The following is a 56,005-nucleotide window of genomic DNA, read 5'->3' as shown; positions in this document are numbered from 1 at the left end:
CGGTACTGATATTGAAAGGCGTCACCCAGGCCGAACAGGGCCGGCAGTGGGGTGATGAAATGCTGGGTCATATCGACGGTGACGCTCAGTACTTGGGGCGAAGCGTCCCCATCATCGAGCTCGGCATTGGGCTGGCCGCCGCCGAACTGGCGCAGGTTGTCGAAGGCCAGCAGCTCGACCTGCAGGTCGCTCTGGTCGAGCAGGCCATAGGAGCCTTCCACCAGGCGGGTCTCGATGGCCTCCTGAAGGGTTTCCGGGCTCTGCTGGTAGAAGGCGCGATCCTGGCGGAAATCCTGTAGCGAGCGCTCCAGCGCCAGGCTGCCGACGCCGATCATCAGCGCGATGCGCGCCAGTTCGAAGATCATCATCACACCGAACAGCAGGACCGGCAGGATCAGCGCGGTCTCCACGGCGGTGACGCCATCCTGCTCGCGCAGCAACGCCTTGGCATTCATGGCTTCAGTCCTGCTCCTTGAGTGCCAGAGGCTGCTGACTGGCGGCCAGCAGTTCGCTTGCCAGCGGCGCGCCACCCTGAATGCGTTCGCGGGCGGCGCGGAAGCCGTCGAGAATCCGCGTGGCGTATTCCTCTTCCAGATTGTCGAGCAGGACCCGTTTCGCGGTGTCGTCATGGCCGGAAATCACATAGGCCAGGGCGAGGTTGAGCTGCAGTGAAATATCGCCTTGGCCGCGTGCGCCGTTGAGCAGGCCAATGGCCCGGCTGCTGTCGCCATTGGCCAGCCAGGACAGTGCCAGATTATTCAGCGCCGGGCTGTAGCCAGGGGCGTTTTGCAGGGCCAGTTCGAATTGTTGGCGCGCCTGATCGTTCTGGCCTTGCAGGTTCATCGCCACGCCCAGGCCGTTAAGGGCCGTGGCATCGTTGGGGCTGGCCTCCAGGGCGCAACGGAAGTCCCGTTCTGCCTGGGTGGCCTGACCCAGTGCCAGGCGTGCGCGCCCCGTGCCGTTGCACAGCGCCAGACGCTGCTCGTTCGGCAAGCGGCTGCTGTCGCTGGCGAGCGCCAGCTGAGCGCGCTGGTACAAGGCCAGGGCTTCCTGCGCAGGTCGCACGGCACTGGCGACGCTGGCGTATTCGAGCAGGTAGCTGCCATCGAGCTGGCCGCGTTCGTCCATGCGCGCATAGACCGCGTGAGCCGCCTGCAGGCGGCCATTGTCACGCAGGGTGTGGGCGAGATGCAGGGCTTCCCTGGCTTCCTTGCCCAGTGCGGGATTGGCGTTCGGCAAGCCGATGCTGGCGCAGCCGCTGAGTGCCAGGACCAGCAGGGCAGGCAGCAGAAGAGGGCGGATCAGGTGCATGGCAGGTCTCGATTCATTGGCTGAGCAGGCGGACGATGCGCACCATGGCCGGTGCACCCATCATCGCCACGATGGGGGGAAGGATCAGGGTCATCAACGGAACGCTGAGTTGGGCAGGCAGCTTGCCGGCGCGCTCTTCGAGCGTGAGGATCAAGGTCTTGCGGCTTTCCTCGGAAATGGTGCGCAGCGCCTGAGACAGCGGCGTGCCGTAGCGTTCGGCCTGGATCAGGGTCGCCACCATGCTCTCGATACCTTTGGCACCCGTGCGTTCGGCGAGATTGAGCAAGGCGCGCGGGCGATCGCTGAGGATCTGCAGCTCGGCATAGGTGTAGCGCAGCTCGTCGGCCAGCTCCGGGGCCGAGAGGGTCAGCTCCTTGGAGACCACCTGCAGCACACGGCCGAGGGGCAGACCGGCTTCGGCACAGATCACCATCAGATCGAGGCCGTCCGGCAGGCTGCGTTCCAGGCGTTCGCCGCGCTGAGCGCTGCGCAGCTTGAGCCAGACTTCCGGCAGGGTGGTACCGACGAACAGCGCGATCAGACCGCCTGCCAGGCCGTTGAGGCCCAGCCGCGAACCAGGTTCGAGCACACCGAACAGCACGATACCGGCCAGCAGCAGACCCAGTGCATATTTGCCGGCCAGCAGCAGGCCCAGCGCTTCGCGGTTGCGCAGGCCGGCCATGGATAGCAGCCGCCGCAGTTTCTGGCGATCCTGGTCGGTGCCGGCGAGCGTTTCACCCACGCGCGCCACCGGCAGCAACAAGGCCTGCAGGCGTGGCGGCAGTTGCATGCCCTGCTGGCGCAGGATGTCGTTGACTTGAGCCGCTCCCAGAGCAGGGCTGCTCCGCTGGCTGCCGGGCAACAGCCGTTCACGCAGTGCCGCCGGTCTCGAGCGCTGGTGCAGGGCGATCAGCAGCAGGCCGATGCCAGCGAGCAGAATGGCCAGGGCGACGCTGGCCAGCGGGTCATCGAGCCAGTTGGTCATGACACCCTCCGAACCATCAGTTGGGTGATCGTCAGACCCAGGGCGACGCTACCGAAGGCGTAGAAGAGCACGATATTGCCGGTCGGGTCGTTGAGCAGGAAGTGAAAGTCCTTTGGCGAATTGAGGTACATGTAGCCCAGCGCGAAGGGCACCAGTGAGGCGACGATCTTTGCCGATGCACGTGCCTCGGAGGTCTTGGCCTGGATCTTCAGGTGCAGTTCCTGGCGGTCGCGCAAAGTGGCGGATAGGCGGTCGAGGGTTTCTCCAAGACGGCCACCGGCTTCCTGGTTGATGATCAGGATCACCGCGAAGAACCGATACTCGTTGAGCGGAATGCGCCGTGCCGAATCCTGCATGGCCTGGCGCAACGGCACGCCGAGGCGCAGCCAGTTGTCGATCAGGGCGAATTCCAGGGCCAGGGGGCCTGTGAGGTTTGGTCCGACCAGCGCGAAGGCATTGCTGACCGGCACCCCGGCACGGGCGGTACGGGTCACCGCGTCGATGGCTTCCGGCAGGCTCATCTTCAGTTCGTGCAGGTGCTTGGCCATGCCGCTGCGGTACCCCAGCAGGGCCAGTACGGCGAAGGCGAACAGGCCCAGCAGCAGGCTGCCGAGCACGGGGAAGGGCGTTTCGCGGCCGAGCAGCACGCCGATCATCAAGCTGGCGAATGCGGTCAGGGTCACGCGCATGCCGAGGTTCTTCTGCCAGCCCAGCACGCTGAGGCCGAGCCAGATACGGGCGATATGCGGGCCGAGCAGGGGCAGGTCGGCGAATGGCGTGCGCTCCATGTCGCGCAGAATGCCGTCTACCGTCGGCAGGCTGCTGTCCTGACGAGCCTGGCCGTCCAGCGTCGCCTTGAGCTTCAACAGGCGCAGGTGCACGGCCTTGTCGCCCTGACCGCGTCGGGACAGGCTGCGGGCCGCGAGCACGGCGAGAATCACGGCGACGAATACCAGCAGGGTCAGCAGGTCGAGTACGGCGTCCATCAGTGCTGGCCTTCGAACAGGTGTGCGTGGGTGCCGTAGAACTGCGGGCGCTGCCCGCTGGCCACGTACTGCCCGACCAGGCGCCCCTGGGCATCGATGCTGCTGGTCTTGAAGGCGAACAATTCCTGAGTCTGGATCACGTCGTTTTCCATGCCGCACACCTCGGTGATGGAGACGATCCGCCGACCGCCGTCACGCATGCGTTCGACCTGCACGATCAGGTTCACGGCACTGGCGATCTGCCGGCGAATGGCTTCCAGTGGGAGCTGCATGCTGGCCATCATCACCATGTTTTCCATACGCATGATGGCGTCGCGTGGGGTGTTGGCGTGCACCGTGCAGAGCGAACCGTCGTGGCCGGTGTTCATTGCCTGCAGCATGTCGAAGCTCTCACCGCCGCGCACCTCGCCGAGAATGATGCGGTCCGGGCGCATGCGCAGGGCGTTGCGTACCAGATCGCGCTGGTCGACCTTGCCGGTGCCTTCGGCGCTGACCGGGCGGGTCTCCAGGCGCACCACGTGAATCTGTTGCAGCTGCAGTTCCGCGGCGTCTTCGATGGTGATGATGCGGTCATCGAAGCTGATCTTCTGCGACAGAGCGTTGAGCAGCGTGGTCTTGCCCGCGCCGGTGCCGCCAGACACGATGATGTTGAGCTTGGCGACCATCGCCCGGCGCAACACCTCGACCATCTCCATGGACAGCGCGCCGCGTTCGGCGAGGATCTCCAGCGACATGTTGCGCCGCATGAACTTGCGGATCGAAATGGTCGTGCCGTCGATCGCCAGTGGGTAGGTGATGACGTTGACCCGGCTGCCGTCGGCCAGGCGCGCATCGACCATCGGATGGCTTTCGTCGATGCGCCTGCCCACGGCGGCAGCGATGCGCTGGGCGGTATTGAAGACGTGTTCCTCGTCGACGAAAGTGATCGACGACAGTTCCAGTTTGCCGAAGCGCTCGACGAACACCTGGCCGGCGCCGTTGACCAGAATATCGTTCACCGAGTCGTCTGCCAGCAGCGGCTCGATGGGCCCGATACCGACCATCTCGTTGAGCATTTCCTCGCCGATGGCTTCCTCTTCCTGGCGCGACAGCTGCAGGCGATTGTCGTCGCAGATGCGGCGGATCATCGACTCGATCTGCCCGCGCAACTTGTCGCGCCCCATGGCCGCCGCCTTGAGGGGGTCGATCTGGTCGTAGAGGTAGCCGCGAATCAGCTTGCGATTCTGTGCTCCGAGGCTATCGGTGGGGCGTGCCTGTGCAGTGCGCTGCACGCTGGTGGCGCGCACGTCCTGGGTTGCTTCGGGGGTCGCTTGCGGCGCAGTGGTCTTGCGCGCTTCGCGGCTGCGGGTGGGATGGCGGATAAGCATCGACGGTATCCTCTCAGGCCGCAGGGCGCTGACGGTTCAAGACCTGGCGCAGGCGTGCCAGCAGGCTGCCCGAGACGCTGGCAGCGCGTTTCGGTGAATGACCGGTGGCGAGGTCGGCCAGGTCCAGCAGCGCATCCTTGAACCCGGCTGCATCGTCCAGCCTCAGTGGCCCGCTCAGCAGGCTGCCGGCCAGAGCGCCAGCGGCATGGGGCAGCAGCAGGTCGATGGGGCGCTCGATGAACGCCTCGAACTGCTCTCGTTCGACGACCGCCGAGGCATGGCCGCGAGCGGCGTTGGCGACCACCAGCAATTGCTGGCCGTCGCTCTCGTCACCGATTTCGCGCAGCAGGCGATGCAGGTTGCGAGCGTCCTGTACGCTCAGGTCGGTGATGACGATGCGCGTCTGGGCGTGGGCCAGCACATCGAGGCTGCCTGGCGGCTGGCTGGCCGGCAGATCCCAGATCACCTGGTTGAACAGACGGCAGAGGTTGCCGCCGAGGTTCAGCAGGTGCTCGCGGTCGAGCGCGGCATCGGCACGCAGCACGGGTGTCTGGGCCAACAGGTGCAGGCGCTCGTTGATTTGTCCCATGGCCCGTTGCAGCAGGCGGGTGTCGATCTCGCTGCTGGACAGCGCGCCGGCCAGGCCGGCCTCGCCGTCATAGCCGAGCAGCAGATTCTGATCGCCGTTGCTGCGGTCGAAGTCGACGATCGCAGTGGCCGTGTGGCGTTGTTGCGACAACAGCAAGCCGAGGCCGGCGGCCACCGTGCTGGTGCCGCAGCCGCCGGATGCGCCGGTGACGGCGATGGTACGACCACTGCGCACACCATGCGGGTCGCTGTGGCCGAGGGTGCGGGCGCGGTTCAGGGTCGCGGCGAGCAGATCCAGCGGCACCGGCTTGACCAGGTAATCGAACACGCCGCCGTGCAGCAGGCTGCGGTACAGGTCGACGTCCTGCTTGCTGCCCAGGGCGACGATATGGCAGGCGGGGTCGCAGACTTCGGCCAGTTCGGCCAGTGACTGCAGGGGCAGCGGATCGTCATCCAGATCGACGACGAGAAGCTCCGGTGACGGGTTGCCGCGACTCCAGGCGATGGCGGCGGCCAGGCCTCCGGTACGCGCCTGTTCGGCGCCGAGGCCGAGGCGGGCGAGGCGTTCGCCGTAATGCCCGGCCTGTTCGCTGTCGACGGCGAACAGCATGAGATTCGCCGTGGCTTGGCTGTGGATCGAGGTGTCGTTCATGTCGCGATTCTCTCTGCGCCGGGCCCGGGGGCTCAGTCTTCCTGGAAGTCGATGTCGAGCAGTTCACGGATCTCGTCGTCGTGGTAACGGCCAACCGCATTCACGGCAGCCATGCCGTCGCCGGCATCCAGCGCCTGAGGACGCATCAGGTCACGTGGGTCCGAGACCATGCGGGCGAGGTTGGCGCGGGTGGCGCAGCCCAGCGGGCCAACGGCCTCGTAGGGTTTGACCGTCCAGGCTTTCTGGTTGGCGATGCTGCAGTCCGGCACTGTCACGACCAGGGCTTCGGAGACCACCTGCAGATCCCAGTCACCACCATTGGCCGCTTCCAGGCGCGACGGCATGACGATCACCTGCTGCGCGGGCGCGCCCTGTTCGCGCAGTACGCTGGCCAGCCGCTGAGCCAGGCGCTCGCCGCTCGGGGTATAGGGCTGCAGGGTCAGCGTCTGCTGTGACAGCCGGCCCTGGGCGCGCAGGAGGGTGTTGAGGTTGTCCAGTGACTCGGCCGTGAAGCTGCCGTTGCCACTGGCCTGCAGTGAGGCGACCAGCGCGGAGGGGGCGACGCTGGCCTGTGGCGCGGTTTCGTACGGGGCCAGACGTTGTTCGCGCAGTTGGTTGATGTGCCGGTCACAGCCGGAGACCAGCAGTGAAACTGCCAGCAGCGGCAGCAGCGATCGAATGGGCATGGTAACGCTCCTCAGAACAGATAGCCGGCGGTGGCCTGGGCAGGTAGCTGGGCATCCAGCGCACGAATGCCGCGGCCAGGTGTTTGCAGATCGCCGGGAGCGGTGGGCTCGACCACATAGGCGGTGGCGATGATCACCAGTTCGGTGTCTTCCTGGGTGTTGGTTTCGGTCTCGAACAGGCGGCCGAGGCCGGGAATGCTCTTCAGCCCGGGCACGCCATTGATCTGTTGCGCGAGGTTGCTGCGCAGCATGCCGGCGAGGGCGAAACTCTGGCCGCTGGCCAGTTCCACCGTGGTATCGGCGCGGCGCACCTTGAAGGCCGGGATGGTGAAACCGTCCAGCTCCACCGCGCCGTCGTTGGACAGGTCGCTGACCTCGGGTGCCACGTGCAGGCTGATGCGTTTGGGCGACAGCAGGGTTGGCGTCATGCGCATGATCACGCCGTACTGTTTGTAATCGATGTTCACGCTGTTGTTGACGAAGGTCACGATCGGCACCTCGCCACCGGCAGCGAAACCGGCGGTTTCGCCGGACATCGCGGTCAGGTTCGGCTCGGCCAGCACCGTAGCCAGGCCGTCTTCGGAAAGAGCGGTGAGCAGGCCGGCCACGGTGGTCGAGCCGTTGCGGTGGAAGCCGCCGGCCACCGCGTTGGTGGCCGTGCCGCCGCTGAAGGCGCCAGTGGTCGCGTCGAACAGCGACGCGCCGTTGCGCAGGAAGTAGTTGCCGTCTTTCAGCGCGACGTCCCAGTTCAGCCCCAGCGAAGTGCTCAGGCTGCGAGAGACTTCGACGATGCGCACGCTGATGTTGACCTGGGCGGAGAGCTCGACCTTTAGCTGGTTGATCACTCTGGGTGCGGGTGTCTGCCCCTGCTGACCGCCCTGCGGTGCACGGGCATTGCCGCCCGCGCTGCTGGATGCTGCGCCGAGGTTGGCCTCCACGCTGTCCATCACCTGCTTGGCCTGCTGCGGGGTACGTACGCTGCCGCGTACGATCAGACTGCTGCCGGACGGCAGAAACTCGACCTTGGCGCCGGGAATCTCGTGGGCGATCTGGTCGCCCAGGCGGCCGAGTGCTGCCATATCCTGGCTGGCTACCAGGCGGATGGCGGAAATCACTTCATCGTTGCCATCCAGCGCGTAGAGCGTGGTGGTACCGGGGGCCTTGGCGAACACGAAGACGCTACCCGGCGTCGGCACCTGATAGCTGGCGATTTCGGGGTTGGCCACCATCACGGTGGCGGCGGCGCGTGGCAGTTGCAGCAGGCGGCCCTGGTTGAGCATCAGTTGCACGGTTTCGGTTTCGTCGACCTGCACAAGTTGCTTGCGCACCGGGCGTGGAGCAGGTTTTGGCGTGGGGCTTGCCGCCTCGGCGGGGCTGGCCATGCCATTCTGCGCGTAGTACTCGCGGGCGAACTGCAGATCCAGATCCGGGTTGTAATCGGCCGGCTCTGCGACCGGCAGATCGAGTTCTTCCTGTGTTTGCGCTTGTGCGAACCCGGAGGCGAGACTGCCGGCGGCGAGCAAACAGGTCAGGGACAGGGCGAGAGGGGTATACGCGAACTTCATTCTCGGTATCTCGGTTGGCCGGCTCACCGGGAGCCAAATTGCACGGCGGTGGCTGCATCGCCACGGAAGGTCTGCACGTTCGGTGTAGAGGTTTGCGCCGACGCCTTGTAGACGCTGGTGGTTTGGGCCAGCGTGGTGACCCGGTCAGTGCCTGGCTTGGCCTGCCCGTCGCTGGCTTCCAGGCTGCTGCGCAGAACCAGTTGCAAGGTGCCGATCTGGCTGGCCAGGGCCAGGCGTTCGGCATACACGGGCGGGACTTCCAGGGTGACGATTTCCGGGTAGGAGTCAGGGTAGGCGTCCGGGCCCTTTTTCTGAGCCTTGGCGTCCGCCGCCGGCATCGGCTGCAGCGGGCTGCGCACGCGGTTGTTGATCGACAGCACGCGCACGTCCTGCAGCAGGGTCTGTGCTGCCAGGCGCGGCGTCTGCTGAGCGTCGCCCTGGGCTTGTTCCTGATCGCGCTGCAGGTTGACCAGCACATCGACGCGGTCGCCCAGGCTGAGCATGCTGTACAGGCTGGCACTGTTGCTGGTCGGTACGGCGATGGCACGCATCCCTGGCTTGACCACGGTCGCGATGAAGCCGGGTTCGTTGGCCTTGACCACCAGGTTGCTGGTCAGCGCGGCACCGGCGGCAATCGGCTGGCGCACGCTGGCACCGGTCAGCAGGCGGCTTTCTTCACCCCCCTCGACGAAATACAGGCGATCGTCATGGGCCGTATCGCTGGCTTGCCAGCGCAGCGCCGACGGGTCGATGAAATCCCCTGGGCGCAGGTCACGGCTGGCGACCAGAATTGCCGGGTGGCTGGGCTTGGGCTGCTCCACGGGCTTGCTCTCGACCACTTGTGGAGGGGGCGGTGGTGGGGTGAGCAGTACGCGAGCCAGCAGCGCAGCGCTACCGGCAACCAGCAGGGTGCCGGCCAGAAGAAGGACGGAAGGGGTTTTCATGGTTGAACCGTGCACTCAGTAGTGAATGGGGCCTAACAGCGTGTAGAGGGCACCCGCCGCGATAGCCAGGCCGTACGGGATTCCGGCAGGCCTGTCGTCGGTCAGTACCGTTGGCGTAGGTATCTGCAGGGATGGACAGTTGGCGCCGAGACGTTGCCAGGCCTGCGCCAGTGCGGTCTCCAGCGTCGCGAGCAAGGGCAGGGCCAGTGCCAACAGGCCACCGGCCAATGCGGTGACGATGAGGAAGGTCACTTGATTGCCCTGTCCCATCCACAGGCAGATGACTGCCATCAGCTTGACGTCCCCCGCACCGACTCGACCGAGACAGAACAGGCCGTAGCCCACCAGCATCACCAGCGTGGCACCCAGCAGGTTGCGGGCGATGCGCTCCAGCAGTTCGCCGCCGCTCAGGTCGCCCCAGGGGCCGAAACCGAACGGCGCGCAGACCGGCAATATCAGCCACAGTGCCAGCAACACCAGAATCAGCAGGTTGTGTATGCGCCGGTAGAGCAGGTCCGAGGCGCAGACGAAAGCCAGCGCCGGCAGCAGGACCAAAAGGCTGAAGGTATCCGTGTCCATGGGGTGCTCCAGCCTGGATGCTTACTTGCTGCTGCCGGGATTGTTGGTATTGGTGATCTGGTCGGCGATCGACGAGAAACGCTCCTTGAGAGCGGTGACGAACACACCGTCCGAGCCGAAGATCACGCCAATGGCTGCGGCCATGGCGGCGGCGAGAATGCCGTATTCGATGGCGGTCACACCGCTTTCATCGGCCAGGAATTTCTTCAGTTGGTTGGCCATGGGCACAACTCCTTGGATGCATTTGGAGGGTGATTAATAGAGAGTGATATTAGGATTCATTATCAATTGAGCTTCAAGCGGCGCTTCATTAAGAATGCTTAAGGAAGGTTGCCGGGCGGCTGCACTCAGGCGATCGAGGCGTGTTTCGCGGGGTCTGTCACTGCGTTGTCGGGCACCGGTCTGGCGGCGGCCTTGAGACGTAATATGGCGCGCAGGCCGGGCTTGTTGTCTTCCAGAAGCAGTTCTCCGCCATGCAGCTCGGCGATCGCCTTGGTCAAGGTCAGGCCCAGGCCATTGCCGGGAATATCCGCGTTGAGGTGCAGGCGCTGGAAGCGCTCGATGGCCTTGCCGTTGAGCTCTGGCGCGATGCCGGGTCCGCTGTCGGCCACGCTCAGGTGCGCCCAACCGGCCTGGCCATAGGCGCTGAGCGTGATGGGCCGGCCGGCCGGGGCGTACTTGAGGGCGTTATCGATCAGGTTGGCCAGCGCCTGGAACAGCAGGGCCTGGTCGCCATACAACAGCAAGTCGTTGTGCCTGATCTTCAGTTCGCAGCCGCGCTCCTCTGCCAGAGGCAGGTAGTAGTCACAGATGTCTTCGAGCAACTGGCGTGCCCCGAGTGAGCTGAACTGGTGGGCGCAGCGGCCGGTCTCCACCTCGGCCACCCGCATGACCGCACGGAACAGGTTCTGTATGCGTTCGCTGTCCTGCACGGCGCGTAACAGCTCTTCGCGCGGCTCGCCTTCGAGGGTCTCGGCGACATTCAGCAGGCGGTTCTGCAGGCGGGTAAGCGGTGTGCGCAGTTCGTGGGCGATATGGCTGGTGATGTTCTGCACCTCGTCCATCAGCCGGTTGATGCGCAGCAGGGCGTGGTTGATCTCTTCGCCGAGCTGATCGAACTCGTCGCCGCGATGGTCGTAGGGCACTTTCACGCTGTGGTCGCCACCGGCATAGAGCACCAGGGCATCGCGAATACGGTTGATGCGATACAGGTTACGCAGGCTGAACGGCAGGCTGATGATCAGGATCGAGAGCAGAATGATCAGCAGGCCGGCACCAGCCATCAGCGGGATGATGCGTGTGCGCTCGAGCATGGGACGCAGGTCGTAGGCGCTGAAATACTGACCGCCGTCGTTTAGCGGGACCACCAGACCGAGCATTTCACTGGGGTTGCCCTGAGCGTCCAGTAACTCCGCATGGCGCCAGTTGGTTTCGCAGGGGGCAGGGCAGTCGCTGGGAAACAGATGGGCATCGCCGTACAGCGCTGTGCCTTGACTGTCGAGCACGATGGAGTGGCGGTCCTTGCGTATCTCCATTGGCTGACGGTAGCGCAGTGCCGAGGCGACCTGAGGCGCGTTGGCCAGGCGGCCGTGCATCTGCTGGGTGCGGATGTCGAGCAGAATCATGTCGCGAACATGGTTGCGCATGATGATTTCGAGCAGGTGGTTGCTGAGGATGATGGAGGCCAGGGCAACCAGCAGGCAGATGAAAGCCACCGTCGTGGCCTGGCGGAAACTGCTGGTATTGAGTAGTTGATGCAGGCGGTTGTTAGCCAAGTACATAGCCGATCGCCCTGATGGTGCGGAGCAAGGCGGGCTTGAAGTCCTTGTCGATCTTGTTGCGCAATTTCGACAGATGCACGTCGATCAGGTTGGTCTGCGGATCGAAGTGATAGCCCCAGACCTTTTCCAGCAGCATGCTGCGCGTCACCGTCTGGCCACGGTTCTCGGCCAGCACCTGGAGCAGCTTGAATTCCTTGTCGGTGAGGTCGATGCGCTGTCCCGAACGCGAGACCTCGCGGCGGCCCAGGTCGATGCGCAGGTCTTCGATGTGCAGGCTGTCGCCCGCTTGCGCCTGCGGTCGGCGGCGGATCAGCAGCTCGAGACGCAGCAGCAGTTCGGTGAAGTCGAAGGGTTTGCCCAGATAATCGTCGGCACCGGCGCGCAGGCCTTCGATACGATCCGAGGTCTGGTCGTTGGCCGAGAGAATCAGAATCGGTGGATGGCTGCGACCGTTCAGGCGGGTCAGCACTTCGATGCCGTCCATCTTCGGCAGGATGCGGTCGAGCACCACCACATCGAAGGCCTCGGTCTGGATGATCTGCAGTGCACCTTCGCCATTGTCGACCATTTTGCAGTTATGGCCGGATGCGTGAAGTTTGCTGCTGATCCAGCGGCTGACGGCCACATCGTCTTCGACTACGAGCACACGCATGAACTGTTCCTCGCCCCGACTCCTTCTTCGCGAGCGCCTTTTTAACAGGCCGGACGAGGAGGCAGGAGTTAAGAATTCTTAATTTTAGTGTTAATGATTCTCATTATGCAGCAAATCTGAACTAAGTTGATAGAGTTTTGTCATGCGCGCTCAATTAGTGTATGAGCGCTGCATGCGGTTGGGGGGGGCTGCCGCCAGCGCCAGGCCGGCGAGGCGAAGGGCTGCATCAGGCCTGGTAAGGGCCTTGCGGAACACCTGCAGTGGTGTTCCGCCGTTCACATTGGTGGCTGGCCAGGCTCATTCCTGAGTCGGTGCCTGATCGAAACGAGCCTGCTGCTCGAGGCGCTCGATGGCTTGCTCCAGCTCATCGAGCCCGCTGCTGCGAATGGGCTGATCCTGCTTGAGCTGGGTCTCGCTGTTCTGGCAGGCGGCGCGCAGTTGCGGTACGCCGCAGTATCGAGTGGCGCCATGCAAGCGATGGATGCGCTCGATCAGTGCATTGCGGTCGCCGTCGGCTCGGGCCTGACGGATGGCCTGGAGGTCGCCTGGCAGCCCGGCCAGCAGCATGCTCAGCATGTCCGCGGCCAGGTCGGCCTTGCCAGCGGCCAGGCGCAGGCCTTCCTCGTTGTCGAGTACCGCGGTGGGCGGTGCAGCGATATCCGCGGGGGCATGGTCCTGGTTGGCGCCCTGCAGCGACAGGCCTGTCCACTTGAGCACGACCTGTGCCAGTTGCCGCTCGCTGATCGGCTTGGTGAGGTAGTCGTCCATACCGCTCTGCAGCAGGGTGCGTTTCTCGTTGGCCAGGGCATGGGCGGTCAGCGCGACGATGGGCATCGGCGAACGAGCGCTGTCCTGTTCCCACTGGCGAATCGCTTCGGTGGTCTGGCGCCCATCCATACCCGGCATCTGCACGTCCATGAGCACCAGGTCGAAATCCTCTTCGCGGGTGATGGCCAGGGCATCGAAGCCGCTGCTGGCGACCGTGACCACGGCGCCCATGTCGTCGAGCAGGGTCTGTACCAGCAGCAGGTTGGCGGCGTTGTCGTCGACGCAGAGGATGGCGGGCGAGCGCGTGGCGCTGCGGGGTGCCTGCTGGCGGATCTGCTTGGGCACCAGCAGGTCGGTCAGTGCGCGTTGCAGCCTGCGCGTACACGCGGGCTTGGCCTGCAACTGGCTGTGCCAGTCGGGCACGCAGTCCTGATACTGCGTCTGCTCGGTGGTAGGGCACAGCACCACGCTCTTGCAGGTCAGGTGCTCGAGGTCCCAGACGTACTTGCTCAGCTGATCCGGCGGCAGATAGCTGGCCGTGACACCGAATACCGCGCAGTTGAATGGCTGTGCAGAACGACTGGCGGTGCTCACGGCTTCGCAAAGGCTTTCCGGGTCGCTGAATACGCTGACCTGCAAGCCGCAGTCTTCCAGTTGATGCTGCAGCGCCTGCCGGGCCAGTTCGTGGGCTTCCAGCACGGCAGCTCGGCGTCCGGTGAGCGCGCGCGGTTGATCTTCCGCGTCACTGCGCGCCTTGGGCAGGCTGAGGCTGACCCAGAACTCGGAGCCTTCGCCGGGGGTGCTGTCCACGCCGATTTCCCCACCCATCTGCTCGATCAGACGCTTGGAGATCACCAGACCGAGCCCGGTACCGCCGGCCTGGCGCGAGATGGAGTTGTCCGCCTGGCTGAAGGCCTGGAACAGCGCACGCAGGTCTTCTTCGGCGAGGCCGATGCCGGTGTCGCGCACGCTGATGCGCAGTTGCGCGCGGTCGGCCGTCTCTTCCTCGAGCATGGCACGAATGACGATGCTGCCTTCACGGGTGAACTTGATCGCGTTGCTGACCAGGTTGGTGAGCACCTGCTTGAGGCGCAGCGGGTCGCCGGACAGCGACACCGGGGTGTCACGGTAGATCAGCGAGAGCAGTTCCAGCTGCTTTTCGTGAGCGGCGGGGGCGAGGATGGTCAGGGTGTCCTGGAGCAGGTCGCGCAGGTTGAACGGGATGTTCTCGAGCACCAGTTTGCCGGCCTCGATCTTGGAGAAGTCGAGCACCTCGTTGATGATGCCCAGCAGGCTGTCGGCGGACTTTTCGATGGTGCTCAGGTAGTCCTGCTGGCGCGGGCTCAGCTCGCTCTTCTGCAGCAGGTTGGTGAAACCGAGTATGCCGTTGAGCGGGGTGCGGATCTCGTGGCTCATGTTGGCCAGGAACTCCGACTTGATGCGGCTCGCCTCCAGGGCTTCCTTGCGGGCGAAGTCCAGTTCGATGTTCTGGATCTCGATGGTTTCCAGATTCTGTCGCAGGTCTTCGGTGACCTGATCGATGCTGTGCTGCATTTCCTCCTGGGCATTCTGCAGGGACTCGGCCATGCGATTGATGCCCGAGGCGAGTTCGTCCAGCTCGTGGCTGCCCAATGGCGGCAGTCGGGTTTCCAGATGGCCGTCCTTGAGCAGGGCGACGCCATTCTTGATGCGCAGCAGGGGGTCGTTGATGCTGCGGCTCATGCGCAGCGCCAGCAAACCGGTGATGATCAGCCCGGTGACCACCAGCAGCAGGCTGGTGAGCAGGCTGCGATAGCCGCTGAGCAACGTGTTGTGATGCGACAGTTCCAGCTCCACCCAGCCGATCGGGTCGCTGCCCGGGCTGGACTCTTCGCCGCTGAGGGTCAGGTGCTGGGCCATCACCGGCAGCAGAAAGCGGGTCGCGTCCTGGCTGCTTTGCTGGGCGACGTCCACGGTGTCGCTGTCGATGGTGGGCCGCTCGTTGAGCATGCTGGGGCCGGCGTGGGCCAGACGTTCGTTCTGCGTGGCGAGAAAGCTCACCGCGCGCACGTCCGGTTGTTCCAGGGCTTCGGTGGCGATGCGCTGCAACAGCGATTTGTCGCTGTGCAGCAGTGCGGGCGCAGCCAGAGGCGCCAACTGCTCGGCGATCATGTGCCCGCGCTGCAGCAGTTGCGCCTGCAGCCCGGAGAGTTGCATCCAGATGAAATAGCCACCCAGCACCAGCGCCAGCAGGCTGGTAGGCAGCAGGGTAAGCATCAGTACCCGGCCCTTGATGCCGATATCCTTGAACACGCGACGTCCCCTTTCCACGATGCCAGGCAGTGTAGCGATTCCGCCGTGCAGACGCTTGCCTGGCGTTCGACTGCTTACCGGGTATGCCGCTAATAGGTAGAATCGTTCACATTTGCTTTCAGAGCGCTCTCGTCATGATGTCCTCAGCCACCCACGCCATCCGGATTCTCGCGGTCGAAGATGACCCGGCTCTCGCCTCCCACCTGCAGGCTCATCTGCAGGGTTGCGGTTTCGAGGTTACCGTCAGCCGCGACGGTAGCGAGGGGTTGCGCCTGGCTCAGGAGCAGGATTTCGACCTGATCCTGATGGACATTCTGCTGCCCGGCAGCAACGGCCTGGATGTGTTGCAGCGCCTTCGCGAGCGGCGCCATGTGCCGGTGATCCTGATGTCTGCGCTGGGCGCCGAGCAGGATCGCATCGCCGGGTTCAGCAAGGGGGCCGACGACTACCTGCCCAAGCCATTCAGCCTCGGCGAACTCAGCGTGCGTATCGAGGCGATCCTGCGTCGGGTGGCCTACGAGCGGCGTGAGCAGCCGCCGCCCTTGCAGGAAGGCGCGCTGAAATATGACGAAGACCGTTCCGATGTCTGCCATGACGGTCACTGGGCGTTGCTGACACCTACCGAGTACCGTCTGCTGGAAACCTTCTCCCGGCATGCCGAGGAGGTGCTCAGCAAGGCCTTCCTTTATCAGCATGTGCTGCACCGCGGTTATGCCCAGCATGACCGTAGCCTGGACATGCACGTCAGCAACGTGCGCCGCAAACTCAAGCAGATCGGTTACACCGGCATGCGCCTGGAGTCGGTCTGGGGTAAAGGCTACGTGCTGACCGGTCGGGAATCCTGAGGTGCCCGGCCGGCACTCGCTGTTCTGGAAACTGGTCGTCGGGCTGGCGCTGTTCTGCCTGCTGATCATCAGCCTGCATGTGGATCTGGACAAGCGTGTCTATGACTCGATGTCCATTTTGTCCGACTCCAGCCAGCGGGCTATGCGCGGCTTCGCGCAGGAGGCCGAAAGCGCCTGGACAGAGCGAGGAACCCCGGGGCTGGATGATTTTCTCCGTGAGTTGCGCGAGCGCGAGGAGGTCTGGGCCATGGTGGTGAATGACGATCACCGGTCGCTGTCCTCGCAGGCGCTCACTAGAGAGGAGGCGCTACGCCTGGACTTCGTGCGCAGCCTCGATCAGAAGGTCGGGCGGCCAGGCGGGCGGCCGACCTTTTACGTGCCCTTCAGTGACGGCCATACCCGTCTGGTGATGGAGCTGCCGCCACGGCTGGACCCGCGCTACTACCAGCCGCTGTGGGAGTTTCTCCTGCGCCAGGTGCTGCCGGCCTCGCTCGCCATACTGCTTGGCACCTTGCTGTACCGCCTGTTCATCGCGCCGCTGGTGATCCTGCGCCGCCAGGCCAATGCCCTGAGCGCCGGGGACCTGAGCGCTCGCGTGGGGCCACCGGTGGCGGCTCGCAAGGACGAGCTCGGTGAGCTGGGACGGGCTTTCGATCACATGGCCGAGCGCCTGCAGGGCACCGTCGCCTACCAGCGCCGCCTGCTGCGCGACCTGTCCCATGAGCTGCGAACGCCCTTGAGTCGCCTGCGCGTTGCCGCTGACGGCGAGAGCGACCCGCAGGTGCTGCGCCAGCGTCTGGATCGTGAAATCACCATCATGCAACGCCTGGTGGAAAACTCTCTGGAGCTGGCCTGGCTGGATTCCGAACGCCCGCAGTTCGCCCGTGAGCCGATTCGCCTGGTGCAGCTCTGGGACATGCTGGTCGAGGATGCCTGTTTCGAAACGGGCTGGTCGAGCGACCAGTTGCAGTTCCAGGTGGATGAGAGCTGCCTCGTCGCCGCCAACCTGACCAGCCTCGCCCAGGCCCTGGAGAACCTGCTGCGCAATGCCATCCGCCATTCGCCAGCCGACGGCAGGGTGCGTTTGCTGGGAGAGCTGGAAGGGGATAGCTGGCACCTGCGCCTGGTCGACGACGGGCCGGGCATCGATGTCCGTTATCTGGAGACCATCTTCGAGCCCTTCTCGCGGCTGGACAGCGCACGGCCCGGTGACGGTGGCTTTGGCCTCGGCCTGAGTATCGCCCGTAGTGCCATCGCCTTGCAGGGCGGCCGCCTGTGGGCCGAAAGCCCGCCCGGCAGCGGCCTGCACATGCATCTGCTGCTGCCAGCCGCCGAGCTCCGGGAGCAAAGTGTATAGAGTGTAAATGACGTTTACTCTCATATGATATTTACTATCATTTGCGCCGTTATGACGGCGGGGACGCCTCTAGAATGGCTGCCTGAGTAATCAGTTCCGACATCCCCGTCCGCCGATTTCTGCCCGCTTGGGCATGACGCGTATGGGGTTGAAGGGACGTCTATGAATCCGAAGTACAAACCGAATCTGCTGGCCACGGCCATCATGCTGGCATTCAGCGCGCCCGCGGCGGTGTATGCGCAAGTGACCGAAATCACCCTCGACGAGGCAGCCGCGAGCGGCGAAGGAATCGGTTCTGCCGAGGGAACGCGTGCGCTGGAAATCGGTGAGACGCGGGTCATCGGCACGGCCGAGCAGGAGCTCAAGCAGGCACCCGGGGTGTCGGTTATCACCGCTGACGATATCCAGCGTCATCCGCCTGCCAACGATCTCTCGGAAATCATTCGACGCATGCCTGGCGTCAATCTGACGGGTAACAGTGCCAGTGGGCAATTCGGCAACAGCCGGCAGATCGACCTGCGTGGCATGGGGCCGGAAAATACCCTGATCCTTATCGATGGCAAGCCCGTCACTTCGCGCAATTCGGTGCGCATGGGCCGTTCCGGTGAGCGTAACGGCCGTGGCGACAGCAACTGGGTACCAGCCGAGGCGGTCGACCGCATCGAGGTGCTGCGTGGCCCGGCGGCGGCGCGTTATGGTTCCGGCGCTGCCGGGGGCGTGGTGAATATCATCACCAAGGCACCCGGAAAAACGGTGTCCGGCTCCGTCACGGCCTACACCAAAATTCCGGAAGACAGCGATGAAGGGGCCACCCGCCGCTTGAGTTTCAACACTGCAGGGCCGCTGAGCGACGACCTGTCCTTCCGCGTCTATGGCAACCTGAACAAGACCGATGCCGATGAACCGGCGCTCAATGGCGAGTATGCGGCCGGTAGCGATCCGGCACCTGCAGGGCGTGAGGGCGTGCGCAACAAGGATCTCAATGCCCTGTTGCGCTGGGATGTGAATGACCAGCAAACCCTGGAGTTCGAAAGCGGTTTCAGCCGTCAGGGCAACATTTACGCTGGCGAGCGCGCCCAGGATCACCCCAGCACGGTTGCCAATACCACCGGCCTGCTCGGCCGGGAAACCAACACCATGTATCGCCAGACTGCTGGCGTCACCCATCGTGGCGATTGGCAGTTCGGTACTTCGCAGCTCGGCATCTCCTACGAGAATACCCGCAACCGCCGCATGTCCGAAGGTCTGGCCGGTGGGCCGGAAACGGGCATCAACGGGACGCAGAAATCGACGTCGGAGTTGCAGAACTACCGCCTCTTCGGTGAGCTCAACCTGCCGCTGGAGCTGGGTTTCCACCAGACCCTGACGGTGGGTGGCGAGTTCGTGCGTGAAGAGCTGGACGATCCGTACTCCAACAGCCAGTCGGGTAGCTACAACGGCGCAACGCTGCCAGGCATGAGTGCCGGTGGGCGCAGCGGGGAGTCGGACGCCGACAACTATGCGCTCTATATCGAGGACAATATCGAGCTGACGCCGGACTGGACGCTGACGCCTGGCCTGCGCTTCGATGACAACAGCATCTTCGGCAGCAACTGGAGCCCGAGCCTCAACAGCTCCTACAAACTGACCGACACCATTACCCTCAAGGGGGGAGTGGCCAAGGCGTTCAAGGCGCCCAATCTGTATCAGTCCAACCCCAACTACGTGTATTTCTCGATGGGTAATGGCTGCCCGATCAACTCCCCGAATCAGGGCGCCGGTTGCTACATCCTGGGTAACGAGAATCTCGATGCCGAGACCAGCATCAACAAGGAAATCGGCATCGCGTTCGATGACGCGGGCTGGATCGCGGGGTTGACCTACTTCCACAACGACTACAAGGACAAGATCGTCGCCGGCATGGGCAACGGCAGCGGTCCGGTTCAGCTCATTCCTGGTACGGGTACCAATGTCGCACAGGTTTTCGAGTGGGAAAACGCCCCCAAGGCCATCGTATCCGGCTGGGAAGGGAACCTCACGGTCCCGCTGCTCGGCACCCAGGGCGAGACCCTGAGCTGGAATACCAATTTCACCTACATGATCCAGAACAAGAACAAGAGCACCGGCGAGCCGCTGTCGGTGATTCCGAAGTACACCGTCAACTCCATGCTCGACTGGAGCGTCACCCAGGCGCTGGATCTGTCGCTGATCGTCACCCATTACGGCAAACAGGAACCGCGACGTCTGACCACCGATGGTGGCGCTGCCAGCGGCGATGCCTTGCGGGCACGTGATCCCTACACGCTGGTCGGTCTGGGGGCCAACTACGAGCTGAGCGAAAACTGGCGTTTCGCGGCTGGTGTCAGCAACCTGTTCGACAAGCAGATCCGCCGCGAGAGCATTTCCGGTGCCGAAGGCGCCAACAACTACAACGAGCCAGGTCGAGCGTTCTATGTCTCCGCGACCACCTCGTTCTGACTAGTCGCATCCAGGCCATCGCCCCTTGCACAGGGCGATGGCTTTTCGCGTTTATACGGATCGAGATCCATGGCTGCCGAGTACATCACCGACGTTCCCTATCCGCATTTCTTCCAGCGGGAAACCACGCCGATCTGGCTGAGTTTCGTGGCCCGTGCGCTGGGGCGTGCGAGCCCCGACTTGCGTCAGCCATTCGTGTCCTGCGAGCTGGGTTGCGGTCAGGGCTTCGCCACCGTGCTGCAGGCTGTGGCCAACCCCCATGGGCATTTCGTCGGGGTGGACTTCAATGCTCGGCACATCGCCCACGCCCGAGCGTTGGCCAAGGCCGCAGGCGTGAGCAACGTGGAGTTCGTCGAAGACAGTTTCCAGGCCATGCTGGAGAACGCCAGCCCATCGCCACGATACGATTTCATCATCCTGCACGGCGTGTACTCCTGGGTTCCCTCGGCGGATCGGCAACGGCTCCGGCAGTTCGTCGAGCGGCAACTGAAGCCGGATGGCATCGTATTCCTCGGCTACATGGCACAGCCCGGGCTGGACTTCTTCGCGGCGCCTCGACGTTTCGTGCAGCAATACGCACAGACCCTCTGCGGCTCTTCCGCGCAACGCGTCGTCGAAGCCTTGCGTGCACTGCAGCGTCTGTGCGCGAGTGGTGCGGGGTTGTTCGCCCATGATCGGCAAGTAGCCGGGCATATCGAGCGCAGCCTGCAGGACGACCCTTGTTACCTTGCCCACGAGTTGCTCAACGAGCACTGGTCGACGCTGCCGGTCGCCGAGGTGATGGCGGACTTCGAGTCGTGCGGCACGGGGTATATCGGCAGCGCCAGCCTGATGGACAACATCGACGACCTGTCCCTGCCGGCGAACGTCATCGAGCAGCTCGCCGGGCTGCAGGGGGCTGCCCTGCGGGAAACCTTCAAGGATCTGGCACGCAACCAGACCCAGCGCCGCGATCTCTACCAGCGTGGCGGCAGCACGCTCGACGAATACGCGCACAAGGCTGCCTTGTTCGATCAGGTAGTGGCCGCGTTACCGGGGGCGCCGGCCAGCGGGGGCGTGACATTCGATACGCGGATTGGCGCGGTCGAGGGCGCCGAGCAGCTGTTCTCGCCGATTCTGCAGGCCCTGGCGCAGCGTCCGCAGAGCTTTCCCGCTTTGTTGAGGTTACCCGCGCTGGCAGGGCAGGCAGGGAGTATCAGCCCGGCGCTGCAAGCACTGGCTGCCGCCGGGCACGTGCATCCCTTGCTGCCCGGCCAGATCGATCTGGCGGGCTGCCAGGCCTTCAACAGAGTGATCAGCGAGCGCGTTCTTGGCGGTGCTCGCTATTCCCATCTGGCGGCGCCAAGTCTGGGCTCAGGGATCTCCGCTAATTTCGTCGAGATGGCTGCCGCGCGGGTTCTGCTCGACCATCCGCACTTGCGTGGCGCGGCGCTTCGCCAGACCGTGGACGCCTTGCTGCGCAAGGTCGGCTGGCAGCCCCTGGCCAACCCCGTGGATCCCCTGCAGGCCCAATTGAGCCGCTTTGAAAGCGACACGCTGCCCATCTGGCAACAACTCGGTGTGGTGGGCTGATGAACGCATGGCTGGGCATCTTCGTCCTGTTACTGACAATCACTGGTGTCGCCGTGGCCAAGCCGGATCTTTCCCAACCGCTGGGGCCGACCTTGGCCGATCACGGTTCTGCCCATTACCGTTTCACCCAGCAAGATCTGGCTTCCGTTGACGGCCAACGCCATTACCGCATCTGGATCGCTACCCCCAGACAGGCCGCGCCTGCCTCTGGCTATCCGGTGCTTTACCTGCTCGATGGCAACGCCGCGCTCGGTGCATTGCAGGAGCAGCAGTTAGTTGACCTGGACCGGCGTGGACCGCCCGTGCTGGTGTTCGTCGGTTATGCCACTGACCTGCGTTTCGATGCGACTGCCCGGGCGTACGACTACACACCACCGCTGCCCGGCGGCGAACCGGTGATCGACGATATAGCCCGCCAGCGCCACGGCGGGGGGGCGGATCTGTTCCTCGATCTGCTCGAGCAGCGCATCAAGCCGCTGGTCCAGGCTCGGGTCAGCATCGACCCGCAGCGACAAAGTCTGTGGGGACACTCCTATGGCGGTCTGCTGACCCTGCACGCGCTGTTCACCCGTCCTGACAGCTTCCAGCGCTACATCGCTGCCGATCCTTCGCTGTGGTGGCAGAGCGGTTTCATTCTTCAGGAGGCCCGGGCGTTCATCACCAGAGGGCAGGCGTTCGACCTGACGCTGCTGACCGGGGGCGCAGAGCGCAAGCGCCCGCCTGTCGACAAGGACGAGGCCCCGCACGTGCGCGCGCGCCGCGAGGCCACCGCAGCAGTACCGGCCAACGCCGCCGAGCAACTGGTCGAGCGCCTGGCGGCCATCCCGCAAGCCCGCGTTCGCTATCGGCGCTATCCGGAACTGAGTCACGGCCCGATGCTGCCGGCCTCGCTCGGCCCGGCTCTGCGCCTGAGCGCCGGAGACGATACCGCCGTTGCCCGAGTGGTGCCGCAATGAGCCGGTTCGGCGCGGCGGCGATGCACCCGGAATTTACATATGTAAATGAAAATCCTGAACATTTTTGCCGCAGTATGGCTGCTGCCGCGAAGCCAGGACCGTGCCACTGCGCTGCGACCGCCTGCAGGGCGCAGCCGTTCGTTTCACCCTAAAGAAAGGAGGTTTCGATGATTGCTAGCTTATCCCGATGCTCACGCCTGCTGGCGTTTTCCGGCCTGGTCGCGCTGTTGCCACTGGGCAGTGCCGTGGCCGAATCACGCACCCTCGATACGGCCTTCGGTGCGCTCGAGTTGCAGGGCACGCCGCAGCGTGTGGTCACCCTGGGCGAGAATGCACTGGATGTCGCCCTGGCCGTTGGCGTCAAGCCCCTGGGCAGCGTTGCCACGCGCGGTGGCAGCGATGTGTCGGCGTACTTGAAGAGCAAGGCGGGTGATATCCGCATCGTCGGCACCGCCCGGGAAACCAATCTGGAGTCGGTGTTCGCCTTGCAGCCGGATCTGATTCTGGCTTCGCCGGAGCTCACCCGGGATCAGTACCAGAAGCTCAGCCTGATCGCGCCGACCGCGGTACCCAAGGGCAACTCGTTCCAGGACTGGCGCAATAATGTCGAGTTCTATGGCAAGGCTCTTGGCAAGGTCGATGAAGCCAAGGCCGCCATCGCCGCGGTCGACACGCGCATCCAGAGCATCAAGAGCAGGATCGAACCGGGGCAGGTCGCTTCGGTGGTGCGCTGGAGCCCGCAGGGGCCGGGCGTGATGTCCCAGCACCTGTTCGTGGGCCAGCTGCTGAGCCAGCTTGGTTTCAAGGGCACGGCAATGGCGGCGGAACTGACCAGCAAGCCCCATAGCGATGCCCTGAGCCTGGAGAACCTGTCGCGCATCGACGGTGACTGGCTGTTCCTTGCCACCCTCAACGCCGATGGCGACAAGGCCCTGGAGCAGGCCCGCCAGCAGCCGGCATTCGCGCGCCTGAAGGCGGTCAGCAGCGGCCATGTGCAGAGCGTCGACGGGCAGATCTGGAGCAGTGGCAGCGGGCCGCTGGCTGCCAACGTGATTCTCGATGCCGTGGAGAAGGCCGTCGCCTCGCAATGACCGTGGATGTGAAGGGCGGTCGTCCGCCACTGGCCAAAGCGCTGGCGGGGGTGGCCGCGTCGTTGGCGCTATTGTGCGTTGCCAGCCTGCTGATCGGCGCGGGGGAGGTCGGTATCACCCGGAGCCTGTGGGCGCTGTTTGGCGCTGCGGATGACGAAGCGCGCTTCGTGCTCTTCGAGTTGCGCCTGCCCCGCACGCTGCTGGGTGTACTGGTCGGCGTCGCGCTGGGGGCCGCTGGTGTGGTGCTGCAGTCGGCGACCCGCAATCCGCTGGCCGAGCCCGGTCTGCTGGGCGTGAGTGCCGGGGCGTCCTTCGCGGTGGTGGTGGCGATCAGTCTGGGCGCCAGTGCGGCCACCCTGAATCTCGGCGTGGCCATCGCGGGCGCCATGGCGGGTTGCCTGCTGGTATTGCTGGTCACCCAGGTGCGTGGTGTCGGTGACGATCCGGTGCGCCTGGTGCTGGCCGGTGCAGCCTTCTCGGGCATTCTCACCGCCATCAGCACCTTGATTCTGCTGCACGACCAGCGCAGCGCCGACGAGATTCGTTTCTGGATCATCGGTGCCCTGGCCGGTCGCCCTCAGGATGTATTGACCTGGAGTACGCCTGGCCTGGTGCTGGGCTTGCTGCTGCTCGTGCCGTTGATCCGCCCGCTGGCTGCCCTGGCCCTTGGCGAGAAGATGGCCACCGGTCTCGGCCACCATCCTGGCCTGACCCGGCTTGGCGCCTTGCTGGGCGTGGCCGTGCTGGTCGGTACCGCCACGGCGGCGGCCGGCCCGATGGCCTTCGTTGGCCTGGTCGTGCCGTTCGTGGCGCGTCGCCTGCTGGGGCCGGACATTCGCCGCACCATCGGTGCGTCGCTGTTGCTCGGGCCGATCATCGTGTTGTTCGCCGATATCCTGTCGCGCCTGCTGGTCAGCCCCTACGAGCTGCCGATTGGCGTGGTGACCGCCCTGATCGGCGCGCCGGTGCTGATCGCCGTGGTACGTAGCCACAGGTTGCCGACCTTATGAGTGGCCCTCTGTCGTCCATGCCCAAGGCACCGAGCGGATACTGGTTGCTGGCGTTTGGCTCGCTGCGCGTGCTGTTGAACAGGCGTGGCGTGTTCGCCGCACTGGGGCTCTCGGCGGCAATCGTGCTCATCACCGGCATCAGTCTGGCCTCCGGCGCCGCTGGCCTGTCCCCATGGACGGCCCTGGCGGCTGCGTTTGGTCAGGGTGAGCCCATGCACGTGTTTCTGGTTCAGGAGCTGCGCTTGCAACGCCTGGTCGCCGGTCTGCTCACCGGCGCGGCGTTCGGGATTGGTGGCTGCTTGCTGCAGACCCTGGCGCGCAACCGCCTGGCTACCCCGGGAGTGATCGGCATCGACGACGGCGCCACGGCCTTCGCCGTGGCGTCCATCGTTGCCGTACCCACCACCCTGGCACCTTCCGCGCTGGCGCTTACCGGCGCTACCACTGCGGCGGTGCTGGCTTTCGGTCTGAGTGCCGGTGCGGGTGCCCGGGGCTATCGCTTCATCGTGGTCGGCATCGCCGTGGGTGCCGTGTTCGGCGCGCTGACCAATTTGATGCTGGCACGCGCCGATATCGATGCCGCCAACGTGGCCTACCCCTGGACGGTCGGCAGCCTCAACGCGCGCCCCGCGCTGGCCATCTGGCTACTGGGTATCGGCCTGACCCTGTGCCTGCCACTGGTCAAGTACCTGGCTCAGCGCCTGGAACTGATGCGTTTTTCCGACAGCGTGGCGGTGGGGCTTGGCGTGCGTCTCAGGGCCATGCGCCTGCTGACCCTGATCACTACGGTACTGCTCACCGCGCTGGCCGTTGCGGTGGCCGGGCCGGTGGGGCTGGTGGCCCTCGCCGCGCCGGAGATGGCCCGCTACCTGAGTGGCCATCGCGGCGTGCCTGTGCTGTGTTCGGCATTGGCGGGTGCGCTGTTGATGACCTGTGCGGACTGGGTCGGGCGTACCTGGCTGGCACCCATCGAAATTCCCGTCGGGGTGATCACCGCCGTGGTTGGCGGGCCCTATTTGCTGTGGATCCTGTTGCGCCAGCCGTCGCGCAGACTGACATGAAAGGCCGCCTCCATCGGCGGCCGCTGCGGAGTTGAGCCGATGACTACGTCCAAGCTGTTCGCCACTCGGCCCGAGGCCGAGGTTACCCTGCAGGCCGAGGGCCTGAGCCTGGGTTACCCCCATGCAGCGATCATCGAGCGCTTGTCCCTGCGCATTCCGTCAGGACAGGTGACCGCCATCGTCGGCCCCAATGGTTGTGGCAAATCGACCTTGCTGGCCGGCCTGTCGCGTTTGCATAAACCCAGTGCCGGCGCGGTGCTGCTCAACGGCCGGGCCATCGGCAGCCTGCCGTCCAAACAGGTGGCGAGGCAACTGGCACTGCTGCCCCAGGACGCCACGGCACCCGACGGCCTGACCGTCTCCGAGCTGATCCGCTTCGGTCGCCAGCCGCACCAGAGCCTGCTGCGTCAGTGGTCGGCGGACGACCAGGCCATCGTCGAAGAGGCGCTGCGCGTGGCCGACCTGCAAGCACTGGCCGAGCGTCCGCTGGAGTCGATGTCCGGTGGCCAGCGCCAGCGCGCCTGGATCGCCATGGCGGTAGCGCAGCAGACGCCGTTGCTGTTGCTCGACGAACCCACCTCGGCGCTTGATTTAGGCCACCAGATCGAAGTGTTCGAGCTGATCCGCAGCTTGGCGTCGGTGGGCAAGACCGTGGTGATGGTGGTACACGACCTGTCCAGCGCCTGCCGCTATGCCGATCATCTGGTGGCGATGAAGGCGGGGCGTATCGTCGCCGAGGGTTCGCCGGTCGACATCGTCACACCGGCACTGGTCGAGGAGCTCTACGACGTACGCTGCACGCTGATGCGCGATCCGCTCAGTGGCACCCCGGTGATCGCGGGTGTCACGAGGGGCGCCCGCACGGCCGAGGGTTGAACCTCCGTGAATCCTAGACCGATCCGTTATTAGCTTAGATCGTCTTGTTTGATGGTCTTGATCCGTTGGCCTGCGACGCAGAGGGCTGGGGCTCCAGCGCTACCCGACAGCCGTCGCCAGCCAGTCGACGGCGATGCAGGTGATAGTAGGGCTCGGACCTTTTTGCCGGTATCATTACCGCCCCCTGCAGCCGTCTGGACTCGATCGACGCTATGACCCCGCAATACCCCACGATCGCCGAATGCGTCGGCAATACGCCTCTGGTTCGCCTGCAACGACTGGCCGGCGATACCAGCAACACCCTGCTGGTGAAGCTCGAAGGCAATAACCCGGCCGGCTCGGTGAAAGATCGCCCGGCATTGTCGATGATCACCCGTGCCGAACTGCGCGGTGACATCGAACCCGGCGACACGCTGATCGAGGCGACTTCGGGTAACACCGGCATCGCACTGGCCATGGCCGCAGCGATCAAGGGCTACAAGATGATCCTGATCATGCCGGACAACTCCAGTGCCGAGCGCAAGGCGGCGATGACCGCCTACGGCGCCGAGCTGATCCTGGTGAGCAAGGAGCAGGGTATGGAGGGTGCCCGCGATCTGGCCCTCTCCATGCAGGCCGACGGCCGCGGCAAGGTGCTCGATCAGTTCGCCAACGGCGACAATCCGGTTGCCCATTACACCGGTACCGGCCCGGAAATCTGGCGCCAGACGGGCGGGCAGATCACTCACTTCATCAGCTCCATGGGAACCACCGGCACCATCATGGGCGTGTCGCGTTACCTCAAGGAGCAAAATCCGCACGTGCAGATCGTCGGTCTGCAGCCTATGGAGGGCTCGGCGATTCCGGGCATCCGTCGCTGGCCGGAAGAGTACCTGCCGAAAATCTTCGAATCCGAGCGTGTCGACCAGATCGTCGACATGGCGCAGGCCGAGGCCGAAGACGTGATGCGTCGCATGGCACGCGAGGAGGGTATCTTCTGCGGCGTGTCCTCCGGCGGTGCGGTCGCGGCCATGCTGCGCCTGTCCAGGCAACTGGAGAATGCGGTACTGGTCGCCATCATCTGTGATCGCGGTGACCGCTATCTGTCCACTGGCGTGTACGACGCCACGGAGAACTGATGGCCGGCAAGAATGGCGGTCTGCGCTTTCAGCCAAGCGGCGGCACGCGAACGGCTCAGGTGCCCGTCGGCAAGAAACAGCGTCTGAAGATCGAGCGGCTGGCCAATGACGGCCGCGGTATCGCGTTCATCGAAGGTCGAACCTGGTTCGTCAGCGGCGCGTTGCCCGGTGAAGAGGTCGAGGCGCGGGTGCTCGGTGCCCGCAGCAAGGTCGTGGACGCGCGTACCGAACGGGTCTTCCAGGCCAGCTCAGAGCGCCGCGACGAGCCGTGCGTACACGCCCGCGTGTGTGGCGGCTGCAGCGTGCAGCACATTGCCCATGGCGAACAGCTTGCCCTGAAGCAGCGCATGCTCGCCGAGCAGCTCGAACGTCTTGGCGGCTTGCGACCCGATATCTGGGCCGAGCCGCTGAGCAGCCCCGAATTCGCCTACCGCCGCCGTGCACGTATCGCCGTCCGTTGGGACATGCGCGGCAAGCGCCTGGAAGTTGGCTTCCGCGCGGCGGCCAGCCAGGACATCGTCGCCATTGGCGACTGCCCGGTACTGGTCGAACCGCTGCAGCCGATCCTGCGTGCGTTGCCCGCGTTGCTCGGCGGATTGCAGGCACCTCGCGCCATCGGTCATGTCGAGCTGTTCCAGGGCACCGCCAGTGCCGTTCTGGTGCGCCACACCGACGCCTTGAGCGAGGTGGACCAGGCTCGACTGCAAGCCTTCTGCACGGTGCATCGCGCGCAGCTGTGGCTGCAGGGCGAGGGTGAGCCTCAGCCGGTGGATGCCGCGCAGCAACTGGGCTATCGGCTGGACACCTGGAACCTGCAGTTGGCTTACCGGCCGGGTGACTTCGTGCAGGTGAATGCCGCCGTCAACGAGGCGATGGTGGCCCAGGCCTTGCACTGGTTGGCGCCGCGTAGCGATGAACGGGTGCTGGATCTGTTCTGCGGGCTCGGCAACTTCGCCTTGCCGCTGGCCCGGCAAGCGCGCGAAGTGATCGCCGTGGAGGGCGTGCAGGCCATGGTCGAGCGTGCGGCAGACAATGCCCGCGCCAACGGCCTGGGCAATGCGCACTTTTATCAGGCCGACCTGTCCAAACCGCTGACCGATACTGACTGGGCTGCGGGCGGTTTCGACGCTATTTTGCTCGACCCGCCACGTGATGGTGCGCTGCAGGTGGTTCAGCGGATCGCGGGCCTCGGCGCCAAGCGGCTGGTTTACGTATCCTGCAACCCGACGACCCTGGCGCGGGACAGTGGCGAATTGTTGCAACAGGGTTATCGACTGAAAAAAGCCGGTATTCTGGACATGTTTCCGCAAACGGCACATGTTGAGGCGATGGCGCTGTTCGAGCGCTCATGACATGCCTGGGGGCGCGTTGGGCAACTGTCCATCGGATGCCTCTCCAGGCCTCGGGCAGGTTCCGAGATGTAGGTAGATAATAAGTGCAATGGCGCACAGGGATTGCGCCGATGTGGTCAAACCGACCGGCTCGCAGAAGCCAGGCGACATTTAGTGGGGCACGCCCCGCTGTAGGGAAGGTAAAGATGGTTCAGGTTAGAGTGCACCAGCCCATCAACGATGATGGCAGTATCAATCTCGAGGCCTGGTTGGAGCACGTTACGAGTGTCGACCCCGCACTCGACCGTGATGCTCTGCGTGACGCTTGTGAGTTTGCCCGAGCGGCCGAGCAGCAGGCCAACGCAGCACAGAATCTGTGGACCGAGGGCTCGTCCAGCTACAGTGCCGGGCTGGAAATCGCCGAGATCCTCGCCGACCTCAAGCTCGATCAGGATTCCCTGGTCGCTGCGGTGATTTATCGCGGCGTGCGCGAAGGCAAGATTCCCCTGGCTGACGTCCGTCAGCGCTTCGGCCCGGTAGTGGGCAAGCTGATCGAGGGGGTGCTGCGCATGGCCGCCATCAGCGCCAGCCTCAATCCGCGTGGCGAGTCCCTGGTGCTCGGTTCCCAGGCCCAGGTCGACAACCTGCGCAAGATGCTGGTGGCGATGGTCGATGACGTACGCGTCGCCTTGATCAAGCTGGCCGAGCGAACCTGTGCGATCCGCGCGGTGAAGGACACCGACGAGGAGCGTCGTCAGCGTGTCGCCCGTGAAGTCTTCGATATCTATGCGCCGCTTGCCCACCGTCTGGGCATTGGTCATATCAAGTGGGAGCTGGAGGACCTGTCCTTCCGCTACCTCGAGCCCGAGCAATACAAGCAGATCGCCAACCTGCTGCACGAGCGCCGGCTCGATCGCGAGCACTACATCAACGAAGTGATGGAACAACTGCGCGACGAACTGGAAGCCACCGGCATCAAGGCGGACATCAGCGGCCGGGCGAAACATATCTACTCGATCTGGCGCAAGATGCAGCGCAAGGGCCTGCAGTTCAGCCAGATCTATGATGTGCGTGCGGTACGCGTACTGGTGCCTGCGGTGCGCGATTGCTACACCGCGCTGGGTATCGTGCACACCCTGTGGCGGCATATTCCCAAGGAGTTCGACGACTACATCGCCAACCCCAAGGAGAACGGCTACCGCTCGCTGCACACCGCCGTGCTGGGGCCCGAGGGCAAGGTGCTGGAGGTGCAGATTCGCACCTCCAACATGCACGAAGAGGCCGAACTCGGCGTCTGCGCCCACTGGCGCTACAAGGGCACCGACGTCAAATCCGGTTCCAGCCATTACGAAGAGAAGATTTCCTGGCTGCGCCAGGTGCTGGAGTGGCACGAGGAACTGGGCGACATCGGCGGTCTGGCCGAGCAGTTGCGTGTCGATATCGAGCCCGACCGAGTCTACGTATTCACCCCTGACGGCCATGCCATCGACCTGCCCAAAGGCGCCACGCCGCTGGACTTCGCCTACCGGGTGCATACCGAGATCGGTCACAACTGCCGTGGCGCCAAGATCAACGGTCGCATCGTGCCGCTGACCTACAGCCTGCAGACCGGCGAACAGGTCGAGATCATCACCAGCAAGCAGGGCACGCCGAGCCGTGACTGGTTGAACTCGAACCTCGGTTACATCACCACCTCGCGGGCGCGGGCGAAGATCGTCCACTGGTTCAAGTTGCAGGACCGCGACCAGAACGTCGCTGCCGGCAGAACCATGCTCGAGCGCGAGCTGGCGCGGGTAGCGCTGCCACCGGTGGACTTCGAGAAGCTCGCCGAGAAAGCCAATCTGCGTACCGCCGAGGATATGTTCGCGTCCCTGGGGGCTGGCGACTTGCGTCTGGCGCAACTGGTCAATCTCGCTCAGCAACTGGTGGAGCCGGAGCGTGGGCACGAGCAGCTCGAGCTGATTCCACGCAAGGCGCAGGGCTTCAAGCCTGGCAAGCGTGGCGACATCCAGATCCAGGGCGTCGGCAACCTGATGACGCAGATGGCCGGCTGTTGCCAGCCGCTGCCGGGGGACCCCATCGTCGGCTACATCACCCTGGGGCGCGGTGTCAGCATCCATCGTCAGGATTGCGCGGCTGTCCTGCAACTCGGTGGGCGCGAGCCGGAGCGGATCATTCAGGTCAGCTGGGGCCCGGTGCCGGTGCAGACCTACCCGGTGGACATCATCATTCGTGCCTACGACCGCTCCGGTCTGCTGCGTGACGTGACCCAGATGCTGCTCAACGAGAAACTCAACGTACTGGCGGTCAACACACGCTCCAACAAGGAAGACAATACGGCGTCGATGTCGCTGACCGTTGAGATTCCGGGGCTGGATGCGCTGGGGCGTCTGCTCGGCCGCCTGTCGCAGTTGCCCAACATCATCGAAGCGCGGCGCCATCGGGCACCTTGAGCCGCTAGACAGGGGCAAGGCGTACCTGCGCCTTGTGCCCTGTATCGACTGGAAGACTTCATGTACCAACTTACCGACCTGCTCAACCTCATGGCCCGCCTGCGTGACCCGCAGCATGGTTGCCCCTGGGATCTGCGTCAGTCCTACGCCAGCATCGTGCCGCACACCCTCGAAGAAGCCTACGAAGTAGCGGATGCCATCGAGCGCGAGGCCTTTGCCGAACTGCCCGGCGAGCTCGGCGACCTGCTGTTTCAGGTGGTTTACTACAGCCAACTGGCCAGGGAAGAGGGGCGTTTCGAGTTCGCCGACGTGGTCGATGGCATCACCCGCAAGCTGGTTCGTCGCCATCCCCATGTATTTCCCGATGGCGACCTGTACGGCCCCGTGGATCAGCCGCGGCTGAGCGAGGCCGAGGTCAAGCAGCGTTGGGAGACCATCAAGGCCGAAGAGCGTGCCGAGCGCTCAGCGGCACCTCAGCAACTGTCATTGCTCGATGACGTGCCCAATGTGTTGCCAGCCCTGAGCCGCGCCAAGAAGCTGCAAGGCCGGGCCGCTCGGGTCGGTTTCGACTGGCCCGATGCACTGCCGGTGCTCGACAAGGTACGCGAAGAGCTGGACGAGGTGCTCGAGGCGATCAGCGAAAACGATCCGCAAGCCATTGCCGAGGAAATCGGTGACCTGCTGTTCAGCGCCACCAATCTGGCGCGGCATCTCAAGGTCGATCCGGAAGCGGCGCTGCGGGCAGCCAATGAAAAATTCGAGCGGCGCTTCCGTTTTATCGAGCAGGCATTGCGCGAAGCAGGGCGGCCCATCGAGAATTGCACACTGGATGAGCTCGATGCCCTATGGGGTGAGGCCAAGAAGAACGAGAGGCAGCGAGGCTGCTGAAGCGGGGCGGCACTGTCGCCTCGATGGAAATCCGATGGGCGTGCCCATCTCATTAAATTGTCTGCGGATAGGTAGGTTATGGCGATTTCATTACGTGACCAGTTGCTCAAGGCCGGGTTGGTCAACGAGAAGCAGGTCAAGCAAGCCAGCAAGCAACAGCACAAGCAGCAGCGAATGGTGAAGAAGGGGCAGGCCGAGGAGGACAAGTCCGGTCAACTGGCCGCTCAGCAGGCCAAGGCCGAGAAAGCCGCCCGTGACCAGGAACTCAACCGCCAGCAACAGGAAAAGGCCGAGCAGAAAGCCCGTGCTGCGCAGATCAAGCAACTGATCGAAATTTCCCGGTTGCCCAAGCTGACCACCGAGGATTATTACAACTTCGTCGACGACAAGAAGGTCAAGCGCCTTTCGGTCAATGCGCTGATGCGCGACAAGCTGAGCCGAGGCTCCCTGGCCATCGTCCGTCATGGCGGCGGCTACGAGGTGATTCCCCGTGAAGCGGCGCTGAAGATCCAGGAGCGCGACCCGCAGCGTATCCTGTTGCTCAACACGCCAACCGAAGCGCCGGACGAGGATGATCCGTACGCTGCGTATCAGGTGCCCGACGACCTGATGTGGTGAGTGCCTGACAGTGAAAATTGAAAAGCCCGCGATCCGCGGGCTTTTTGTTGCGATTCCGATCAGTGCGAGTGGGCGACTTCGGAGGACTCCAGTTCCGCCTGGTAGGCGACTGCCTCTTCTTCAGAGGGGAATATGCCGACCAACTGGTCGTTCTGGTGGACGTCCCAGATGCGTTTGCCTTCGGCCTGGGCTTCATGAGACATGTGGTGTTCGTCACGCTCGGTCACTACTACTACGCTCATTGTTCTTTCTCCAGTTTTGCCGGATAGATGCGGCGCAAAGCCTTCACGGTCGCGCTTAGCCTGCTAAGCAACGACACGATTAGGACTGTAGTAATTAGTTACAAGTTCCGCAAGCGCTTCGCTTGGCGATTGGCGATGGCTCTAGAATGGGCCGCCTGGCCTGGCGGTATTCTGCAGGCATGAAAAAGCCGGGACATGCCCGGCTTCTCGTTTCCTGCTGCTCGACGTCAGTCGCGGCGGCCTTCGACGGGTTTGCCGTCGACCGTGCCCGACTTGAGCATGATCTGGTATTCCTTGCCGTCCTTCTCCACTTGGTGCAGGCGCACCAGCAGGTAGTCCCAGTCCTTGGCGAACCAGAGGATGGTCTTGCGGCTGCTCTGCGTGGGGTCACGCACGCGTTCGACCTTGATCGCATCGATCAGTCCGGCGCTGGTGCGCACCACTTCTTCGCCAAGCACACGGAAGTCGTAGGTTTCGATTTCGTCACCGTCGACCACCTGATAGCTCATGCTCTTCTCGCCAGCGGCAACGTCATGCTGCAGGACGAGCTGGTAGGTGGACTTGTCCTGCATGCCGCGGTTGAGCGGAAAGCGCACGGGGTCGCCACGGTCGCTGCCGATCACCTGTTTCTGCGACCAGTCGAAATCGAATTCGACATCCTTGCTCTTGCCCAGGCCGCTGCGTTCGAACTTGTAGCTCTGCGGCAGGAAGGCATCGTCCTCGACCGTGAAGGTGCTCTGCTCGGTCAGGCCGGCGACCAACATCGAGGCCTTGAAGACCAGCTGCCAGCGTCCATCGTCTAGTTTCTGCAGGCTGCGTTCGGCCGAACCGCTGACCGGTACCTGTTTCCAGTCGGCGGTATAGCTGGCGGAGAAGGGCTTGGGCTCTTCGGCGAGGGCAGGCAGGCTGAACAACGCCAGGGCTAACATTAGGGCGCGGCGCATGGAGTCTCCTTGCTGTTGATGAGGTAGCCGGTAGCCGGCAATGCATTGCCGTCGAGCAGCGGGCCCGACTCGCCGAGGCGCAAACGGCCTTCGGCGAACCAGCGTACGGCGAGCGGGTAGATCTGGTGCTCCTGCACGTGAACCCGCTGCGCCAGGCTGGCGGCAGTGTCTTGCGACTGTACCGGGATTACTGCCTGTACGACCAGAGGGCCACCATCGAGTTCCTCTGTCACGAAGTGCACGCTACAGCCATGCTCGGCGTCTCCGGCTTGCAGAGCGCGCTGATGGGTGTGCAGGCCTTTGTGGCGAGGCAGCAGCGATGGGTGAATGTTCAGCAGGCGCCCATGGTAGTGGCGCACGAACCCGGGGGTGAGGATGCGCATGAAGCCTGCCAGCACCACCAGTTGTGGCGCGAAGTCATCGATGGCCTGCATCAGCGCCTGGTCGAAGGCATCGCGCCCGTCGTATTCGCCATGCTCGAGAACGCGGGTCGCGATACCCGCGTCCCGCGCTCGCTGCAGGCCGAAGGCATCGCTGCGATTGGCGATCACCGCGGCGACACGCGCCGGGTTTTCGCCCTGGTCGATGCTGTCGATCAGCGCCTGAAGATTGCTACCGGTGCCGGACAACAGCACCACCACGTTGCAGGGTCGCGGCATCAGTGGCTTTTCAGGTTGTTCAGCACGACGCGCTCGGCACCTTCGGCGGCCGCGGCGATCTGACCGATGACCCAGGGCTGCTCACCAGCGGCGCGCAGGGTCTGCAGGGCGACTTCGACATGCTCCTGGGCTACGCAGATGACCATGCCCACGCCGCAGTTCAGCACGCGGTGCATTTCGTGCTCGTCGACGTTGCCTTTTTCCTGCAGGAAGTCGAATACCACCGGACGCTGCCAGCTGGCCACGTCGATCACTGCCTGGGCGTTGTCCGGCAGCACGCGCGGGATGTTGTCGAGCAGGCCGCCGCCGGTGATGTGGGCCATGGCCTTGACCGCGCCAGTGTCCTTGATCAGCTTGAGCAGGGGTTTGACGTAGATGCGCGTCGGAGCCATCAGCAGGTCGGCCAGCGGTTTGCCATCGAGTTCGGTCTTCTCGATGTCGGTAGCGGACACTTCGAGGATCTTGCGGATCAGCGAGTAGCCATTGGAGTGCGGGCCGGAGGAGGGCAGTGCGATCAGTGCGTCGCCGGTAGCGACCTTGGAGCCGTCGATGATCTCGGCTTTTTCCACGACGCCGACACAGAAACCGGCCAGGTCGTAGTCTTCACCTTCGTACATGCCAGGCATTTCTGCGGTTTCGCCGCCGACCAGCGAGCAGCCGGCCAGTTCGCAGCCGGCGCCGATACCGGTGACCACGGTGGCCGCCACGTCGACGTTGAGCTTGCCGGTGGCGTAATAATCGAGGAAGAACAGCGGCTCGGCGCCGCAGACCACCAGGTCGTTCACGCACATGGCGACCAGATCCTGGCCGATGCTGTCGTGCTTGTTCAGGTTCAGGGCCAGGCGCAGCTTGGTGCCCACGCCGTCTGTGCCGGAGACCAGTACGGGTTGCTTGTAGCCGGCCGGGATCTCGCACAGGGCGCCGAAGCCACCCAGGCCACCCATGACTTCAGGACGGGCGGTGCGCTTGGCTACGCCCTTGATGCGCTCGACCAGGGCTTCACCCGCGTCGATATCTACACCTGCGTCCTTGTAGCTGATGGAGGGTTGCTTGCTCATAGATCCAGGCCTTTGGAAGGGGAAAAGTCGGAATAGCACCGGCCCCTCGGGGCCGTTCTGCGAAGGCGCGCGATTTTATCAGGCTTGCCCGGCAGCGGCCAGCCACAGCGCCGGGCGGAGGCTGATCGATATGTCCTGCGAGGTTTGAAAATGAAACCCACGCTCTGGGCGCAGGTCACAAACGGACACGGCACCAGCGTCTGACGTGGCAACGCGGCTTGCGATGCGAGGGCAACAGCCCCTAAGGTATAACGCCTCGGCTTCTGCCGTGCGCCGTCTTCTTTCCGTCGAGAGTCCCAATTCATGCGCCCGACCTTCCGCCCGCTGCTTCTTTGCCTGTCGCTCCTCAGTCTGCCGACCCTGGCGGCTACGGTCAGTGACCTCTATCAGGTGAAGGAGCCGGTCGCCAGCCAGCAGCCCGAGGAACGTGATGCCGCCCTGCAACGTGCCGTAGAGACACTGGTGCTGCGCCTGACCGGCAAACCTGAGGCGGCCAAGGGCAGTGCGCTGGCGGAGCTGCGCAAGGACCCTCAACAGATCGTCAGTCAGTACGGCTACGAGGGTGATCACCTGGTGGTCGATTTCGATGCGGTGTCCACGGATCGCTCGCTGCGCCAGGCCGGGCTGCCGCTGTGGGGTGTCAATCGCCCGGCCATTCTGGCCTGGTGGCTGAACGATACGGCCAGCGGCTCGAACATGGTCGGCGATGGTCAGGCCAGCGCAGAACCCCTGCGGCTGGCTGCGCAACACCGCGGTCTGCCGTTGCGCCTGCCGCTGGCGGATCTTAGCGAGCAGTTGCTGGCGACCAGCGAAAATCTCGCTGCGAAGGATCCGGATTCCCTGCGCTCGGCCTCCGAGCGCTACGGCGCCGACGCGTTGCTGGCCGTTCGTGCCAGCGAGGCCGATGGCAAGTGGCAGGCCAGTTGGCAGCTGTGGCTGGGCGAAGAGCGCGAGCAGGGCAAGGCCGAAGGTGCCGATCAGGCTGCTCTGGCCGATGCCGTGCTGCTGGCGGTGAGCGAGCGCCTGGCACCACGTTTCGTGGTTGCGCCGGGCGCGAGCACGACCCAAACCGTGGAAATCATCGGTGCCGATCTGTCGCGCTACGCCGAGCTGCAGCGCGTGCTCGAACCCTTTGGTGCGCAGCTGCAGTCGGTGCAGGCCGATCGCCTGACCTACAGGGTCAGCGCCAGCGTCGAACAGTTGCGTACCCAGCTGGGCTTATTGCAGTTGCGTGAGGTCTCCGCCGCCGAGCTGGCGGCCGAGGCACCCGCTGAAGCCGAGGCGCCGGAGCCCGTGGATGCGGGCCAGGTGCCTGTCGAACCTCAGGCAACACCTCCCGCGCCCGCCATCGTGCCACGTGACGATGTCCTGCGCTTTCGCTGGTAGACTGCCCGCAATCTGAACCGAACCGTTTCGCTGTCGACTGCTCCGGGCTCCCGCCGCTTGCCCGCGGCAGTCGAGCGCGCCGTGATCCGTCACTTCCCCCCTGAGGATTGAGCATGCCCCTTTCGTCTCGCTGGCTATGGATAGCTGCATTGCTGGTGCTGGGTGGCTTTCTGTACGTGTTGCATCCCATCCTTTCGCCTTTTCTGATCGGCATCCTGATCGCCTACCTCGGTGATCCGCTGGTGGATCGTCTCGAGCGTCTGAAACTGTCGCGCACCTGGGGCGTGATCGTGGTGTTCACGCTGTTCACGTTGCTGATAGCGCTGGCGATGCTGGTGCTCATCCCGATGCTCGGCAAGCAGCTGGCGCGCCTCTACGAACTGCTCCCGCAGATGCTCGACTGGGCGCAGAACCAGGCGTTGCCGTGGATTCAGGTCAAGCTGGGGCTCAACGAGGGCTTCTGGCGCTTCGATCAGCTCAAGGCGGCGATCTCCGGCCATCTGGGGCAGACCACCGATATCGCCGGGCTGATTCTTTCCCAGGTGACGGCGTCGAGCCTGGCGCTGATGGCCTGGGTCGCCAACCTGCTGTTGATTCCGGTGGTCAGCTTCTACCTGATGCGTGACTGGGATCTGCTGGTCGCCAAACTGCGCAGCCTGGTGCCGCGCGACAACGAAGGCGTCGTGGTGAAGCTGTTCGCCGAGTGCCACGAGGTGCTGGGTGCCTTCCTGCGTGGGCAGTTGTTGGTGATGCTCGCACTGGGTGTGATGTATTCGGTCGGCCTGATGGCCATCGGCCTGGAACTGGGCCTGTTGATCGGCCTGCTGGCCGGCCTGGCCAGCATCGTGCCTTACCTCGGTGTGGTGGTCGGGATCGGTTCGGCGCTGATTGCCGGACTGTTCCAGTTCGGCGGCGATCCCTATCCGTTGCTGGCCATCGCCGGGGTATTCGTGGTTGGGCAGATGCTCGAAGGCATGCTGCTGACCCCGCTGCTGGTCGGTGATCGCATCGGCCTGCACCCCGTGGCGGTGATTTTCGCCATCATGGCGGGCGGCCAGTTGTTCGGCTTCACCGGCATTCTGCTGGCTTTGCCGGTGGCGGCGGTGATCATGGTGCTGCTGCGCCATGTGCACGATCTGTACAAGCAATCCGAGGCTTACAGCGGAGAGAAGCCCGGCGCCTGAAATCCCTGGCATGGCCGCTGCCAGGTACCGGCGTCTCGCTGGAAACCTGGCGCGGTACCGCTCTGGTTGCCTAAACCCTTGTATTGCCTTGGAAAGTACGTCAATGACAGGGCGCCTCCAAGGGTATAGACTTTGCCACCTTTATCCAGAGCCTCGATCTGGCTCCGACGAGCCTTCCCCCCAGCATGAAACCGATTCAGTTGCCCTTGGGTGTGCGTCTGCGTGACGACGCCACCTTCGCCAATTACTACCCGGGCGCCAATGCCGCAGCCCTGGGGTATGTCGAGCGCCTGTGCGAAGCGGATGCTGGCTGGACGGAGAGCCTGATTTACCTGTGGGGCGGTGAGGGTGTCGGTCGCAGCCATCTGTTGCAGGCCGCCTGCCTGCGTTTCGAGCAGCTTGGTGAGCGTGCCGTTTACCTGCCGCTGGCCGAGGTGGTGCAGTACGGCCCGGAGATTCTCGACAATCTCGAGCAGTTCGAGCTGGTTTGCCTGGACGACCTCGAAGCAGCCTCCGGTCAGCGTATCTGGGAAGAAGCGCTGTTCCATCTGTTCAACCGCCTGCGCGACAGCGGCCGCCGCTTGCTGCTGGCAGCGAACGCTTCGCCTCGTGAGTTGCCGATCAAGCTCCCCGACCTGAAATCACGTCTGACCCTGGCACTGGTATTCCAGCTGCAGTCGCTGTCCGATGAAGACAAGCTGCGCGCGCTGCAATTGCGCGCCTCGCGGCGCGGGCTGCATATTAGCGACGACGTGGGGCGCTTCATCCTCACCCGTGGCGAGCGCAGCATGAGCGCCTTGTTCGAACTGCTCGAACGCCTCGATCAGGCCTCATTGCAGGCCCAACGCAAGCTGACCATTCCCTTCCTGAAAGAAACCCTGGGCTGGTAGTCGGCGTCGGGGCTCTTGCCCGTTTGCCGAACCATGCGACTGCAGGCATCCAGCCGAATCCGCGGCAGGCTGACTATTCGCCGGCAAGCCGGCTCCTACAGGGCTGCATCGATACCAGTCACGTAGGAGCCCGCTTGCGGGCGATGCGATTGCAGGTATCCAGCCGAATCCGTGGCGTGCTGAGCAATCGCCAGCAAGCCAGCTCCTACACCGTTTTATCGGCACCAGTCACGTAGGAGCCCGCTTGCGGGCGATGCGGCAGCAGGTATCCAGCCGAATCCGCGGCGTGCTGACCATATCGCCGGCAAGCCGGCTCCTACAGAGCTTTGTCGGGGCCAGCCACGTAGGAGCCCGCTTGCGGGCGATGCGGCAGTAGGTATCCAGCCGAGTCCGTGGCGTGCTGACCATATCGCCGGCAAGCCGGCTCCTACGGGCTGCATCGGTGCTAGCCACGTAGGAGCCCGCTTGCGGGCGATGCGATTGCAGGTATCCAGCCGAGTCCGTGGCGTGCTGACCATATCGCCGGCAAGCCGGCTCCTACAGGGCTGCATTGATACCAGTCACATAGGAGCCCGCTTGCGGGCGATTCTATTCCCCGGCAGCGCCGATGCGCTGGTACTGCGCGCACCAGCGGGTGTAGAACAGCGCGCTGGTGAACAGGCTCAGGCTGAGGATGATTTCCAGCCAGCCGAACAGTTGTTTGGACGGGTCGAAGGCTGCGAGCACGCCCTGGATGAAATACAGGTTGACCACGAAGCAGGCCCAGGAATGCGTTCGCGGATGACCGCCGATGATGCCTGGTGCAAGCAGCAGCAATGGCAGCATCTGGAATGCCAGCACCGCCCACAACAGCGAACTGGGCACCGCTGCGTAACCCAGGTTCCAGATCAGCAGCAGCGCCGCCAGCCCCAGAAAGCTGGCCAGGCTCAGGTAGCGGCACAGGCGCAGGCGCGGCAGCAGCCAGTCGATGCTGGGAAGTGGCTTAGCGGTTCTGCCCACGGTCATTTCCCAGTGTGGCGGCGATGCTCGCCAGGCGTTGGCCCAAGGCGCGGCACAGGGTGATTTCATGCTCGTCCAGCGCACGCTTGCCGTCGGCGCCTGCGTGATGGCTGGCGCCATAGGGCGTGCCGCCGCCGCGCGTCTCGACCAAGGCCGACTCGCTATACGGCAGGCCGGTGATCAGCATGCCGTGGTGCAGCAGCGGCAGCAGCATCGACAGCAGCGTGCTCTCCTGGCCACCATGCAGGCTGGCGGTGGAGGTGAATACGCCGGCTGGTTTGCCGACCAGGCTGCCGGTCAGCCACAGGTTGCTGGTGCCGTCGAGGAAGTACTTCAGCGGTGCGGCCATGTTGCCGAAGCGGGTTGGGCTGCCCAGGGCCAGGCCAGCGCAATTCTTCAAGTCGTCGAGGCTGGCGTAGGGCGCGCCCTCGACCGGAATGGCAGCGCTCACCGCTTCGCACTCGGCAGATACGGCGGGGACGGTGCGCAAGCGCGCCTCCATGCCTTGCATCTCCACGCCTCGGGCGATGTGGCGAGCCATCTCGGCAGTGGCGCCATGTCGGCTGTAATACAGCACGAGGATGTAGTCATTGCTCATGGCAGCAGGTCCAGGACGTTCTCGGGAGGGCGGCCGATCACGGCGCGGTCGCCGGCGATCAGGATTGGTCGTTCGATCAGGCGCGGGTGAGCGGCCATGGCCTCGAGCAGCTGCGCTTCGCTGAGGGTTTCGTCCGCCAGATTCAGTTCGCGGTACTCGTCTTCGCCGCTGCGCAGCAGTTGCCGCGCCGGGATGCCCAGCTTGGCCAGCACATCGCGCAACTGCGTGGCGCTGGGAGGCGTATCCAGATACAGCAGCACCGTCGGTTGCACACCGCGCTCTTCGAGCAGTTGCAACGCTCCGCGAGATTTGGAGCAGCGCGGGTTATGGTAGAGCGTCAGGTCGGTCATGAGAGGGTCGCTTCTGGCGGCAGGTGAACGCTATTCTAACCACGTAGGCGCCCTGCGCTGAACCAGGTGCGTCAATGGATCCGAACCTAAGTGCGCGCTCAGCGTCTGTTATGCGTCGGCTGCATCGCCCTTGCCCGATTTCGGCTTGGTTTCAGGGGCCTCGGCCTCAACGCTACCCGGCTTTTCGATTCACTGGCGCGGCGTACTGACGCCGTGCTGAGCGTGATGTCTGCAGGGCGGTAGTTCGCGAGATATGGATCGGTTCCGAGAGGTAGGTATGCAGCAACTTTTGCGCGACTGGTGGGAGTTCGTGCGATTTCTCTGGCATCGGTTTTTCGAAAACCGCGGTGCCGACAATGCCGCCGCACTGACTTACACCACGCTGTTCGCTGTGGTGCCGATGATGACGGTCACCTTTGCCATGCTGTCTGCGGTTCCCGCTTTCCAGGGCAGTGGCGAGCAGATCCAGGCGTTCATATTCCACAACTTCGTGCCCTCGGCGGGTGAGGCGCTGCAGGAATACCTGAGCGATTTCACCACTCAGGCACGTCAACTGACCTGGATCGGCGTCGCGGTACTGGCGGTGACGGCGTTCTGGATGCTGGTGACCATCGAGCGTACCTTCAACACCATCTGGCGGGTTCGGCAGCCGCGCCGGGGTATTTCGACCTTCCTGCTGTACTGGGCGATTCTCAGTCTCGGGCCGATGCTGCTCGGCGCCGGTTTTGCCGTCAGCACCTACATCGCCTCGCTTTCGCTGCTCAGCGGGCCGGATGCGGTCGTCGGTGCCAAGACTTTGCTGCGTTTCACGCCACTGCTATTCAGCGTCGCAGCGTTCACGTTGCTCTACGCCGCTGTACCCAATGCGCGAGTGCCCCTGCGGCATGCGTTCTGGGGTGGCCTCTTCACGGCGATATTGCTGGAACTTGCCAAGGCACTTTTCGGCATCTACGTGCGCCTGTTTCCAGGTTATCAATTGATCTACGGGGCGTTCGCCACGGTGCCGCTGTTTCTGTTGTGGATCTACATGTCCTGGCTGATCGTGCTCGTCGGCGCCGAACTGGTGTGCAACCTCGGCGTATCCCACCACTGGCGTAAGCAGGCGATGCCTCGCGTGCTGGTGTTGCTGGGTATTCTGCGAGTCTTCCAGGCGCGGCAGCGTACGGGGCTGAAGGTGCGTCACCGTGATGTGCAGCGGCAGGGCTGGCTGTTGCCTGGGCATGAATGGGAGGAGGTGTTGAGCTTTCTGGAGAACCAGCGTCTGGTTGCCTGTACGGGCGGAGACAGCTGGATGCTCTGTCGCGATCTTGGCCACTACTCGTTGCAGCAGTTGCTGGAACGTAGTCCCTGGCCGCTGCCGCATCTCAATCAGTTGCCGGCAGAGCTGGACGAGCCCTGGTATCCCGCGTTGCGCCAGGCGCTGCAGCGTCTGCACGAGGAGCAGACGCTGCTGTTCGGTGACAGCCTGGCGCACTGGCTCGAAGGGGGCGGAGGTGACAAAAAATGACAGATTGCGCGTTAGTTGCGCGCCCATTCTGGCAGGGGGCGGTGGCGAAACTCGGTAAAGTCCCTGTTGTTTCGACGTTTAACTGGCGTCAGCACAATGGCATGATTCTGGCTAAGTGCCATACTCAATAGGTTGTCGATAGCCGGGTCGGGGAATGCATGCCATGAGTAACGCCACAGAGAAGGTCGTCATGCTTCATCCGCGAGATAGTAGGGCCGCGCTGGAGAGCCTGAATCGCATCACCGGGCTCACGTTCAGCCGCTGGCCCGAGTCTCTCGTTTGCAACGCGCGAATGGGGGCGCCAACGGCGGCACCTTCGAGTCCCGCAGAGCCAGGCACCGATGCACCCGCCAGTCAGGCGTTCGCCTGATTTCCTTGCGTTTGCGCTATCGCCGGCTCGACGGCTTGGACGAATAGCTCTTCGACCTTCACCTCGATTCGCGGCAACGCCGTGCGCAGGCGAATCTGCATGTCCTCGATGCGCTGCGAAACGGCCAGGCGCGCGATGCCTGACAGAAGGATTCTGTCCTGGGCGCCCACCTTGGCATGATCCAGATTCACCGAGCGCAGCTGACCACCGTCGCGATAGCTGACCTGCAGCGAGACCAGGCTGTTGGCTTGACCTGGCAGGTGCAACCAGGCAGCGATGTTGAATTCGGCCACCCGGCCTTCGTAAGCGGTGAGTTGCAAGTGCGCACCCTCGATGAGGTGCGAGGGTACGTGGCCGATCAGCGTGTCGTGAGCGTTGGGCATGGGGCTTTCCCTGGCTGCAAAAGGACGTCAGCGCGAAAGTATAAAGAGCCGACCTGTTGCAAGACTGTGCGCCAGGCCGGCGTTCGGTGTGACCTGTCTCTCATTTATGGCAGTTCGAGCGGGTGGCGGCTAACCGTGGCGCTGGCCAGATTGCAGGGTGGCAGTTGCAGTTGGTTCTGGCTGACCGCGTTGGGTAGCTGCAGCCAGAGATTCTCTTCGTCGGCGAACTGGTTGCGTGGCACCCACAGGCCCTGGTGCCAGCCGTTGCGGGGCTTTGGTGTGCTCTGCAGGATGCCGAGGTGGGGCTGGCTGCTGGGTGTGCGCCTGAGCCAGGTCGGTTGCGCCAGCCCCTTGAGGTAGCGCAGGCCGAGATGCAGGCCCTCGGCATTCAGGTGCCGCCAGCAGACCAGCGCGAGGACGTCGCTCTCGGCGATCAGCAGCACCAGCTGGCCGATGGGCAATGTGCTCGCTGCCTGGGCGGAGCAGAGCAGGCGCGCGCCGCCGGGGCCGACATCGAGGATCTGCCCCGGCGTGCATTGCGGACGTTGCTCGAGCAGTTGCGCATGAATGGCCGGTACGCCAATCGCCAGCCGGCAATCGCTTTGCTGCGGTGTACGCAGGTGGCGGCGTTGATTGTTGCCGTACCAGTGCTGTTGTACCCGTTCGAGCAGCTCACGCTCGGCGCTGCTCTGCAAGGGTGCAGGCTCGCTCAGCGCCACCTGCAGTGCGCCCAGCTCCAGGCGACGCAGCGTATCCGAGCCGGCTTCCGGTCGTTGCAGATAGGTCAGGCAGGGCTGGGCGCGAGCCAGATCGATCAGCGCGCCTTCGGATTTGTCCTCCACATCCCAGGGCAACAGCCGGGCAGTCGCTGCCAGCGGTGCCAGGGCCGCGAACAGTCGCTCGCTTTCTTCGGGAAGCAGGTGGGGCGGATTGCTCAGGGCCAGCAACAGCATTTGCTGGTAGAGGCCGCGCAACGTGTCGGCAGGCGTTGGCAGGAAGGCCGCCGCCACTGGTTCGTCGAGGCAGTCCTGCTGCTCGCCGAGCCAGTACAACAGGTGGCTGTCGCGCCACAGTTCGGCGGCGGGCTCGCGGTACTGCTGATAGTTGCGCAGCAGCGTCTGGGCAATGAAGTGCTGGGCCATGTACAGGCACCAAGCCAGGTGAGGGCGAGACGGCTTGTGCCCCTGGAATATTTGCAGCAACAGGCGCTTGAAGCCGATGGCCAGCTCGCTGCACAGCGCAAGCAACTGCACCGAAGGCACGTCGTGTTCGGCGGCGCTGTAATGACGATATTCATCGCTGAAATTTTGCAGCGTGCGCTGCCTTTCGAGTAAGGTCATTGCACTGCGATTGAGGCGTGCGAGCAATGCTTGCGCCTCCTGCAGTCCGGCTTGCACGGGCTGCTGGCGAGCCGCGTCGAGCCGCTCGGCCAGTTCGGCCTGGGTAGTCGATTTGGTCTGCTGCGCGTCGGGTACGTCGAGCTGCAAGGCATCCAGTGTCATAGCAACCCTACCGGTATGAGGACCGTTTCCATGGTAAAGCGACTCCAGTCAGTCATTCGGATCATGATGGTGCTCGTCGCCGGATTGGCGCTGGCGGGATGCGGGGATGACTTCGGTGTCGACCAGCATGGGCGAAAGGTAGCGGCTGAGCGCCTTGAAGGCCAGTGGTTGGTCATCAATTATTGGGCTGAATGGTGCGGCCCCTGCCGTTCCGAGATCCCCGAGCTGAATGCGCTGAGCCCGGAGCTGGAGAAACAGGCGGTAAGTGTGTTCGGTGTCAACTTCGATGGCTTGCAGGGTGATGAGCTCACCCGTGCCGCCGAGGCGCTGGGCATCGAGTTCACCGTGCTGGCCAAGGACCCCGCCGAGCGTTACGGATTGCCACCCAGTGATGCACTGCCGGTGACCTATATCGTCGACGACAAGGGTAAGGTGCGCGAGCGGTTGCTTGGCGAGCAGAATGCCGAGGGGCTCAAGGCGCGCCTCGCTGCATTGCGTCAGGAAGGATAGAGCAGTGACCGGTTCGAGTGTGCACGGCCATGTGACGGGGCGCGTTCAAGGCGTTGGTTTTCGCCAGGACACCGCGGCCGAGGCCGTCCGTCTGGGGCTGTGTGGGTGGGTGCGTAACCTCGGTGCTGGCCGGGTCGAAGTGTCCTTCGAAGGCGATCCGGCTGCTGTTCGCGCGTTGGCGAGCTGGCTGAAAAGTGGGCCGCCGCAGGCCAGGGTGACCGAGCTCGAGCTGCAGGAGCAGCCCTGGCAAGGGCACACGGATTTCGTCGTGCGCCGGTGAGTGCTTAATCTTCGCCGGGATCGGCGACCAGCCGTCCTGCATCATCGGTCAGTGACTTGAGAAACGCCGCCTGCAGTTCCGGGTCGTTGCGCGTCAGTTCGATCAGGCTCTGTTCGAGCTCGCTGGCTTCTTCTTCGAGGCCCAGTTCGGACAGGCGCTTGACCCGATGTACCCACTGCTCGACTTCCGCGCCTTCGAGATCGTCATAGATCAGGTCATGGGCCTCGCGCAGCTTGCCGCGCAGGGTTCGGCTGACCAGCAACGTGGCCTCGGCACTGGTCGAGTCCTGATCGTCGTTCACCGTCAGCAGCAGCGTGCCGATACGGGCGATGTCCTGATCGGCGAAGGGGCCGTCGAGCAGGTTCAGGCGCAGCACGCCGTTGCGATCGGTCAGTAGTTCGTGGGTCTGGTCGCCGGCCTTGATCAGCACCGGCCGCTCGGCCCACGGCAAACTGGAGTATTCGGTACGGGTGTCCTGACGTTTTTCATCGATACCCGCCAGGTTCTGTTGCGAGCGGCCGTTGGACTCGACGTTCATGAACGGATTGATGCCCGCCACGCCGTAGCTGATCCAGTCCTTGGTCGCTGTATCCGGCAAGCGCCCGAGGGCCACCACGTTGAGCACGTTGGCGCCAACGCCGCCAACGATGGCCACCGCGCCCAGCGGCACCTCGTAGATTTCGCGCCAGGGCTGATACGGTGTGTAGCGATCGTAGTGGCGCGTGACCTCGAAGGGCGTCACCTCGAAGACCTTCTGCTCGTGCACCCGCACACGACGCTGCGGCAGCTCCAGGACCTGAGGCTGGCCGACGTCGATCTGCAGGCTGTGGCTCAACAGTTTGCGCTCGATGCGCTCCTCGTGCTCGCTGCGCTGTGGCAAATGATTGGCACAGCCAGTGAGGAGCAGGGCGCCACAGGTAGTGGCGCCGACGAGGCGTAAGGTGCTTCGCTTGAACATGACGGCTCTTTGGCGGGTCAGCGGCGGATACGGTTCTGGATGAACGACAGGACATCGGCAACGGCAACCGGCTGAGCCTCGGTTTCCACGCGGCTCTTGTATTCCAGATTGCCTTCGGCGAGACCGCGGTCGCTGACCACGATGCGATGCGGGATGCCGATCAATTCCATGTCCGCGAATTTGATGCCCGGACTGGTCTTTTTGTCACGGTCGTCGAGCAATACGTCAAAGCCGGCAGCGGTAAGCTCCGCATACAGCGTGTCAGTCGCCTCACGCACCGCGTCGGTCTCGTAACGCAGCGGCACCAAAGCGATCTGGAAGGGCGCCAGGGTGTCGTTCCAGATGATGCCGCGCTCGTCGGAGTTCTGTTCGATGGCAGCTGCCACCACGCGGGAAACACCGATGCCGTAGCAGCCCATGCTCAGGGTGACCGGCTTGCCGTTCTCGCCCAGCACCTGGCAGTTCATCGATTCGCTGTATTTGCTGCCCAGCTGGAAGATGTGCCCGACTTCGATGCCACGCTTGATTTCCAGGGTGCCCTGGCCGTCCGGGCTCGGGTCGCCGGCCACCACGTTGCGCAGGTCGGCAACGGTCGGCACGGGCAGATCGCGCTCCCAGTTGACGCCGAAATAATGCTTGTCGTCGATGTTGGCACCGATGGCGAAATCGCTCATCAGCTCTACCGAGCGGTCGATGATGATCGGCAGCGGCAGATTCAGCGGGCCCAGAGAACCGGCGCCAGCACCGATGGCGGCACGCAGTTCGGCATCCGAGGCCATTACCAGCGGGCTGGCGACGCCCGGCTGGTTGCCTGCCTTGATCTCGTTCAGCTCGTGGTCGCCACGGATGATCAGCGCGATCAGCTTGCCCTCTTCTTCGGCGTGCACGATCAGCGTCTTGATGGTGCGCTCGATGGGCAGATCGAAGCCATCCACCAGTTGCTGAATGGTTTTCGCGTTTGGCGTGTCGACCAGGCGCAGTTCTTCAGCGGCTGCCGGGCGAATGGTCTCGCGAGGAATCGCTTCTGCCTTTTCGATGTTGGCAGCGTAGTCGGAGACATTGCTGAACACGATGTCATCTTCGCCGGAGTCGGCCAGCACGTGGAACTCGTGGGAACCGGCGCCACCGATCGAGCCGTTGTCGGCCACTACCGGGCGGAAGTTCAGGCCCAGGCGGGTGAAGACATTGCAGTAGGCCTGGTGCATGCGGTCGTAGGTCTGCTGCAGGGAAGCCTGGTCGGCGTGGAAGGAGTAGGCGTCCTTCATGATGAACTCACGGCCACGCATCAAGCCGAAGCGCGGGCGGATTTCATCGCGGAATTTGGTCTGGATCTGGTACAGGTTCAACGGCAACTGCTTGTAGCTGTTCAGCTCGTTGCGGGCCAGGTCGGTGATGACCTCTTCGTGGGTTGGGCCAACGCAGAACTCGCGGTCATGGCGATCCTTCACGCGCAGCAGTTCCGGGCCGTACTGCACCCAGCGACCGGACTCCTGCCACAGTTCGGCAGGCTGAATGGCGGGCATCAACACTTCCAGAGCACCGGCAGCGTCCATCTCTTCACGCACGATCTTCTCTACCTTGCGCAGGGTGCGCAGGCCCATCGGCAGCCAGGTATAGAGACCGGAGGCGAGCTTGCGGATCATCCCGGCGCGCAGCATCAGCTGGTGGCTGATGACGACAGCATCGGAAGGCGTTTCTTTGAGGGTCGAAAGCAGGAACTGACTGGTACGCATGATGGGCCGTTCTGTCGGTTGCAAAGGGGATTTTTATGGCTCGGCATTGTACGGCGACAGCTCTGTGGCGTACAGGACGCAGAATACCCGTGAGGGATGGGAGTCAGGCTTGTGCGTCAAGGCGGGGCGTCACGTCTGCTCGTGCATTCCATATTGGTGCACTTGTAGGCGTCTGGAGTCGATCTCTGGCTGGTTCAATGTGCTGTTCGTGGCTGACTCGCCTCGAGGGTTTCTTTCAGTCAATAAAAAACCCGGCCGAAGCCGGGTTTTCTGAACCGTTATCAGGCTTGCGCGAGATTACAGAACGCTGAGCGGGTAGTTCACGTAGAAGCGGACTTCGTTGGTGTCAGCGATGTTGACGTCGCTAACTGCCGAGTTGGCACGCAGCAGAGAGGCACGCAGGCGGAAGGACAGGTCCTTGGCTGCGCCGCTCTGAACAGTGTATGCAACCTGGTTGAAGAACTCGTGCTCTTTACCGTTGGTATTGGTGATCACACCGTCTTCGCGGGAAGTGATGTTGTCAGCCCAGATGTAAGCGGTTTTGAATGCCAGGCCTGGAACACCGTACGAAGCGAAGTTGATGTCGTAGCTGGCCTGCCAGGAGCGCTCGTCTTCCAGGTTGAAGTCGGAAAGGAAGCTGTTGGCTACGAAAATCGAGCCGCCGCCGTCGCCGTTGCCATACAGGAAGCCTTGGCTGCCGGTGTTGCGCTGGTGAGCGATGGTGAAGGCATGAGCGCCAACGCTGTATTTGGCAGCCAGGCTCCAGATGGTGTTGTCGCCGCCGCCAACTTCGCGATCGTAATCACTGTCGTAGATATTGAAGTCGAAGCTCAGAGCCTGTTCTTCGGTCAGCGGCAGATTGTAGTTCAGGTTGGCGTAGTTACGCTTGTACTGATCTTCCAGGTCGCTGTGGTACAGAGCAGCGCTCAGATCGTCAGTGAAGGAGTAAGAACCACCGAATACGTTGATAGACTTCAGTCTAATGCTGTCGCGGCTGGATTGGCGCATTTCGTTTTGCGCGGTGAAGCGACCGGCATTCAGTTCGAGACCTTCGATCTCGGTGCTGGTGATCATGGTGCCTTCGAAGGTTTCCGGCAGCAGGCGGCCGTCATCGTAAGCCAGGACCGGCAGGGCAGGCATTTGCGAGCCGTAGGTCACTACGGTGTTGGAGAAGCGAGCCTTGACTGCAGCGTTGGCGATACTCAGGTCTTTACCTTCGTTTCGCGGGAACATGTTGACGCCGCGGCGACCGCTACCAGTGTCCAGTTGCCAAAGAGCGCCGGCATAAGCATTCACGCCGAAACCAACGGTACCTTGAGTAAAGCCGGATTCGTAAATGGCACGGGCGCTGGCGCCCCACTCTTCTGCGTAACCGCTCTTGAAGCTGCCATCAGCTTGGCGGTTGAAGCCGGCGCCGTTCCGAGCATCACGGTTGTAGTACATGCTGCGCGCAAGGAGCGACAGGCTGCTGTCTTCGACGAAACCCTTGGATTCGGACTGGTCCGAAGCCACTGCCATTTGAGAGGTACCCGCGGCTACTGCCAGGGCGATTACGCTCCACTTCATCACTCGCATCGTGATTTGCTCCTTTGGTTTAGAAGAGTAGTTCCACTGCTCAGTTGGTTGTTATGGAGAGCAGCTCTATTTCTTTTTGTGTCGGATGGAACTTATAGCACGGCGCTTTGTATGGCGATAGTTTCAATCTATCCACTGGTCGCACTCCTCTGCTTTTGTCGCAAAGCGGCTAGGAGGTACGTCGCAATCTCAAGCATCTCCACTCGTGCAGCACCTGCCGACTATTTTTCAGCTCTTGATCAGGCGCGGTGACGTTACCACGTTGCCCTGAACAGGAGCGTTGCAGGCTTTAAAGCAAGACTCGTGCTCAAATTGCCCATGCCGCCGAATAAATAGGCCAGTGCGTCTAAATAGGTCGTTTTGCGGAATGAAAATACAAATTTTCGACCTAAAGTTGTCATTTTCAGCGCGGTACTTAGGAAGCTTATTAGTAGGTAGGAATCTTTGGGTGGGTTTTCTTGATAATGAGTTTTAATTAAGGTCTCGGCTGTTCCAGCAATGTTTACTTTGGGAAACAATATGGTGCGTGTTGAAAATTTCTTGCGGGGGCTCTGCGACTTTTTGGTGCATCACTGCCAGGGTTAAATTTTCGCCAGATGCCCGGTATGCTGGCCGCCCTTGTTTCGGTCGCCGACGCTCGTTCGGTGGCTACCTTTTACGTCGAGTGGTGAGTTGATGTTCGTTCTGGATTCACGCCTGCAGCAGGACACTTTCGTGCTCGGGGAATTTCCTCTGAGCCGTCTGCTGCTCAGCAACGATGCGCGCTATCCGTGGTTCATTCTGGTTCCGCGCCGGGAGGATGTCAGCGAAGTGTTCCAGCTCGATGCCGATGATCAGCGTGCCCTGTGGGCGGAAACCGCGCTGCTTGCCGAGGTGCTGAAGGATGCCTTCAAGGCGGACAAGATCAATATCGCCACCCTCGGTAATGTGGTCAGTCAGTTGCACATGCACGTGATCGTGCGTTACCGCGGCGATGATGCCTGGCCCGCTCCCGTGTGGGGTCGCCACCCGGCGAAGCCTTACCAGCCGGAGCAGGTGTCCGCTCTGCGTGAAAGGCTGCGTTCGGTCATGCCGGGGCAGTTTCGTGCAGGGGATGCATGAATGAAGGTTCTGGAAGATCGCATCGTCGAACTGGAGAGCCGTCAGGCGTTTCAGGACGACACCATCCAGGCGCTCAACGATGCGCTCGTGGAGCAGCAAAAACTCATCGAGCGACTGCAACTGCACATGCAGGCGCTGGCCAAGCGGCAGGACGAGGTCAGCCCCTTCGGCAGTGCTCAGGATGAGGCGCCGCCGCCTCATTATTAGTGCATGCCTCGAAAACCAAAAAGCCCGCATCGCTGCGGGCTTTTCTTTGTGCGGTGATTCAGCGTCGGGTCGGCAACGCCGCGATCACGTCTTCAGCCTGCAGGCCCTTGTCACGCTGCATCACGGAAAACTCGACGCGCTGGCCTTCGACCAGAACGCGATGGCCTTCGCCGCGAATGGCGCGGAAGTGCACGAAGATGTCCTCGCCCACATCGCGGGAGATGAAGCCGAAACCCTTGGAGGTGTTGAACCACTTGACCGTACCGGTCTCGCGATCACCCAGGTCCTGTGGTACGGAGGTTTTCTGCCTGTCGAAGCGCAGATTGGTCGCCAGATGCAGGGCGACAGCGATGGAAATGATCAGCAGGCTGAACAGAAGAGCTGGCTGCTCGGCGATCAAGGGCAGCGGTGCAAGCAGAATCAGTGCTTGCAGCAGTGTGCCGAGGATCAGCAGGGCGCACACCAGGTTTTGCAGTTGTTGACGCAGGTTGTTGTGCCAGATCGGGAACTGAGTGGCCAGCAGTAGATTGAGAAAGCCGAAGAGAGCCAGGCACAGGGCGTCCGCATGTTGCAGGAACGGCTGGGCGTGGTCGCTCAGGCTGGGTGTGGTGGATAACAGCAGGGCGGAAAGCCCCACCAGCAGGTGGACGATTTTCAACATGTTTAACGCACTCACTTGATAAAGGATCACCAGGAAGAGCTGGCTCCACGCGATTTGCCGTGACGTAAGGGCGATGGAATAAACGAGAGGGCCAGCCTATGCGTCTTCCGAAGGCTCGGCATGACGGCACGGGGCGTATTTAACAGCAAAGGAGGGGGCTTCTCAAATCAGCGCTGCGATAGTGTGCGGTTGTTGCGCGAATATGGAGGCGGGAATGAATGATGGCCGCCAGAGTGGCGGCCATCGAGGGGGATCAGGAAGCCAGCAGGCTGCGCAGCATCCACGCGGTTTTCTCGTGAACCTGCATGCGCTGGGTCAGCAGGTCGGCGGTCGGCTCGTCGCTGACCTTGTCCAGCAGCGGGAAGATCCCGCGGGCGGTGCGCACCACCGCTTCCTGGCCCTGAACCAGCAGTTTGATCATCTCGTCGGCGCTCGGCACATTTTCCTCTTCCTTGATCGAGGACAGGCGGGCGTAGGCGGCGTAGGTGCCCGGCGCCGGGAAACCCAGGGCGCGGATACGCTCGGCGATGGCGTCGACAGCCAGCGCCAGTTCGGTGTACTGACCTTCGAACATCAGGTGCAGGGTGTTGAACATCGGCCCGGTAACGTTCCAGTGGAAGTTGTGGGTTTTCAGGTACAGGGTGTAGGTGTCGGCCAGCAGGCGCGACAGACCTTCGGCGATGGAGGCGCGATCCTGTTCAGCGATTCCGATGTTGATTTCCATGGATTTTTCTCCTGTTGGTGGTAATGGGGCGCTTAGCCTTGCAGATGGGCAGAGCCTATCATGGTGAACCCGAGTGACCATGTGCTTTGTATCAATGGCAGCGATCAGCGAAAACTATGCGTGACGTCGATGGATGCTTGCTCGGCTGCGCGGTGCTGCTTAACCATATATAATCGGCTGCTTTGCTGCAGCGACACACCGTCTGGCTTGTCCGTGCCAATCCGCGCGATGCTTAGCGCCGGATCGGACGAAAGACGCCGGCTCGCGGTTCAATGAATTTCAGACTCAAGAGAAGCGATTATCCCCATGATGCGCAGCCACTATTGCGGCCAGTTGAACGAAAGCCTGGAAGGCCAGGAAATCACCCTCTGCGGATGGGTTCACCGTCGCCGTGACCACGGTGGTGTGATCTTCCTCGACATCCGTGACCGTGAAGGCCTGGCTCAGGTGGTGTTCGACCCGGATCGCGCCGACACCTTCGCCAAGGCTGACCGCGTGCGCAGCGAATACGTGGTCAAGATCACCGGGAAGGTACGTCTGCGTCCGGCCGGAGCGGTCAACGCCAACATGGCCTCTGGCGCTATCGAAGTGCTCGGCTATGAGCTGGAGGTGCTGAACGAAGCGGAAACCCCGCCGTTCCCGCTCAACGAATACTCCGATGTCGGTGAAGAAACCCGCCTGCGCTATCGCTTCATCGACCTGCGCCGCCCGGAAATGGCCGAGAAGCTCAAGTTGCGTTCGCGCATCACCAGCAGCATCCGTCGCTATCTGGACGAGAACGGCTTCCTCGACGTGGAAACGCCGATCCTCACCCGTGCTACCCCGGAAGGCGCCCGTGATTACCTGGTGCCGAGCCGCACCCACGCCGGCAGCTTCTTCGCCCTGCCGCAGTCGCCCCAGCTGTTCAAGCAGTTGCTGATGGTTGCCGGCTTCGACCGCTACTACCAGATCGCCAAGTGCTTCCGCGATGAAGACCTGCGTGCCGACCGCCAGCCGGAATTCACCCAGATCGACATCGAAACCAGCTTCCTCGACGAAGCCGACATCATGCATCTCACCGAGACCATGATCCGCAACCTGTTCAAGGAAGTGCTGGGCGTCGAGTTCGCCGAGCTGCCGCACATGACCCTGGCCGAAGCCATGCGTCGTTTCGGCTCCGACAAGCCGGACCTGCGCATTCCGATGGAGCTGGTCGACGTTGCCGATCAGCTCAAGGACGTCGACTTCAAGGTCTTCTCCGGCCCGGCCAACGATCCGAAAGGCCGCGTTGCCGCGTTGCGCGTACCGGGCGGGGCGAGCATGCCGCGCAAGCAGATCGACGACTACACCAAGTTCGTCGGCAACTACGGTGCCAAGGGCCTGGCCTACATCAAGGTCAACGAGCGCGCCAACGGCGTCGAAGGTCTGCAGTCGCCGATCGTCAAGAACATCGCCGAGCCGAACCTCAACGTGATCCTCGACCGCGTTGGCGCTGTCGACGGTGACATCGTGTTCTTCGGGGCCGACAAGGCCAAGGTGGTTTGCGATGCGCTGGGCGCGCTGCGCATCAAGCTCGGCCATGACCTGAACCTGCTGACTGCCGAGTGGGCACCGCTGTGGGTCGTCGACTTCCCGATGTTCGAAGAGAACGACGACGGCAGCCTGACCGCCATGCACCACCCGTTCACGTCGCCGAAATGCTCGGCCGAAGAGCTCGAGGCCAACCCGGCCGCGGCCCTGTCCCGCGCCTACGACCTGGTGCTCAACGGTACCGAACTGGGTGGCGGTTCGATCCGTATCCATGACAAGGGCATGCAGCAGACCGTGTTCCGCGTGCTGGGCATCAGCGAAGACGAGCAGCAGGAGAAGTTCGGCTTCCTGCTCGACGCCCTCAAGTACGGTGCACCGCCCCATGGTGGTCTGGCCTTCGGCCTCGACCGCCTGGTGATGCTGATGACCGGTGCGAGCTCGATTCGCGAAGTCATCGCCTTCCCGAAAACCCAGAGCGCTGCCTGCGTCATGACCCAGGCGCCGGGTGTAGTGGACGGCAAATCGCTGCGCGAGCTGCACATTCGCCTTCGCGAACAACCCAAGGCGGAGTAAGCGCCAAACGGTATGCCGAGCCCAGGGAAACCTGGGCTCGTTCATTGTGAAATCTGAAAAATCTGGAGTGGAATATGGCCGGTCATTCCAAATGGGCCAACATCAAGCACCGCAAGGGACGCCAGGACGCCAAGCGCGGCAAGATCTTCACCAAGCTCATCCGTGAGCTGACCGTTGCCGCCAAGCATGGCGGGCCGATCCCGGCGGACAATCCGCGCCTGCGCCTGGCCGTCGACAAGGCACTGACCAACAACATGTCCCGCGACGTGATCGACCGTGCCATCGCCCGCGGTGCCGGCAACAACGAAGCCGACAACGTCGTCGAGTTCAGCTACGAAGGTTATGCGCCGAGCGGTGTGGCGATCATCGTCGAAGTGATGACCGACAACCGCAACCGCACCGCCGCCGAAGTGCGCCATGCGTTCACCAAGTGTGGCGGCAACCTGGGCACCGATGGCTCGGTGGCTTACATGTTCGAACGCAGAGGGCAGATCGGCTTCGCTTCCGGCGTCGATGAAGATGCGCTGATGGAAGCAGCACTGGAAGCCGGCGCCGATGACGTGGAAATGGGCGATGACGGCGCTGCGCTGGTCTCGACCAGCTTCACCGAGTTCCATGCGGTGAACGAAGCGCTGAACGCTGCCGGCTTCAAGGGTGAAGAGGCGGATATCGCCATGATCCCGTCGATCAGCGCACCGATCACCGATCTGGAAACCGCGCAGAAGGTATTCAAGCTGATCGATATGCTCGAAGACCTGGACGACGTACAGAACGTCTACCACAACGCCGAAGTCTCCGACGAGATCATGGAACAGCTCGGCTGATTCCTGGCTGTGGCTGAAACCGGAGGTAGCCATCGGCACCTCCGGCTGCCTACCACGCTGCAGGAGTCGACTTGCCAATGAATCGATTTCGGCTGCGATACATCTGCGTGAATGTCGTAACCGCAATCGCCCGCAAGCGGGCTCCTACGACAGGTGTCTACCCAATCCATCTGCCGCGCAGAGGCCCAAAATTGTAGGAGCTGGCTTGCCAGCGAATCGATCTCGGCCGCTACACACCTGCGTGAATGTCGTAACCGCAATCGCCCGCAAGCGGGCTCCTACGACAGGTGTCTACCCAATCCATCTGCCGCGCAGAGGCCCAAAATTGTAGGAGCTGGCTTGCCAGCGAATCGATCTCGGCCGCTACACACCTGCGTGAATGTCGTAACCGCAATCGCCCGCAAGCGGGCTCCTACGACAGGTGTCTACCCAACCTATCTGCCACGCAAAGGCTCAGAATTGTAGGAGCTGGCTTGCCAGCGAATCGAT

General features: G+C 63.3%; 52 protein-coding genes and 1 pseudogene (1 of these 53 cut by a window edge). 24 read left to right on the top strand and 29 right to left on the bottom strand.

Annotated elements, in window-relative coordinates; genetic code table 11:
- From QRN22_RS10080 to QRN22_RS10015, 14 genes are all read right to left on the bottom strand, one after another.
- Positions 1 to 455: the 5' portion of a TadE/TadG family type IV pilus assembly protein gene (locus tag QRN22_RS10080; protein WP_042551919.1), read on the bottom strand. The gene continues 55 nt to the left of window position 1, outside the view; 455 of the gene's 510 nt are visible here — the first part of the coding sequence; it begins with the start codon at positions 453 to 455; its stop codon lies off the left edge, out of view.
- Positions 456 to 459: 4 nt separating this feature from the next.
- Positions 460 to 1,311, bottom strand: a complete 852-nt coding sequence (locus tag QRN22_RS10075; RefSeq protein WP_042551918.1) for a tetratricopeptide repeat protein — start codon at positions 1,309 to 1,311, stop codon at positions 460 to 462.
- A 13-nt stretch (positions 1,312 to 1,324) separates the two neighbouring features.
- Positions 1,325 to 2,296 (bottom strand): type II secretion system F family protein, encoded by a 972-nt coding sequence (locus QRN22_RS10070; protein WP_042551917.1) that lies wholly within the window; start codon positions 2,294 to 2,296, stop codon positions 1,325 to 1,327.
- The gene (locus QRN22_RS10065; protein ID WP_042551916.1) at positions 2,293 to 3,282 is read right to left on the bottom strand and encodes a type II secretion system F family protein; all 990 of its coding nucleotides are present in this window, start codon (positions 3,280 to 3,282) and stop codon (positions 2,293 to 2,295) included. Before QRN22_RS10065 ends, QRN22_RS10070 begins: the two co-directional genes overlap by 4 nt.
- A complete protein-coding gene (locus tag QRN22_RS10060; protein ID WP_042551915.1) occupies positions 3,282 to 4,649 on the bottom strand; it encodes a TadA family conjugal transfer-associated ATPase in 1,368 nt (455 codons plus the stop codon). The genes QRN22_RS10065 and QRN22_RS10060 overlap by 1 nt, the downstream gene beginning before the upstream one ends.
- Positions 4,650 to 4,662: 13 nt before the next feature.
- On the bottom strand, positions 4,663 to 5,889 hold the full coding sequence (locus QRN22_RS10055) for a CpaE/TadZ family protein (protein ID WP_042551914.1): 1,227 nt from the start codon (positions 5,887 to 5,889) through the stop codon (positions 4,663 to 4,665).
- A 32-nt stretch (positions 5,890 to 5,921) separates the two neighbouring features.
- Entirely contained in the window at positions 5,922 to 6,575 is a 654-nt protein-coding gene (locus QRN22_RS10050) for a CpaD family pilus assembly lipoprotein (RefSeq protein WP_042551913.1), read from the bottom strand.
- An 11-nt stretch (positions 6,576 to 6,586) separates the two neighbouring features.
- On the bottom strand, positions 6,587 to 8,140 hold the full coding sequence (locus QRN22_RS10045; protein WP_052493734.1) for a type II and III secretion system protein family protein: 1,554 nt from the start codon (positions 8,138 to 8,140) through the stop codon (positions 6,587 to 6,589).
- Between the two features lie 23 nt (positions 8,141 to 8,163).
- A complete protein-coding gene (gene cpaB / locus QRN22_RS10040; protein WP_042551912.1) occupies positions 8,164 to 9,084 on the bottom strand; it encodes a Flp pilus assembly protein CpaB in 921 nt (306 codons plus the stop codon).
- A 15-nt stretch (positions 9,085 to 9,099) separates the two neighbouring features.
- Positions 9,100 to 9,663, bottom strand: coding sequence for an A24 family peptidase (locus tag QRN22_RS10035; RefSeq protein WP_042551911.1), 564 nt, complete (start codon positions 9,661 to 9,663; stop codon positions 9,100 to 9,102).
- Between the two features lie 21 nt (positions 9,664 to 9,684).
- On the bottom strand, positions 9,685 to 9,885 hold the full coding sequence (locus tag QRN22_RS10030) for a Flp family type IVb pilin (protein ID WP_042551910.1): 201 nt from the start codon (positions 9,883 to 9,885) through the stop codon (positions 9,685 to 9,687).
- A 125-nt stretch (positions 9,886 to 10,010) separates the two neighbouring features.
- Positions 10,011 to 11,444 carry a sensor histidine kinase gene (locus QRN22_RS10025; RefSeq protein WP_052493733.1) on the bottom strand — a complete coding sequence of 478 codons (1,434 nt, stop codon included), beginning with the start codon at positions 11,442 to 11,444 and terminating at the stop codon, positions 10,011 to 10,013.
- Positions 11,431 to 12,096, bottom strand: coding sequence for a response regulator transcription factor (locus QRN22_RS10020; protein ID WP_042551909.1), 666 nt, complete (start codon positions 12,094 to 12,096; stop codon positions 11,431 to 11,433). The genes QRN22_RS10025 and QRN22_RS10020 overlap by 14 nt, the downstream gene beginning before the upstream one ends.
- 297 nt (positions 12,097 to 12,393) lie before the next feature.
- Complete coding sequence (locus QRN22_RS10015) at positions 12,394 to 15,156, bottom strand: response regulator (protein ID WP_042551908.1); 2,763 nt, start codon at positions 15,154 to 15,156, stop codon at positions 12,394 to 12,396.
- A gap of 134 nt (positions 15,157 to 15,290) precedes the next feature.
- Here QRN22_RS10015 and QRN22_RS10010 point away from each other — a divergent pair, with 134 nt between their 5' ends.
- The 14 genes from QRN22_RS10010 (at position 15,291) to QRN22_RS09945 (ending at position 32,789) form a co-directional block, all read left to right on the top strand.
- The gene (locus QRN22_RS10010) at positions 15,291 to 16,001 is read left to right on the top strand and encodes a response regulator transcription factor (RefSeq protein WP_042551907.1); all 711 of its coding nucleotides are present in this window, start codon (positions 15,291 to 15,293) and stop codon (positions 15,999 to 16,001) included.
- Between the two features lies 1 nt (position 16,002).
- A complete protein-coding gene (locus tag QRN22_RS10005) occupies positions 16,003 to 17,358 on the top strand; it encodes a HAMP domain-containing sensor histidine kinase (RefSeq protein ID WP_042551906.1) in 1,356 nt (451 codons plus the stop codon).
- A gap of 162 nt (positions 17,359 to 17,520) precedes the next feature.
- The gene (locus QRN22_RS10000) at positions 17,521 to 19,815 is read left to right on the top strand and encodes a TonB-dependent siderophore receptor (RefSeq protein ID WP_042551905.1); all 2,295 of its coding nucleotides are present in this window, start codon (positions 17,521 to 17,523) and stop codon (positions 19,813 to 19,815) included.
- A 69-nt stretch (positions 19,816 to 19,884) separates the two neighbouring features.
- On the top strand, positions 19,885 to 21,387 hold the full coding sequence (locus tag QRN22_RS09995) for a class I SAM-dependent methyltransferase (protein ID WP_042551904.1): 1,503 nt from the start codon (positions 19,885 to 19,887) through the stop codon (positions 21,385 to 21,387).
- Positions 21,387 to 22,343, top strand: a complete 957-nt coding sequence (locus tag QRN22_RS09990) for an alpha/beta hydrolase (RefSeq protein ID WP_042551903.1) — start codon at positions 21,387 to 21,389, stop codon at positions 22,341 to 22,343. Before QRN22_RS09995 ends, QRN22_RS09990 begins: the two co-directional genes overlap by 1 nt.
- A 167-nt stretch (positions 22,344 to 22,510) precedes the next feature.
- A complete protein-coding gene (locus QRN22_RS09985; protein ID WP_042551902.1) occupies positions 22,511 to 23,434 on the top strand; it encodes an ABC transporter substrate-binding protein in 924 nt (307 codons plus the stop codon).
- Entirely contained in the window at positions 23,431 to 24,444 is a 1,014-nt protein-coding gene (locus tag QRN22_RS09980) for a FecCD family ABC transporter permease (protein ID WP_042551901.1), read from the top strand. The genes QRN22_RS09985 and QRN22_RS09980 overlap by 4 nt, the downstream gene beginning before the upstream one ends.
- Positions 24,441 to 25,505, top strand: a complete 1,065-nt coding sequence (locus QRN22_RS09975; RefSeq protein WP_042551900.1) for a FecCD family ABC transporter permease — start codon at positions 24,441 to 24,443, stop codon at positions 25,503 to 25,505. The genes QRN22_RS09980 and QRN22_RS09975 overlap by 4 nt, the downstream gene beginning before the upstream one ends.
- A gap of 39 nt (positions 25,506 to 25,544) precedes the next feature.
- The gene (locus QRN22_RS09970; RefSeq protein WP_042551899.1) at positions 25,545 to 26,381 is read left to right on the top strand and encodes an ABC transporter ATP-binding protein; all 837 of its coding nucleotides are present in this window, start codon (positions 25,545 to 25,547) and stop codon (positions 26,379 to 26,381) included.
- 212 nt (positions 26,382 to 26,593) lie between these two features.
- On the top strand, positions 26,594 to 27,499 hold the full coding sequence (gene cysM, locus QRN22_RS09965; protein ID WP_042551898.1) for a cysteine synthase CysM: 906 nt from the start codon (positions 26,594 to 26,596) through the stop codon (positions 27,497 to 27,499).
- Positions 27,499 to 28,851, top strand: a complete 1,353-nt coding sequence (gene rlmD, locus QRN22_RS09960; protein WP_042551897.1) for a 23S rRNA (uracil(1939)-C(5))-methyltransferase RlmD — start codon at positions 27,499 to 27,501, stop codon at positions 28,849 to 28,851. Before cysM ends, rlmD begins: the two co-directional genes overlap by 1 nt.
- A gap of 185 nt (positions 28,852 to 29,036) precedes the next feature.
- Entirely contained in the window at positions 29,037 to 31,283 is a 2,247-nt protein-coding gene (gene relA / locus QRN22_RS09955; protein WP_042551896.1) for a GTP diphosphokinase, read from the top strand.
- A 60-nt stretch (positions 31,284 to 31,343) separates the two neighbouring features.
- Positions 31,344 to 32,171: a nucleoside triphosphate pyrophosphohydrolase gene (gene mazG / locus QRN22_RS09950; RefSeq protein ID WP_042551895.1), complete on the top strand. Its 828-nt coding sequence runs from the start codon at positions 31,344 to 31,346 to the stop codon at positions 32,169 to 32,171.
- Between the two features lie 78 nt (positions 32,172 to 32,249).
- Positions 32,250 to 32,789 carry a DUF2058 domain-containing protein gene (locus QRN22_RS09945; RefSeq protein ID WP_042551894.1) on the top strand — a complete coding sequence of 180 codons (540 nt, stop codon included), beginning with the start codon at positions 32,250 to 32,252 and terminating at the stop codon, positions 32,787 to 32,789.
- A gap of 59 nt (positions 32,790 to 32,848) precedes the next feature.
- Here the strand turns inward: QRN22_RS09945 and QRN22_RS09940 are convergent, their stop codons facing one another.
- The 4 genes from QRN22_RS09940 to purM form a co-directional block, all read right to left on the bottom strand.
- On the bottom strand, positions 32,849 to 33,031 hold the full coding sequence (locus QRN22_RS09940) for a hypothetical protein (protein WP_042551893.1): 183 nt from the start codon (positions 33,029 to 33,031) through the stop codon (positions 32,849 to 32,851).
- A 227-nt stretch (positions 33,032 to 33,258) separates the two neighbouring features.
- Complete coding sequence (locus QRN22_RS09935; RefSeq protein ID WP_042551892.1) at positions 33,259 to 33,975, bottom strand: DUF3108 domain-containing protein; 717 nt, start codon at positions 33,973 to 33,975, stop codon at positions 33,259 to 33,261.
- Positions 33,960 to 34,634 carry a phosphoribosylglycinamide formyltransferase gene (gene purN, locus QRN22_RS09930; RefSeq protein WP_042551891.1) on the bottom strand — a complete coding sequence of 225 codons (675 nt, stop codon included), beginning with the start codon at positions 34,632 to 34,634 and terminating at the stop codon, positions 33,960 to 33,962. The genes QRN22_RS09935 and purN overlap by 16 nt, the downstream gene beginning before the upstream one ends.
- Positions 34,634 to 35,692, bottom strand: a complete 1,059-nt coding sequence (purM, locus tag QRN22_RS09925) for a phosphoribosylformylglycinamidine cyclo-ligase (RefSeq protein WP_042551890.1) — start codon at positions 35,690 to 35,692, stop codon at positions 34,634 to 34,636. The genes purN and purM overlap by 1 nt, the downstream gene beginning before the upstream one ends.
- Positions 35,693 to 35,995: 303 nt before the next feature.
- Here purM and QRN22_RS09920 point away from each other — a divergent pair, with 303 nt between their 5' ends.
- From QRN22_RS09920 to hda, 3 genes are all read left to right on the top strand, one after another.
- A complete protein-coding gene (locus QRN22_RS09920) occupies positions 35,996 to 37,078 on the top strand; it encodes a DUF2066 domain-containing protein (protein WP_042551889.1) in 1,083 nt (360 codons plus the stop codon).
- A 113-nt stretch (positions 37,079 to 37,191) separates the two neighbouring features.
- Positions 37,192 to 38,262 (top strand): AI-2E family transporter, encoded by a 1,071-nt coding sequence (locus QRN22_RS09915; protein WP_042551888.1) that lies wholly within the window; start codon positions 37,192 to 37,194, stop codon positions 38,260 to 38,262.
- A 185-nt stretch (positions 38,263 to 38,447) separates the two neighbouring features.
- Positions 38,448 to 39,152, top strand: coding sequence for a DnaA regulatory inactivator Hda (gene hda, locus QRN22_RS09910; protein ID WP_042551887.1), 705 nt, complete (start codon positions 38,448 to 38,450; stop codon positions 39,150 to 39,152).
- Between the two features lie 588 nt (positions 39,153 to 39,740).
- On the opposite strand, the gene QRN22_RS09905 is transcribed toward hda, so the two are convergent.
- From QRN22_RS09905 to arsC, 3 genes are read right to left on the bottom strand one after another with little or no spacing between them, the layout of a single operon-like run.
- Positions 39,741 to 40,151: a DUF2069 domain-containing protein gene (locus tag QRN22_RS09905; protein WP_042552063.1), complete on the bottom strand. Its 411-nt coding sequence runs from the start codon at positions 40,149 to 40,151 to the stop codon at positions 39,741 to 39,743.
- Positions 40,135 to 40,749 (bottom strand): NAD(P)H:quinone oxidoreductase, encoded by a 615-nt coding sequence (gene wrbA / locus QRN22_RS09900; RefSeq protein ID WP_042551886.1) that lies wholly within the window; start codon positions 40,747 to 40,749, stop codon positions 40,135 to 40,137. The genes QRN22_RS09905 and wrbA overlap by 17 nt, the downstream gene beginning before the upstream one ends.
- Positions 40,746 to 41,099 (bottom strand): arsenate reductase (glutaredoxin), encoded by a 354-nt coding sequence (gene arsC / locus QRN22_RS09895; protein WP_042551885.1) that lies wholly within the window; start codon positions 41,097 to 41,099, stop codon positions 40,746 to 40,748. Before arsC ends, wrbA begins: the two co-directional genes overlap by 4 nt.
- A 277-nt stretch (positions 41,100 to 41,376) precedes the next feature.
- On the opposite strand from arsC, the gene QRN22_RS09890 reads away from it, so the two are divergent.
- Complete coding sequence (locus tag QRN22_RS09890; protein ID WP_042551884.1) at positions 41,377 to 42,606, top strand: YihY family inner membrane protein; 1,230 nt, start codon at positions 41,377 to 41,379, stop codon at positions 42,604 to 42,606.
- Between the two features lie 354 nt (positions 42,607 to 42,960).
- On the opposite strand, the gene QRN22_RS09880 is transcribed toward QRN22_RS09890, so the two are convergent.
- Positions 42,961 to 43,359, bottom strand: coding sequence for a hypothetical protein (locus tag QRN22_RS09880; RefSeq protein ID WP_042551883.1), 399 nt, complete (start codon positions 43,357 to 43,359; stop codon positions 42,961 to 42,963).
- Between the two features lie 104 nt (positions 43,360 to 43,463).
- Positions 43,464 to 44,861: a cyclic-di-GMP receptor FimW-related protein gene (locus QRN22_RS09875; RefSeq protein ID WP_042551882.1), complete on the bottom strand. Its 1,398-nt coding sequence runs from the start codon at positions 44,859 to 44,861 to the stop codon at positions 43,464 to 43,466.
- 30 nt (positions 44,862 to 44,891) lie between these two features.
- Between QRN22_RS09875 and QRN22_RS09870 the strand changes: the two genes are divergently transcribed.
- Both QRN22_RS09870 and QRN22_RS09865 read left to right on the top strand, forming a co-directional pair.
- Complete coding sequence (locus QRN22_RS09870) at positions 44,892 to 45,371, top strand: TlpA disulfide reductase family protein (protein ID WP_042551881.1); 480 nt, start codon at positions 44,892 to 44,894, stop codon at positions 45,369 to 45,371.
- 4 nt (positions 45,372 to 45,375) lie between these two features.
- A complete protein-coding gene (locus QRN22_RS09865; RefSeq protein WP_042551880.1) occupies positions 45,376 to 45,651 on the top strand; it encodes an acylphosphatase in 276 nt (91 codons plus the stop codon).
- A gap of 4 nt (positions 45,652 to 45,655) precedes the next feature.
- On the opposite strand, the gene QRN22_RS09860 is transcribed toward QRN22_RS09865, so the two are convergent.
- The 3 genes from QRN22_RS09860 to QRN22_RS09850 all read right to left on the bottom strand — a co-directional run bounded on the left by QRN22_RS09860 (position 45,656) and on the right by QRN22_RS09850 (position 49,917).
- Positions 45,656 to 46,609 carry a hypothetical protein gene (locus QRN22_RS09860; RefSeq protein ID WP_042551879.1) on the bottom strand — a complete coding sequence of 318 codons (954 nt, stop codon included), beginning with the start codon at positions 46,607 to 46,609 and terminating at the stop codon, positions 45,656 to 45,658.
- 17 nt (positions 46,610 to 46,626) lie between these two features.
- The gene (locus QRN22_RS09855) at positions 46,627 to 48,342 is read right to left on the bottom strand and encodes a proline--tRNA ligase (RefSeq protein ID WP_042551878.1); all 1,716 of its coding nucleotides are present in this window, start codon (positions 48,340 to 48,342) and stop codon (positions 46,627 to 46,629) included.
- 297 nt (positions 48,343 to 48,639) lie between these two features.
- On the bottom strand, positions 48,640 to 49,917 hold the full coding sequence (locus QRN22_RS09850; RefSeq protein ID WP_042551877.1) for an OprD family porin: 1,278 nt from the start codon (positions 49,915 to 49,917) through the stop codon (positions 48,640 to 48,642).
- A 675-nt stretch (positions 49,918 to 50,592) separates the two neighbouring features.
- Here QRN22_RS09850 and QRN22_RS09845 point away from each other — a divergent pair.
- The gene (locus QRN22_RS09845) at positions 50,593 to 51,018 is read left to right on the top strand and encodes an HIT family protein (RefSeq protein ID WP_042551876.1); all 426 of its coding nucleotides are present in this window, start codon (positions 50,593 to 50,595) and stop codon (positions 51,016 to 51,018) included.
- Positions 51,019 to 51,225: a SlyX family protein gene (locus QRN22_RS09840; RefSeq protein WP_042551875.1), complete on the top strand. Its 207-nt coding sequence runs from the start codon at positions 51,019 to 51,021 to the stop codon at positions 51,223 to 51,225.
- 58 nt (positions 51,226 to 51,283) lie between these two features.
- Here QRN22_RS09840 and QRN22_RS09835 read toward each other — a convergent pair whose 3' ends face one another.
- From QRN22_RS09835 to QRN22_RS09825, 3 genes and pseudogenes are all read right to left on the bottom strand, one after another.
- On the bottom strand, positions 51,284 to 51,508 hold the full coding sequence (locus QRN22_RS09835) for a cold-shock protein (protein ID WP_165496028.1): 225 nt from the start codon (positions 51,506 to 51,508) through the stop codon (positions 51,284 to 51,286).
- Positions 51,509 to 51,565: 57 nt separating this feature from the next.
- A pseudogene (locus tag QRN22_RS09830) lies at positions 51,566 to 51,886 on the bottom strand (cold shock domain-containing protein membrane protein); the annotation flags it as partial.
- Between the two features lie 253 nt (positions 51,887 to 52,139).
- Complete coding sequence (locus tag QRN22_RS09825) at positions 52,140 to 52,610, bottom strand: Dps family protein (protein ID WP_042551873.1); 471 nt, start codon at positions 52,608 to 52,610, stop codon at positions 52,140 to 52,142.
- 306 nt (positions 52,611 to 52,916) lie between these two features.
- On the opposite strand from QRN22_RS09825, the gene aspS reads away from it, so the two are divergent.
- Both aspS and QRN22_RS09815 read left to right on the top strand, forming a co-directional pair.
- Complete coding sequence (aspS, locus tag QRN22_RS09820; protein ID WP_042551872.1) at positions 52,917 to 54,692, top strand: aspartate--tRNA ligase; 1,776 nt, start codon at positions 52,917 to 52,919, stop codon at positions 54,690 to 54,692.
- A 74-nt stretch (positions 54,693 to 54,766) separates the two neighbouring features.
- The gene (locus QRN22_RS09815) at positions 54,767 to 55,516 is read left to right on the top strand and encodes a YebC/PmpR family DNA-binding transcriptional regulator (protein ID WP_042551871.1); all 750 of its coding nucleotides are present in this window, start codon (positions 54,767 to 54,769) and stop codon (positions 55,514 to 55,516) included.
- Positions 55,517 to 56,005 lie beyond the last annotated feature (489 nt).

Origin of the sequence: Pseudomonas sp. MEJ086 (assembly GCF_030209025.1) — a bacterium.
In the GTDB taxonomy this organism is placed as follows: Bacteria; Pseudomonadota; Gammaproteobacteria; order Pseudomonadales; family Pseudomonadaceae; genus Aquipseudomonas; species Aquipseudomonas fulva_A.
Note: the sequence above shows the minus strand (reverse complement) of the source record. Positions and strands in the feature narration are given on the sequence as shown.

Bases quoted from the DNA above. Each gene is read 5' to 3' on its own strand.
- QRN22_RS09945 (WP_042551894.1), top strand. From the start codon at position 32,250: ATGGCGATTTCATTACGTGACCAGTTGCTCAAGGCCGGGTTGGTCAAC.
- relA (WP_042551896.1), top strand. From the start codon at position 29,037: ATGGTTCAGGTTAGAGTGCACCAGCCCATCAACGATGATGGCAGTATC.
- QRN22_RS09915 (WP_042551888.1), top strand. From the start codon at position 37,192: ATGCCCCTTTCGTCTCGCTGGCTATGGATAGCTGCATTGCTGGTGCTG.
- purN (WP_042551891.1), bottom strand. From the start codon at position 34,634: ATGCCGCGACCCTGCAACGTGGTGGTGCTGTTGTCCGGCACCGGTAGC.
- QRN22_RS09815 (WP_042551871.1), top strand. From the start codon at position 54,767: ATGGCCGGTCATTCCAAATGGGCCAACATCAAGCACCGCAAGGGACGC.
- QRN22_RS09920 (WP_042551889.1), top strand. From the start codon at position 35,996: ATGCGCCCGACCTTCCGCCCGCTGCTTCTTTGCCTGTCGCTCCTCAGT.
- QRN22_RS09940 (WP_042551893.1), bottom strand. From the start codon at position 33,031: ATGAGCGTAGTAGTAGTGACCGAGCGTGACGAACACCACATGTCTCAT.
- QRN22_RS09995 (WP_042551904.1), top strand. From the start codon at position 19,885: ATGGCTGCCGAGTACATCACCGACGTTCCCTATCCGCATTTCTTCCAG.
- QRN22_RS10050 (WP_042551913.1), bottom strand. From the start codon at position 6,575: ATGCCCATTCGATCGCTGCTGCCGCTGCTGGCAGTTTCACTGCTGGTC.
- QRN22_RS10020 (WP_042551909.1), bottom strand. From the start codon at position 12,096: ATGCGTGTGCTCGTAGTCGAAGACGATGTGGCCGTCAGCCGCTGGATC.
- QRN22_RS10065 (WP_042551916.1), bottom strand. From the start codon at position 3,282: ATGGACGCCGTACTCGACCTGCTGACCCTGCTGGTATTCGTCGCCGTG.
- QRN22_RS10030 (WP_042551910.1), bottom strand. From the start codon at position 9,885: ATGGCCAACCAACTGAAGAAATTCCTGGCCGATGAAAGCGGTGTGACC.
- QRN22_RS09840 (WP_042551875.1), top strand. From the start codon at position 51,019: ATGAAGGTTCTGGAAGATCGCATCGTCGAACTGGAGAGCCGTCAGGCG.
- QRN22_RS09875 (WP_042551882.1), bottom strand. From the start codon at position 44,861: ATGACACTGGATGCCTTGCAGCTCGACGTACCCGACGCGCAGCAGACC.
- QRN22_RS09970 (WP_042551899.1), top strand. From the start codon at position 25,545: ATGACTACGTCCAAGCTGTTCGCCACTCGGCCCGAGGCCGAGGTTACC.
- QRN22_RS09880 (WP_042551883.1), bottom strand. From the start codon at position 43,359: ATGCCCAACGCTCACGACACGCTGATCGGCCACGTACCCTCGCACCTC.
- QRN22_RS10045 (WP_052493734.1), bottom strand. From the start codon at position 8,140: ATGAAGTTCGCGTATACCCCTCTCGCCCTGTCCCTGACCTGTTTGCTC.
- QRN22_RS09870 (WP_042551881.1), top strand. From the start codon at position 44,892: ATGGTAAAGCGACTCCAGTCAGTCATTCGGATCATGATGGTGCTCGTC.
- QRN22_RS09980 (WP_042551901.1), top strand. From the start codon at position 23,431: ATGACCGTGGATGTGAAGGGCGGTCGTCCGCCACTGGCCAAAGCGCTG.
- QRN22_RS09850 (WP_042551877.1), bottom strand. From the start codon at position 49,917: ATGCGAGTGATGAAGTGGAGCGTAATCGCCCTGGCAGTAGCCGCGGGT.
- QRN22_RS09855 (WP_042551878.1), bottom strand. From the start codon at position 48,342: ATGCGTACCAGTCAGTTCCTGCTTTCGACCCTCAAAGAAACGCCTTCC.
- QRN22_RS10070 (WP_042551917.1), bottom strand. From the start codon at position 2,296: ATGACCAACTGGCTCGATGACCCGCTGGCCAGCGTCGCCCTGGCCATT.
- QRN22_RS09975 (WP_042551900.1), top strand. From the start codon at position 24,441: ATGAGTGGCCCTCTGTCGTCCATGCCCAAGGCACCGAGCGGATACTGG.
- cysM (WP_042551898.1), top strand. From the start codon at position 26,594: ATGACCCCGCAATACCCCACGATCGCCGAATGCGTCGGCAATACGCCT.
- QRN22_RS10060 (WP_042551915.1), bottom strand. From the start codon at position 4,649: ATGCTTATCCGCCATCCCACCCGCAGCCGCGAAGCGCGCAAGACCACT.
- rlmD (WP_042551897.1), top strand. From the start codon at position 27,499: ATGGCCGGCAAGAATGGCGGTCTGCGCTTTCAGCCAAGCGGCGGCACG.
- QRN22_RS10000 (WP_042551905.1), top strand. From the start codon at position 17,521: ATGAATCCGAAGTACAAACCGAATCTGCTGGCCACGGCCATCATGCTG.
- QRN22_RS09845 (WP_042551876.1), top strand. From the start codon at position 50,593: ATGTTCGTTCTGGATTCACGCCTGCAGCAGGACACTTTCGTGCTCGGG.
- QRN22_RS09890 (WP_042551884.1), top strand. From the start codon at position 41,377: ATGCAGCAACTTTTGCGCGACTGGTGGGAGTTCGTGCGATTTCTCTGG.
- QRN22_RS10075 (WP_042551918.1), bottom strand. From the start codon at position 1,311: ATGCACCTGATCCGCCCTCTTCTGCTGCCTGCCCTGCTGGTCCTGGCA.
- QRN22_RS09860 (WP_042551879.1), bottom strand. From the start codon at position 46,609: ATGTTCAAGCGAAGCACCTTACGCCTCGTCGGCGCCACTACCTGTGGC.
- QRN22_RS10035 (WP_042551911.1), bottom strand. From the start codon at position 9,663: ATGGACACGGATACCTTCAGCCTTTTGGTCCTGCTGCCGGCGCTGGCT.
- QRN22_RS10055 (WP_042551914.1), bottom strand. From the start codon at position 5,889: ATGAACGACACCTCGATCCACAGCCAAGCCACGGCGAATCTCATGCTG.
- QRN22_RS09985 (WP_042551902.1), top strand. From the start codon at position 22,511: ATGATTGCTAGCTTATCCCGATGCTCACGCCTGCTGGCGTTTTCCGGC.
- arsC (WP_042551885.1), bottom strand. From the start codon at position 41,099: ATGACCGACCTGACGCTCTACCATAACCCGCGCTGCTCCAAATCTCGC.
- QRN22_RS09990 (WP_042551903.1), top strand. From the start codon at position 21,387: ATGAACGCATGGCTGGGCATCTTCGTCCTGTTACTGACAATCACTGGT.
- QRN22_RS10010 (WP_042551907.1), top strand. From the start codon at position 15,291: ATGATGTCCTCAGCCACCCACGCCATCCGGATTCTCGCGGTCGAAGAT.
- QRN22_RS09935 (WP_042551892.1), bottom strand. From the start codon at position 33,975: ATGCGCCGCGCCCTAATGTTAGCCCTGGCGTTGTTCAGCCTGCCTGCC.
- hda (WP_042551887.1), top strand. From the start codon at position 38,448: ATGAAACCGATTCAGTTGCCCTTGGGTGTGCGTCTGCGTGACGACGCC.
- aspS (WP_042551872.1), top strand. From the start codon at position 52,917: ATGATGCGCAGCCACTATTGCGGCCAGTTGAACGAAAGCCTGGAAGGC.
- wrbA (WP_042551886.1), bottom strand. From the start codon at position 40,749: ATGAGCAATGACTACATCCTCGTGCTGTATTACAGCCGACATGGCGCC.
- QRN22_RS10025 (WP_052493733.1), bottom strand. From the start codon at position 11,444: ATGTACTTGGCTAACAACCGCCTGCATCAACTACTCAATACCAGCAGT.
- mazG (WP_042551895.1), top strand. From the start codon at position 31,344: ATGTACCAACTTACCGACCTGCTCAACCTCATGGCCCGCCTGCGTGAC.
- QRN22_RS09825 (WP_042551873.1), bottom strand. From the start codon at position 52,610: ATGGAAATCAACATCGGAATCGCTGAACAGGATCGCGCCTCCATCGCC.
- purM (WP_042551890.1), bottom strand. From the start codon at position 35,692: ATGAGCAAGCAACCCTCCATCAGCTACAAGGACGCAGGTGTAGATATC.
- cpaB (WP_042551912.1), bottom strand. From the start codon at position 9,084: ATGAAAACCCCTTCCGTCCTTCTTCTGGCCGGCACCCTGCTGGTTGCC.